This is a genomic window from Streptomyces sp. CB02400 (assembly GCF_001905725.1).
Lineage (GTDB): Bacteria > Actinomycetota > Actinomycetes > Streptomycetales > Streptomycetaceae > Streptomyces > Streptomyces atrovirens.
Genome location: NZ_LIWB01000014.1, coordinates 1 through 57,671, shown reverse-complemented (window position 1 = coordinate 57,671; position 57,671 = coordinate 1). Strand labels below are relative to the sequence as shown.

30 protein-coding genes and 1 pseudogene (1 of these 31 running past the window's edge) are annotated in these 57,671 nt (G+C 73.5%); 20 read left to right on the top strand and 11 right to left on the bottom strand.

Annotated features, from left to right (window positions below; translation table 11 throughout):
- Positions 1-2,830, bottom strand: partial view of a metallophosphoesterase gene (locus tag AMK33_RS28410; protein WP_143203871.1) — the 5' portion only. 1,136 nt of this gene lie to the left of the window's left edge; the window shows 2,830 of its 3,966 coding nt (coding positions 1-2,830); its start codon is at positions 2,828-2,830; the stop codon falls past the left edge of the window.
- A gap of 140 nt (positions 2,831-2,970) precedes the next feature.
- Positions 2,971-4,029 carry an acyltransferase family protein gene (locus tag AMK33_RS28405; protein WP_073935835.1) on the bottom strand — a complete coding sequence of 353 codons (1,059 nt, stop codon included), beginning with the start codon at positions 4,027-4,029 and terminating at the stop codon, positions 2,971-2,973.
- 217 nt (positions 4,030-4,246) lie between these two features.
- Here AMK33_RS28405 and AMK33_RS28400 point away from each other — a divergent pair, with 217 nt between their 5' ends.
- Complete coding sequence (locus tag AMK33_RS28400; protein ID WP_073935834.1) at positions 4,247-4,798, top strand: tellurite resistance TerB family protein; 552 nt, start codon at positions 4,247-4,249, stop codon at positions 4,796-4,798.
- Here the strand turns inward: AMK33_RS28400 and AMK33_RS28395 are convergent.
- Entirely contained in the window at positions 4,775-16,555 is an 11,781-nt protein-coding gene (locus tag AMK33_RS28395) for a hybrid non-ribosomal peptide synthetase/type I polyketide synthase (protein WP_073935833.1), read from the bottom strand. The two genes, AMK33_RS28400 and AMK33_RS28395, sit on opposite strands and share 24 nt — an antisense overlap.
- 131 nt (positions 16,556-16,686) lie before the next feature.
- Between AMK33_RS28395 and AMK33_RS28390 the strand changes: the two genes are divergently transcribed.
- Together AMK33_RS28390 and AMK33_RS28385 are read left to right on the top strand one after the other, a co-directional pair.
- Complete coding sequence (locus AMK33_RS28390; protein ID WP_073935832.1) at positions 16,687-18,138, top strand: WGR domain-containing protein; 1,452 nt, start codon at positions 16,687-16,689, stop codon at positions 18,136-18,138.
- Between the two features lie 134 nt (positions 18,139-18,272).
- A complete protein-coding gene (locus AMK33_RS28385) occupies positions 18,273-18,995 on the top strand; it encodes an FAD binding domain-containing protein (RefSeq protein WP_073935831.1) in 723 nt (240 codons plus the stop codon).
- Positions 18,996-19,053: 58 nt separating this feature from the next.
- On the opposite strand, the pseudogene hypE reads toward AMK33_RS28385, so the two are convergent.
- From hypE to AMK33_RS28370, 3 genes and pseudogenes are all read right to left on the bottom strand, one after another.
- Positions 19,054-19,833: pseudogene (gene hypE / locus AMK33_RS28380) on the bottom strand (hydrogenase expression/formation protein HypE); the annotation flags it as partial.
- A 4-nt stretch (positions 19,834-19,837) separates the two neighbouring features.
- A complete protein-coding gene (locus AMK33_RS28375; RefSeq protein ID WP_073935830.1) occupies positions 19,838-21,316 on the bottom strand; it encodes a glutamate-cysteine ligase family protein in 1,479 nt (492 codons plus the stop codon).
- Between the two features lie 171 nt (positions 21,317-21,487).
- Positions 21,488-21,931, bottom strand: coding sequence for an SRPBCC family protein (locus AMK33_RS28370; RefSeq protein ID WP_073935829.1), 444 nt, complete (start codon positions 21,929-21,931; stop codon positions 21,488-21,490).
- Positions 21,932-22,068: 137 nt separating this feature from the next.
- On the opposite strand from AMK33_RS28370, the gene AMK33_RS28365 reads away from it, so the two are divergent.
- Positions 22,069-22,512 carry a DNA-binding protein gene (locus AMK33_RS28365; protein WP_073935828.1) on the top strand — a complete coding sequence of 148 codons (444 nt, stop codon included), beginning with the start codon at positions 22,069-22,071 and terminating at the stop codon, positions 22,510-22,512.
- Here the strand turns inward: AMK33_RS28365 and AMK33_RS28360 are convergent.
- A complete protein-coding gene (locus AMK33_RS28360) occupies positions 22,470-23,180 on the bottom strand; it encodes a lysophospholipid acyltransferase family protein (protein ID WP_073935827.1) in 711 nt (236 codons plus the stop codon). The genes AMK33_RS28365 and AMK33_RS28360 overlap by 43 nt on opposite strands.
- Before the next feature lie 204 nt (positions 23,181-23,384).
- Here AMK33_RS28360 and AMK33_RS28355 point away from each other — a divergent pair, with 204 nt between their 5' ends.
- The 5 genes from AMK33_RS28355 (at position 23,385) to AMK33_RS28335 (ending at position 27,780) form a co-directional block, all read left to right on the top strand.
- A complete protein-coding gene (locus AMK33_RS28355) occupies positions 23,385-23,579 on the top strand; it encodes a DUF2795 domain-containing protein (protein ID WP_073935826.1) in 195 nt (64 codons plus the stop codon).
- Positions 23,580-23,651: 72 nt separating this feature from the next.
- Complete coding sequence (locus AMK33_RS28350) at positions 23,652-24,065, top strand: SRPBCC family protein (protein WP_073935825.1); 414 nt, start codon at positions 23,652-23,654, stop codon at positions 24,063-24,065.
- A 32-nt stretch (positions 24,066-24,097) separates the two neighbouring features.
- Positions 24,098-24,634 carry a (2Fe-2S)-binding protein gene (locus AMK33_RS28345; RefSeq protein WP_073935824.1) on the top strand — a complete coding sequence of 179 codons (537 nt, stop codon included), beginning with the start codon at positions 24,098-24,100 and terminating at the stop codon, positions 24,632-24,634.
- Entirely contained in the window at positions 24,635-25,654 is a 1,020-nt protein-coding gene (locus tag AMK33_RS28340; protein WP_073935823.1) for an FAD binding domain-containing protein, read from the top strand.
- On the top strand, positions 25,651-27,780 hold the full coding sequence (locus tag AMK33_RS28335; RefSeq protein ID WP_073935822.1) for a xanthine dehydrogenase family protein molybdopterin-binding subunit: 2,130 nt from the start codon (positions 25,651-25,653) through the stop codon (positions 27,778-27,780). The genes AMK33_RS28340 and AMK33_RS28335 overlap by 4 nt, the downstream gene beginning before the upstream one ends.
- Here the strand turns inward: AMK33_RS28335 and AMK33_RS28330 are convergent.
- Together AMK33_RS28330 and AMK33_RS28325 are read right to left on the bottom strand one after the other, a co-directional pair.
- Entirely contained in the window at positions 27,758-28,591 is an 834-nt protein-coding gene (locus tag AMK33_RS28330) for a pentapeptide repeat-containing protein (protein ID WP_073935821.1), read from the bottom strand. The genes AMK33_RS28335 and AMK33_RS28330 overlap by 23 nt on opposite strands.
- A 67-nt stretch (positions 28,592-28,658) precedes the next feature.
- Positions 28,659-29,606 carry a methionyl-tRNA formyltransferase gene (locus AMK33_RS28325; RefSeq protein ID WP_073935820.1) on the bottom strand — a complete coding sequence of 316 codons (948 nt, stop codon included), beginning with the start codon at positions 29,604-29,606 and terminating at the stop codon, positions 28,659-28,661.
- 255 nt (positions 29,607-29,861) lie between these two features.
- Here AMK33_RS28325 and AMK33_RS28320 point away from each other — a divergent pair, with 255 nt between their 5' ends.
- The 4 genes from AMK33_RS28320 to AMK33_RS28305 all read left to right on the top strand — a co-directional run bounded on the left by AMK33_RS28320 (position 29,862) and on the right by AMK33_RS28305 (position 46,814).
- Positions 29,862-31,211: a lysine N(6)-hydroxylase/L-ornithine N(5)-oxygenase family protein gene (locus AMK33_RS28320; protein WP_073935819.1), complete on the top strand. Its 1,350-nt coding sequence runs from the start codon at positions 29,862-29,864 to the stop codon at positions 31,209-31,211.
- Positions 31,212-31,308: 97 nt separating this feature from the next.
- Positions 31,309-32,364 (top strand): iron-siderophore ABC transporter substrate-binding protein, encoded by a 1,056-nt coding sequence (locus AMK33_RS28315; protein ID WP_201263097.1) that lies wholly within the window; start codon positions 31,309-31,311, stop codon positions 32,362-32,364.
- A 102-nt stretch (positions 32,365-32,466) separates the two neighbouring features.
- Positions 32,467-46,608 carry a non-ribosomal peptide synthetase gene (locus tag AMK33_RS28310; RefSeq protein WP_073935817.1) on the top strand — a complete coding sequence of 4,714 codons (14,142 nt, stop codon included), beginning with the start codon at positions 32,467-32,469 and terminating at the stop codon, positions 46,606-46,608.
- The gene (locus AMK33_RS28305) at positions 46,605-46,814 is read left to right on the top strand and encodes an MbtH family protein (protein ID WP_073935816.1); all 210 of its coding nucleotides are present in this window, start codon (positions 46,605-46,607) and stop codon (positions 46,812-46,814) included. The genes AMK33_RS28310 and AMK33_RS28305 overlap by 4 nt, the downstream gene beginning before the upstream one ends.
- A 285-nt stretch (positions 46,815-47,099) precedes the next feature.
- Here AMK33_RS28305 and AMK33_RS28300 read toward each other — a convergent pair whose 3' ends face one another.
- Positions 47,100-48,971, bottom strand: coding sequence for an ABC transporter ATP-binding protein (locus AMK33_RS28300; protein WP_079195000.1), 1,872 nt, complete (start codon positions 48,969-48,971; stop codon positions 47,100-47,102).
- Between the two features lie 158 nt (positions 48,972-49,129).
- Here AMK33_RS28300 and AMK33_RS28295 point away from each other — a divergent pair, with 158 nt between their 5' ends.
- On the top strand, positions 49,130-50,329 hold the full coding sequence (locus tag AMK33_RS28295; RefSeq protein WP_073935815.1) for an RNA-guided endonuclease InsQ/TnpB family protein: 1,200 nt from the start codon (positions 49,130-49,132) through the stop codon (positions 50,327-50,329).
- Between the two features lie 29 nt (positions 50,330-50,358).
- Here the strand turns inward: AMK33_RS28295 and AMK33_RS28290 are convergent, their stop codons facing one another.
- Positions 50,359-52,053, bottom strand: a complete 1,695-nt coding sequence (locus tag AMK33_RS28290; protein ID WP_079194999.1) for an ABC transporter transmembrane domain-containing protein — start codon at positions 52,051-52,053, stop codon at positions 50,359-50,361.
- Positions 52,054-52,290: 237 nt separating this feature from the next.
- Here AMK33_RS28290 and AMK33_RS28285 point away from each other — a divergent pair, with 237 nt between their 5' ends.
- The 6 genes from AMK33_RS28285 to AMK33_RS45285 form a co-directional block, all read left to right on the top strand.
- Complete coding sequence (locus tag AMK33_RS28285) at positions 52,291-53,358, top strand: FecCD family ABC transporter permease (protein ID WP_079194998.1); 1,068 nt, start codon at positions 52,291-52,293, stop codon at positions 53,356-53,358.
- Entirely contained in the window at positions 53,355-54,440 is a 1,086-nt protein-coding gene (locus AMK33_RS28280; protein WP_073935814.1) for a FecCD family ABC transporter permease, read from the top strand. Before AMK33_RS28285 ends, AMK33_RS28280 begins: the two co-directional genes overlap by 4 nt.
- On the top strand, positions 54,437-55,297 hold the full coding sequence (locus AMK33_RS28275) for an ABC transporter ATP-binding protein (protein ID WP_073935813.1): 861 nt from the start codon (positions 54,437-54,439) through the stop codon (positions 55,295-55,297). Before AMK33_RS28280 ends, AMK33_RS28275 begins: the two co-directional genes overlap by 4 nt.
- 54 nt (positions 55,298-55,351) lie before the next feature.
- Positions 55,352-56,323 (top strand): pirin family protein, encoded by a 972-nt coding sequence (locus AMK33_RS28270; RefSeq protein ID WP_073935812.1) that lies wholly within the window; start codon positions 55,352-55,354, stop codon positions 56,321-56,323.
- 585 nt (positions 56,324-56,908) lie between these two features.
- Positions 56,909-57,451 carry an SAM-dependent methyltransferase gene (locus tag AMK33_RS28265; RefSeq protein ID WP_073935811.1) on the top strand — a complete coding sequence of 181 codons (543 nt, stop codon included), beginning with the start codon at positions 56,909-56,911 and terminating at the stop codon, positions 57,449-57,451.
- Positions 57,414-57,671 (top strand): IS3 family transposase (locus AMK33_RS45285; RefSeq protein ID WP_158075145.1); only part of this gene is annotated, 258 nt, incomplete at its 3' end. The genes AMK33_RS28265 and AMK33_RS45285, both read left to right, overlap by 38 nt.

The following is a 57,671-nucleotide window of genomic DNA, read 5'->3' as shown; positions in this document are numbered from 1 at the left end:
CGATGATGTCGCCGGTGTGGGCCACGTACGAGATCTTCCGCTCGTCCTTGTTGGCGGCGATCCAGCGCGTGACGTCCCCGTACGCCTTCTCCCACACCGCGCGTTCCGCGGCCGTCTCCTGCTCCACCGCACCCTCGGAGAGGTACTGCGTGTCGGTGAAGTGGACGATCGAGAAGTCGTACGCGTCCGGGTCGGCGAACCGGTCCGGGTCACCGGCGTCGATGTCGTCGGCGAACGGGTCCTCGCCGGTCACCATGACGTGGACCTGCTGCCGGTCGATGTACGCCCGGTCGACGACCGCCGTCAGCACGGTGTCGCCCTCGGCGGCGCCCCGGGCGCTCGTCAGGACGTCCCACTGCTTCGTCGCCGTGTTCCACACGCGCAGCGCGGCGAGCCGTTCGGGGTCGATGACACCCTCCCAGCGCAGCACCGGCGCGTCGGTACGGCCCTTCACACGGACGTCGAACCGCTGGTACGCGACGTCCTGCGCGGCGGGCGCGTCGAGTGTCCTGCCGTCGGCGGGTGCGAGGCCGGTGGCCTTCACCCGGCGCTCGCCCGGCACCCGCAGCGTCGTGGGGACGGAGTCCGCGGTTCCCTCGTACACCTGCTGCGGCGTGAGGATCTCGGCCTCGGAGAACGTGGCGCTCACCTCGCCCCCGTCGGGCTCCGCCACCTCGGCCGACAGCCGGACACTGCGGCCCGCGTCGGTCGTGCCGGCCTTCGGGGTGAGACCCGTGGGGGTGTCCGGAATGCCGGCGGAGGTGAACTTCACTTCACGGGTGCCGGTGTTGCCGAGGCTGTCGGTGCCGGACACCGACAGGGTGTGCTGACCGGCGGACAGGCCCGGCCCAATGGGCGTGCCGGGCTCGACCGGCTTCCCGTCGAGCCTCACCTCGGGTCCGTCGACCACGCCGGACGCGTCCTCCAGCCGTACGTCGAGCACGACCGACGCGGTGATCCGCTGCCCGGCGGCCGGGGTACTGGCGGCGATCCGGGGCGCCGAGTTGTCGGTGACCAGCGTGCGCGTGGCCTTCTCACCGGACCGGGAGGTCGCGGCGAGAGTGTGCTCGCCGTCGTCGATCCGCCGGGTGTCGAGGTCGGCGCGCAGCCCCTGGGCCGCGCCCTCGACGAAGAACTCGAGGTCGATCTCGGTCAGCGGGTTGACGTTGTCGCCGCAGTTCCCGTCGCCGAGACCGTACGAGCCCTTGAGCATCCGCCCGGTGGCGGTGCCGCTCGCCGGGGTGAGGGTGATGCCGGAGACGGCGAAGTCGTCGCGGTTGTCCCCGCATGAGGTGGGGTACGTGCCGGCGACGAAGTCGACGGTGTTCCAGCCGGGTTCGAGCCACTCGTTGGGGAAGGCCAGGTCGACGTGGCGTCCGGCGACGTCGCTCTCCAGTACGTGCTTGCGGCCGTTCACCAGGACGTGGTTCCCGTAGCGGGCCTCGATCGAGTTGCTGCCCACGGTGAAGCCGAGGGTCGCGGTCCCGGCGCCGAGGGTGTCGCTGACGTGCACGGCCGGTGCGTCGATCGAGTAGTGCAGCTCGACCTCCCGCAGGCGCGTGTCACCGCTGCCGCAGGAACCGTCGCCCAGGGCGTAGGAGTCCGCGATGTCCCGGCCCGTGACGGTGCCGCCGTCCAGGGCGAGTTCGAGGTCCGCGATGTCGAAGTCGTCGCGGTTGTCGCCGCAGCTTTCCCGGTAGGCGCTGGTGACGACCTTGACGGTGTTGTCCCCTGGCACCAGATGGCGGGCCGGGATGGCGATCTCCACCCGCTGGCTCACCCAGGTGCCGCCCAGGTCGATCCGCTTGCCGTTGACCAGCAGGTGGTTGTCGTACTTGTCGTCGATCGAGTTCGAGCCGACGTCGAAGGAGAAGGTGGCCGCGCCGCTGCCGAGGTGCGCCTCGGTGACGGGCGCCGCACCGTCCACGGTCAGCGACCCGACGCCGCCGTCGGTTCCGGCCGGGAGGCTCGCGGACACCGTCTGCCGGCCGGCCACCAGCGTGCCGTCCTCGGGCAGCAGCCGGGGCGCGCCCGCGGGCGCATTGTTGACGGTCACGTCGTTCTCGACCGTCTTGCCCGACGCGGTGGTCGCGCCGATGACGTGCGCGCCGTTGCGGAGCTTCGTGGTGTCCAGCTCGGCGCGCAGACCGGTGGTGCCCTGCGGATCGCCCAGCACGAAGAAGGTGAGTGCCGCCTTCGTCCGCAGCGTGGGGTTGGAGCCGCAACTGCCGTCGCCGAAGGAGTAGGTGTACTCGTTCTCCTCGCCGTCGGCCCTCTCGCCGAGCAGATCCAGCCGGATGTCCGAGAGCACGAAGTCGTCGTGGTTGGTGCCGCACGAGCTCTCGACGGTACCGGCGACGACCTCGACCGTGTTCTCGCCCTTGACCAGGTGCCGGTTCGGTATCTCGATCGTGCCCCGTTCGTTGACGAGGTCGCCGATGTCGGCCCGGTAGTCGCCGTTGACCACGATGTGGTTGCGGTAGCGGGCCTCCGTCGAGTTCGAGCCGACGTCGAAGGTGAGCCGGGACACCCCGACCGTCCGCTCCGCGGCGACCTCCTTCCCGTCGACCGCCAGCTTCGTCACGGAGTCGCCGGCGAGCGTCGGCGTGGCCGCGATGTGCTCGGTGCCCTCCAGATAGGTCCCGTCACGGGGGACCAGCGCCGGCAGGCTGGTCCCCTCCGCCGAACCGGCTTGCGCAGGCCGCTCCGGGGCGGCCTGGACCGCCGCCGTGTTCCCGCTCACCAGGAGCAGCGCCGCGAGCGCCACTCCCGTGAGGCGCCGCGCCCCGGACCCGCCGCCCGGCCGTCTTCGCCGCTGTCCTGTCCGCATCAGCAGCCGCCCTCCCTGATCGCCGCACGATGAAGGGCACACCGGCAGTTGCGGGCATGCCCATGGCGAATCCTGGGCGGCGCAGGTGAACGCGGATGAAGCAGCCGTGAACGATCAGCGGAAGGAGGTACGCGACCCGGTCAGCGCCTGAACGCCCAGGCGGTCCTCGGCTCCACCGCCCAGCGGAAGACCCGCCGCACCGGCGGTGTGCACAGCACCGTCACGACCACGGCGGCGACCAGGGTGACCGTGATCTCGCCGAGCGGGCGGTACAGCCAGTCCGGGTCGTACCAGCCCCAGTACTTGCTGACCTGCGCGACGAAACCGTGCAGGAGGTAGCCGTACAGCGTGGCCGCGCCGAGCGCCGTGAACCAGGTCCGCCGTCCCGGCACCCAGGCGAGGAAACAGGCGACGAGGAGCAGCGAGCAGCCGAACAGGACCAGGGTCACGGCGGGGCCGTACCAGGCCGGGGCGGACAGTTCCTGCGCGCTGTCCCCGTGGTAGAGCCAGCCGGACGTCACCCGCGGGACCGCCCAGTACGCCGCGGCCAGTGCCACCGCGAACACCGGGACGGCCAGCATCCGCACCCGGCGGCGGCGCACCATCCGGAAGTGCTCGGGCCGCAGGACGAGACCGAGCACGAAGTACGGCAGGAACTGCAGCATGCGCTGCACGTCGAGGTCCTCGCCGAGCGACGGGGACACCGTCGCCAGCATGGCGACGACGAGCGCGACGGGAACCGGCCACCGCACGAGCTTCCACAGCGGCGTGGTGAGCCGCCACACGAACAACGCGGCCAGGAACCACGTCAGATACAGCGGCTCCAACAGCGTGACCGGCCGGTCGGGGACGCCGTCCGTCCACCGGGTGAAGAAGGTGTACGCCGTCTCGAACACGATGTACGGCAGGACGACGCCGGTGATCAGGCGCTTGACGCGCTCCGGACTGCCGTCGAAGCCGCGCGAGTGGTAGCCCGCGACGACGATGAACGCGGGCATGTGGAACGCGTAGACGAGCATGTACAGCGCGCTGACGGCCCGGCTGCCGTCGCGCAGCGGCTCCCAGGCGTGTCCCACCGCGACCAGCACGATCGCCAGGTACTTGGCGTTGTCGAAGAACGCGTCACGCTGCGGCGCCCGCCGGGACGTGTCGTCCTGTTCGGTACGGGGGACGGCGGCGGGGATGCTGGGCGACGACATCCCAGCCGCCTCACCCGTCCTGCGGGAGGCTAAACCTGCGATCTGTTCAACCGCTGACCGGGATATCCGGGTTTCCGTCGTTCCGGCGCCGAGCGGGCCCCGGCGGCCGAACCGCGGGCTGTTCTTCTTTGCTTTTCTTTTGCCGTCCGGGAACATGGTCGTGGCCGCGTCCGTTTGACCGGACGGACCGTGACAGCGACAGAAGAGGTGGCACCAAGTGGCGATGTTTGACCGGCTCAAGGAACAGGCCAGGGCCCTCCAGCAGTCCCAGGGCGCACGGGCGGGGAGCGGACAGCAGCACGGGCACGGTTCCTCCTCGGGTGGCGGCTCCAAGGCCCAGCTCATGGGGCTGTTCAAGTCCCAGCTCGCGTCGGCCAAGGCGGAGCTCAAGAGCGGTGCCTACCGGGACGCCAGCATGGCGATGTGCGCGCTGGTCGCCGCGGCCGACGGACGCGTCGACCCGGCCGAGCGGCAGCGCGTGGAGGAACTGATCGTCTCCAACGAGGTCTTGCAGAACTTCCCGCCGGACCAGCTCCGCAAGCGGTTCAACGAACACGTGGACCGGCTCACGGCCAACTTCGAGCTGGGCAAGGCCCGGGCACTGGAGGACATCGCCAAGGCGGCGAAGAAGCCGGTCGAGGCCCGGGCCGTCGTCCAGACCGGCCTCGTCGTCGCCGGGGCCGACGGCAGCTTCGAGCCGGCCGAGCAGTACGCCGTGCGCGACGCCTGCTCGGCCCTCAACCTCTCACCGGCGGAGTTCGGTATCTGACGGCGGCTCGGGGAGACCGGCGCCCGATGCCGGGCCGACGGTGTGACCGAGCAGGTGCAGCGGTGCCGCCGTGACCCCGGCTTCCTCCATGGCGTCCCAGTGGGCCCGCGCCACCGCCGCGTCCACCAGGCCGTGCACCAGCGGCAGCCGGTCGTCCGAGGCGCGCAGCAGGGACTCGGCGCGGCAGGAGGCCAGGGTGCCCTCGATCCAGGGCTGGGCGAGGTAGCCGGCCGCCACCGAGGCCGGGAGGTCGTCGGCGACCTCCCGGCCGGTGCTGCCGACGTGCAGCAGCCCGCCGCCCAGGACCAGGACGTCGCTCCGTTCCCGCATACGGGCGAGGGCCCGTCCGGTGTCGAAGCAGTGCGGGAAGGAATCGTCGACCACTACGGCACCGGGCCGGAGCCGGTCGACGTCGAGCACCGCCGTCGCCCCGCTCACCGCCGTCACCAGCAGATCCGCAGCGTGCACGGCGTCCGGCAGCATCCGCTGTGCCTCGGCGACCTCCACCTCGCCGGCCAGCCCGCGCTCCCTCAGCCGACGGCCGAACTCCCTCAGCCGTGCCCCGCTGCCGCGCACGTCGCACAGCAGCAGACGCCGGGGCGGGCGGGCCGCCGGCGACAGCAGCAGCTCCAGCGACGACGCACCGATCGAACCCAGCCCGGCGAACGCCACCTCCAGGTCGGCGAGATCCCGGCCGGTCGCGTCCAGCGCCGCGTGCACGGTCCTGACCACCGACACCACCGTCGCCGCGTGCCCCGTCGTCACGGCCGACGGGTACCGCCGGTGCCGCAGCACGTCGAAGCCGTATCCGGTCAGCGACGGGATCATCCCGGCGAGGGACACACAGCGCGCGCCCAGGGAGGCGGCCAGCGACACCGCGCGAGCGGTGTGGTCCACCAGAGAGGCCCCCCGCCCGAGTTCGTCGGCGAACAGCGGCACACACACGAAACCCGACCGGCCCAGCGGTGTGCGCACCGTCTCCAGCAGTCTCGGGCCGCCGTCGGGGAACAGCAGGGCGCGCACCTCGGCCCGGGGCAGCGCCGCCTCGGGCAGGCCGGCCAGCCGGGCGAGGTGCTCCGGCGCCGGCAGATAGCCGACGAGAGCCGCGTCCATCGTCCCCCGCCGCTTCCTCGGCGGGGGCACCACGACCCGGCGGTTCCCGGCCGCCCGCACCAGACGGCCGCGCACCGAGCGGACGAAGCCGTCGAGCGCGGCCGGCGGGAACGCGGCGGCGCTGCCCCGTACCGTGACCCGCAGCCCGTCACCGTCCGGCCGTACCGCCATGAACAGGTCCGTCGCCGACGACGGCGGCAGGAACACGCTGTCCCCCGCCTCCCCCGCCACCCGCAGCACACCGTCGCCCCGCGGGGCCAGCGCGGCGAAGTCGAGGTGGGTGAAGAAGAACTGCGACGTCACGGGCAGACCGTCGGCGTGCCGGGGCACCACGTCCTCATGGACGCGCGCCTCCTCCGCCTCCGCCACGATCCGGCGCAGCGCGTCACCGAACTCCCCTTCCGTGAGGGGCGCGTCGGCAGCGCCGGCCGGCCGCACGGGTACGGCGGTGGCGAACGGCCCGAAGACCCGGTGCGCGTCGGGCAGCGCACCGTCCCGGCCGCTGACCGCCAGTCCCACGACCAGATCCGGCCGGCCCGTCACCGCCGTCAACTCCTGGTAGTAGGCGGTCAGCAGCGGGGCGTACAGCGTGGTCCGCGCGGCCGAGGCGACCTCGCGCAGGGCGGCCGTCAGTGCCGCGTCGAGCGTGAACCCGGCCGACTCGAAACGGTGGTCGCCGCCCACGGCGGCGGTACGCAGCACCGGCGGCCGGTACGGGGCGTTCAGCCGGTCGGCCCGGGCCCGGTGCTCCACCGTGGCCGGTGCGTCGGCGGCGGACCCGGCCGCCGCCAGGGCATGGTCGCGGAAACCGGCCCGCAGCGCGGTCAGTCCGGGCGCGGCACCGCCGGCCAGCCGGTCGTACGCCTCGATGAGTTCCCGTATCAACAGCGCCGAACTGTAACCGTCGCCGATGAGATGGTGCGCGTGCACCAGCAGAACGTGCTCCCGCGGCTCCAGGGTGAGCACCCGCAGGCGTATCAACGGCCACGCCCAGGGTTCCAGACGCCGCTCCGCCTCGTTCGCGGCCCGCTCGTCCACCTCGGCGGGCCCGGCGACCGTCTCGAAGCCGACCGGCAGCCGCAGCGACCGGGGCAGCTCCTGCTGCACGGGCGGCCGGGCACCGGAGGGAAAGACGGTGCGCAGCATGCCGTGGCGCTCCACCAGAACATCCACCGCCCGCTGGAAGAGGTCCGGATCCAGCGGCCCGGACAGCCGGATCCGCGCCAGCCACGTTCCGACGCCCGGCGAGAGCGCCTCGGCGAGGAGGAACCCGCGCTGGCCGGGAGTGACCGGGAACGGGCCCGGATCCCGGTCACCGGCCGGAGCGGACGCGGCGTCCGTGACGTCCCCTCCCGTGGCGGCGTCCACGGCCTCCGCCAGCGCGGCGAGGGTGCGATGACGGTAGATCACGGTCGGCCGGGGCAGCGGTCCCGCCCGCTCCGCGAGCCGGGCGAACACCTGGAGGACGAGCAGCGAATCGCCGCCCAGTTCGAAGAAGTCGTCCTCCCGGCACACGGCACTCACCCGCAGCACCGCGCACCAGATCGCCGCCAGCCGCCGCTCGGTCGCCGTGGCCGGGGGAGTCCTTCCGTCACCGGACGGCGTGCCCGGACCAGGGTCCGTTGTCAGCAGCGCCGACCGGTCGACCTTGCCGGTTCCGGTCAGCGGCAGCGCGTCGACGAACGTGATCCGCGCCGGGACCATGTACGACGGCAGCAACCCGGCCAGATGCCGGCGCACCTCACCCGCGACCGGCCGTTCCGCCCCCGCCCGGGTGGTGACGAAGGCGAGCAGCCGCCCCCCGTGCGCGAGCACCACGGCCCGCCCGACACCGGGACAGGTCTGCAGCGCCGCCTCCACCTCTCCCGGCTCCACCCGGTTCCCGCGGATCTTCACCTGGTCGTCGACCCGCCCCAGGAACTCCAGGACGCCGTCCGCCGACCGGCGCACCCGGTCCCCGCTGCGATACCAGCGCCGCCCCCCGCGCGTCGTGAACGCCCGCGCGGTCAGCTCCGGTTCGCCCAGATAGCCGGAGGTCAGGCCGGTGCCCGAGATGAGCAGCTCCCCGGCCTCGCCCGCCCCGCACACGGCACCGTCGGCGTCGACCACCTCCAGCAGGGCACCGGCCGCGGGCCGCCCGATCGGCAGCCGCCGTACCTCGTCACCCGGGCGTGCCTCGATGATGTGGCAGGTGGCGTTGACGGTCGTCTCGGTCGGCCCGTACAGATTCGCGACGCGCGTGCCGCTCCCGAACAGGTCGAACCAGCGGCGCACATGCTCCACGGGCAGCGCCTCACCGCCGACGTGCACCCAGCGCAGCGCCGACAGGTCCACCGGCGCCACCCCCTGCCCCGCCCGTGCCTCGGCGGCCGACAGCAGCTGCTCCCACAGCGTCGGAACGGAACTCCACACGGTCACCCGCGCCCGCTCCACACGCGCCAGCAACAGCTCGGGGTCCCGCAGCAGGTGCCTGGGCACGGTCACCACGGTGCCGCCCACCATCAGCGGTGCGAGCAACTGGCGCACCGAGGCGTCGAAGCACGGCGACGCAGTCTGCGCGAGACGGTCGTCGGGGCCGTAGCCGAAGGTGTCGACGGCCCAGTCGAGGTAGTTCTCCATCGCCCGGTGGGTGACCGGCACCGCCTTCGGGCGCCCCGTCGACCCGGAGGTGAAGATGACGTACGCGACCGCCCCGGGATCCGGCGCGACGTCGGCGGTACGGCCGTCGTCGTCCGACGGGCCGTCGGCCGCCACCGTCCGTACGCCGTTCAGGGCCTGGGCGAGGCGCAGGGTGGGGGAGTGGCACACCACCGTGGAGGCGCCCGTACGGGTCAGCTGATCGGTCAGCCGCGCCCGGGGATGCTCCGGATCCAGCGGGACCCAGCCGGCCCCGGCCCGCAGGATGCCCACCACACCCACCACCGTGTCCACGCCCGGCTCGGTCAGCAGCCCGACCAGATCGCCCGGACGGACGCCGTGAGCACGCAGCCGTGCCGCGAGGGCGGCGGAGGCACGGTCGAGTTCCCCGTACGTGAGGGACGCCTCCCCGGCGTCGACGGCGGTCGCGCCGGGACGCGCACGGAACCGGTCGAGCAGCCGGGTGACCAGGGGGAGGCGCCCGTCGGGCAGCGCGGACGGCGCCGGTCCGGGCATGGGCACGAACGCCGCCAGCTCCTCCCGGAACTCCCGGTCCAGACGTGCCACGGTGGCCCGCTCGAACAGCGGTGCCGGGAAGTTCCACGACACGCGCAGCACCGGACCGTCCGCCCAGCACAGCAGGGACAGCCGGGTCGTCGCCGACCCGGTGCCGGCCGCGGTCGCCCCCACCTCCACCGGGCAGCCGGGTGCCGCCGCGGCCGGGAACCGGGCGAAGCTGAAGCCCGCCGGGCTCACCGTGCGGGGCCCGGCGCCGGCGCCGGGCAGCATCCCGGCCAGGTCCAGACTGCTCACCCCGGCGTGCCGCTCGCTCTCCAGCCACAGCCGGCGCAACCGTTCCGCCAGCGTCACGACCGGCTCCTCGCCGTCCACCTCGCACAGCAGCGGCAGGGTGTCGGCGAGCGGACCGACGAGCCGGTCCACCCCGTCGAAGCGGTCCTCGCGACCCGCCCTGGCCACGTTCACGGCGACGTCCCGGCGCCCCGTCCACCGCGCGAGACAGCGCACGTACGCGGCGAGGAGCAGATGGAACAGGGACACGCCGTGCGCGGCGGCGAGCCGTTCGAGACCGGCACTCGACTCCGCGTCGAACGCGCCGTGGTGCTGCACGATCGGGCCGGTCGCGGGAGCGTCGGGATCACCGTCGTAGGGCAGCCGCAGTGGCGCACCGCGCACGGCGAGACGCTCCGTCCAATAGCGCCGGACGGCATCCGGCACACCGGAATGCCGCGTGCTCGCCGCGTACCGTGCGAAGTCCGGCGCCGGTGACGTCGGCCGTGGTGCGGGCTCTCCGTGCCACAGCGCGGTGTACGAGGTCCACAGTTCCTCGACGAGGACGTTGAGGCTGTACCCGTCGGCGGCCGCATGGTGCACGACCAGCAGCAGATGGGCGAGTTCCGGCTCCTGGCGGAGCAGCACGGCGCGTACCGGCGGACCCGCCGTCAGATCGAAGGGCCGGTTGCACACGGCGGACTCGGTGCCGGCCAGGTCCTCGGCGGCGCAGTCCCGCACCTCGTACCAGTCCGCCACCGGAACCGGCGCCGCCACCCGCTGCGTCGGCCGCGCGCCCGAGGTGTCCACCCGCAGTCGCAGCATGCCGTGCCGTTCCGCCAGGTGTGCCAGCGCCCGGCCGAGGACGCCGGTGTCGAGCGGGCCGCGGACCGTCAGCCGCAGATGACCGCGCGCCGGGACGTCCGGGTGGAGCAGGCTGCTGGTGTGGAGCGCGAGCTGGACGGGCGTCAGGTCGAAGGGCTCGCCGTCCGAGTGGTCCGGGCGGTCCGGGGCCCGGTCGTCGAGGTGGGCGGCTAGTTCGCGCACGGTCCGGTGTTCGAAGAAGAGGGTGGTGGGCAGGGACCGCCCCAGCTTCCGCTCCAGCCGTTTGACGAGATCGACGGCGCCCAGCGAGTCCAGGCCGAGGGTCAGGAACGGCGTGTCGTCGTCGACCGCCGCCGGCGGGACGTCGAGGGACCGCGCCAGCAGCTCCCGCAGTACGGCGGCCGTACCGGAGGAGGCCGGGGTCCGACTGCTTGTTCCGTCGGCCGTGGGCGGCGGCATCGGGGCGGCCGGGGGTGCCGCGGGTGTCAGATCGGCGAGGACCAGTTGTGCCATGTCCGTGCCGCAGGCCGACCGCAGGGCCGCCAGTGCGGGCGCCGTCGCCAGCGGCCGGCCCGCGGCGGTCGCGAGGCCGTCGGCGCCCCCGGCGGCGAGGCCCGTCTCGCCGAACGGCCCGAGGTTCACCGACAACCACGGGCGGCCCGCCCGCCGCTCGGCCCCGGCGAAGGAGTCGAGGAAGGCGTTCGCCGCCGCGTACGCGCCCAGGGCGCCTGCCAGGCCGGGCAGCACCGACGACACCGACGAGAACGCGACACACACTCCCGGGCGTTGTCCGTGCCGGTCCAGCGCCTCGGCCAGCAGGACGGTGCCGAGCGTCTTCGCGCCCAGCGCGTCGACCGTCTCCCGCACGTCCGTTCCGCGCAGACTGCCGGGCCGGGCGACTCCGGCCGCGTGGAAGACGGCGTCCAGCGGAGGGAGGCCGGCGACGAGTCGTTCGACGTCGTCGGGGACGGTGAGGTCGGCCGTGACATAGCGGGCGTCGGCGCCGAGTGCGGTGAGTTCTTCGAGGAGACCCTGGGGCGGGTGGGGGGAGCGTCCTGCCAGTACGAGGACGGGACGGGCCCTGTTCGCGAGTTGCCGGGCCAGTGCGGAGCCGATGCCTCCGGCGCCGCCCGTGATCAGGAACGTGCCGTCGGCGGGCAACAGGGCCGTGCGGGCCGGGTGTTCCCCGGTGCGTGGCACGACGGTCCGCACCGAGCGCTGCCCGGCCCGCCAGGCGACGGCTCCTTCCGCCTGCGGCGCCGATGTCTCGGCGAGCAGCGCCCGCAGGTGCTGCTCCTCGTCGTCGAGGGAGGAGAGGTCGATCCAGTTCGCGATCACCCCCGTGGATTCCTGGGGCACGGCCAGGGCGAGTCCGCCGAGGATCGCCTGGGCGGGGTTCGGGCGCTCTGCGTTGTGGCCCGTGACGTGTGCGTCCTGGGTCACCACCAGCAGGCGGCGGGCGCCGGTGCGGTCGAGCAGGGCGAGTGCTTCGTGTAGTGCCGTGACTGCCTGGTGCTGGTGCTGGGACAGGTCCGCCGCCGTTTGCGGTCGGGTCGTGTCGGCGAGCAGGATCACGGTGTCCGGGGTCTCGACGGCATCCGCTTCTTGGGCGGCGAGTCGGTCTGCCAGTCGGCGTACCGCTGCCGGATCCGCGCCGGTGACTGCAACGGCGGGGTGCGTCGGAGCGGGCCGGGGGTGGGGTTGCGCTGCTCGGCGCTTGCGAGGTGCCGTCGCGCCCACCCTCCCCCACTCTCGGCTCCGCTCGAGCGGGGGGACCCCCATCGCCCCAGCGGCACGACTGCCCGCGGAGGGCGTGTTCTGCCACACGATGTCGTGCAGCAAGTCCTGCGCTGTGGGTTCGGGCCAGTACCTGCGTCGCTGGTACGGGTAGGGCGGCAGAGGTACTCGGCGGCTGCCTTTGTCGAGGGTCGTGCGGTCCACCGGTACGCCCCGGGTCCACAGTTGTGCCACGGTCTCCAGCAACTCCCGTGCTCCGTCCGGGGCTTCGACCGCGGACACCACGAAGACATCGCCATCCGCCGCCATCGTCCGGGTCGGACCGAGGTCCACGAACGTGTCGTAGCCCTCCTCCACCAGGCGCGTCACCGCGCGGTCGAACCGCACCGGCCGCAAGGCGTGTTCGCGTAGGTGGACCGGGGTCATCGAGGGCTGCCATGCGGCGGTGAGTGTGCTCATCACCGGTGTCGTGGGTGCCGTCGGGGTCAGTTCGCGGGCCGCGTCCGACAGGGCCTGGGCGACCGGCTCCATCAGCGGGGAGTGGAAGGCGCGCGACACTCGCAACGGACGGACGACCGCGTCCCGTTCGGTGAGCCGTCGTGACGCCTCGCGGACCGCGTCGGGGGTGCCGGAGATCACCAGCCGGCCCGGCCCGTTGTACGCCGCGACCGCCAGTTCACCCCCGGAGGCGTCCACCAGGGCGGACACCTCCCGTTCCTCGGCGCCCAGTACGGCCGCCATGGCACCCGGTGCGGTCGACCCGCCCATGAGCCGGCCCCGTTCCGCCGCGAACGTCACCGCCTCGCGCAGGGACAGCATCCCGCCCACGCAGGCGGCCGCGAGTTCGCCGACGCTGTGTCCGACGACCGCGTCGGGCCGTACGCCCCAGGCGGTCAGTTGCCGGGCGAGGGCGACACCGTGCGCGACCAGCAGCGGCTGCGCCACCTCCGTCGCGGCCAGGTCGTCCTCGGCCACGTCGCCGTCGACGCACCAGTCCGTCAGCTCCCGCCCGCACACCCTTCCGACGACCGCCGACGCCTCGTCGAGCGTGGCGCGGTACACCGGCGCCGTGGCGTACAGCGCCGCGCCCGGACCCGGCCGCAGGCCGCCCTGACCGGGCAGGACGAAGACGGTCCGGGGCCGGTGCGTCACCGTCCCGGTGATCGCGCCCTGCCGCGCCGTGCACGCCGCGGTGAGCCGTTCTGGCAGGTCGCCGTCGGCGACGATCGCGAGACGGTGGGGCCGCTCGTCCCGTGCCGCACCGGCCGTCGCGCAGACGTCGGCCTCGTCGAGCTCCGGGTGCTCGCGCAGATGCTCCGCGAGCCGCGACACCCACGCCTCCAGCCCCTCCGCGCTGCCCGCCGAAAGGGTCAGCAGACGAGGGCCGTCGCCCGCCCGGCGCGCGGTGCGCACCGGCGCGGGCGGGGCCTCCTCCAGGACGGCGTGCGCGTTGGTGCCGCCGAAGCCGAAGGCGTTGACGCCCGCCCTGCGCGGCCCGACCGACTCCCAGTCGGTCGGCTCGGTGACGAGGGCGAACCCGGACCGTTCCACCGCGGGGGAGGGCGGGGCGTGGTGCAGCGAGGCGGGCAGCCGGCCGTGGCCGAGGGCCAGGAGGACCTTCACCAGCGAGGGCAGCGCCGCCGCGTTCAGCAGATGCCCGATGTTGGTCTTCACCGAACCGAGCAGCCGGGGCCGGCCGTCCGGGCGGGGCGGGAAGGCATGGGCCAGGGACCGCAGTTCGATCGGGTCGCCGACGGCCGTGCCCGTGCCGTGCGCCTCGACGTAGGTCACCGACGCCGGGTCGACGCCGCAGTCCCGGTGGGCCAGGGTGATCACCTCCCGCTGGCGCAGCGGATTGGGCGCCATCAGACTCAGCGACGTACCGTCGTTGTTGACGGCGGTGCCGCGGACGACGGCGAGCACCGTGTCGTCGTCACGGTGGGCCTCCGCCAGCCGCCGTACGACGAGTGCCGCCCCGCCCTCGCCCGGTACGAACCCGTCGGCCGCCGAGCCGAAGGCGCGGCTGCGCCCGGTCGGCGACAGGGCCTGCGCCGCCTCCAGGGAGCGGTGCGCGGCCGGGGTCAGATGCAGGTTGACGCCGCCGACGACCGCGAGGTCGCACTCGCCGTCCGCGAGGCTGCGCCGGGCCAGGTGCAGGGCCACCAGGCCCGAGGAGCAGGCGGTGTCCACGGCCAGCGCCGGGCCGTCCAGGTCGAGACAGTGCGCCACGCGGGCGGCGACGAGGTTGGGGAGGTTGCCGGTCAGAGCGGACTCGGCCGGCGGGGCGGTACCGAGGGCGGCGTCGGCGAGGATCTGCCGGTAGCCGCTGTCGCCGACGGCGGCGAAGACGCCGATCCGCAGGCCGCGGCGGCGCGGCCCGGCGTACCCGGCGCGTTCCAGCGCCTCGTGGGCGAGTTCGAGGAAGATCCGTGCCTGCGGGTCGAGCGCGCGCGCCTCCTCGGCACCGATCCCGAAGTGCCCGGCGTCGAAGGCGGCGGGGTCGTCCAGGAAGGCACCCCACCGCCCGTCCTCCTCCGCCGCCGCCCCGGCCGTGCCCCAGCGGCCCGCGGGCACCTCCGTCACGGCGTCGCGGCCGGCGGTGAGCAGCTCCCAGAACTCCTCCGGCGTACCCGCGCCGGGGAACCGGCAGGCCAGCCCCACCACGGCGGTCTCCGGGCCCCGGGACGACGTACCGTCCCCGGTCCCCCGCCGCTCGGACACCTGTCGCCCCGCCGCGTCCAGGAGGTGGTCGGTGAGGGCGGCCACCGTGTCGTCGCGCATCACGGCCGGCCCGAGCGTCACGTCCAGCGCCCGTTCCAGCTCGGCGAGCGCCTCCATCGCCTTGAGCGAGCCGCCGCCCAGCTCGGCGAACCGGTCCCGGTCCCCGAACGACGGCTCCGGTATCCCCAGCACCTTCGCCCAGACCTCCCGCACCACGCCCCGCACCTCCGCGCGGGAGCGGGGCACCGGCACCGGGCCCCCGGACGGCCGCGGCGGCTCCTGGCTCGTCGGGGCCGCCCCGGAGGCGGCCGTGGGCCGGTACGCCCCCTCCTCGAACCGCGACCGCATCCGCTGCCGCCGCACCTTGCCACTGGTCGTGCGCGGGAAGGCGGACGGCGGCAGCGCGAACACCCGCACGTCGTCGTGGCCCAGCGCCGCCCGCACCCGCCCCGCGACCCGGTCCAGCACCCCGGCCGCCGAACGCGGCGGCCGGGCCCAGGCCACGAACACCACCACCCGCTCCCCGCCGGTCACCGGGTCGGTCGACCCGACCACCACCGTCGTCCCCGGCGGCACCCCGGGCGTGGCCGCCGCGACCTCCTCCATGTCCGGGGCGTGGAACGTACGGCCGTTGACGAAGAGCACGTCCTTGTGACGGCCGCTGACACACAGCCGGCCGTCCCGCAGGAAACCGAGGTCACCGGTGCGCAGCCAGCCGTCGGCGAAGGCGGCGGCCGTCGCCTCCGGCAGACCGTGGTACCCACGGGCGACCTGCGGACCACGCACCTCGACATGCCCCACCCGCCGGTCGCCCAGCGGACGTCCCCGGTCGTCGGTGACACGCACCGAGCACCCCGGCACCGGCAGCCCCACGTCCATCAACTCCACGGCATCACCGCCCGGCTCCCGCTCCACCGCCCGCCCTCGGCTGAGCGCGGCACGCTCCAGGGCGACGGGCACGGCCACCTCGTCCGGCGGAGGGAACGCGACGGCCAGGGTCGCCTCGGCCAGCCCGTACACGGGCGTCGCCGCCCGGGGGTCGAGCCCGGACGGCCGGGTCCGGGCGGCGAAGTCCCGCCACACCGTCGCCGAGATCGGCTCGGCGCCCACCAGGAGCAGCCGCACCGTGCTCAGATCGAGCCCGGCGAACACCTCCTCGGGGACCCGGCGGACGGTCAGCGCCAGGGCGAAGTTCGCGGCGGACAGCAGGGTGGCCCGGTGCGCGGCGGCCACCTCGAACCACAGCCGGGGGTTCTTCGCGAACGACAGCGGGGCGATCCGCACCTGCTTGGCCCGCGCGGCGAGCGGCGCCAGATGGGTGCCGATGAGTCCCATGTCGTGGAAGTACGGCATCCAGCTCACCACCACGTCCCGGTCGGTGAGCGCGGCGGCCCCGGTCAGCTGGCGGAGGTTGGCCAGCACGGCGGCGTGGGTCAGCTCCACGCCCTTGGGCGCCCCGGTGCTGCCGGAGGAGAACTGCAGGAACGCCAGGTCGTCCGGGGCGGCGGTGGCGGGCGACTCGACGGCGGAGGACGTCCTCAGCTCCTCCAGCCGCAGCACCCGGGCGTCCTCGGGGAGTTGACCGGCCACGTCCGCGCAAGCCTCGTCCACCGCCACCGGGGGACGCCCGAGGTGCTCCCACACGGGACGGACCCGCCGCACGTCGGGCGCCAGCGGCACCGGCACCAGACCGGCCGCGACCGCGCCCCAGAACAGGGGCTGGAAGTCCTCACCGCGGTCCGCGACCACCGGCACACAGGTGCCCGGCGCGACTCCCGCGTCACGGTAACCGCCCGCGACACGCAAGGAGTCCTCCAGCAGCCGCCGGAAGGTGACGGGCGTTTCCCCGCCGTCCCCCCGGACATGGACGACCACCTGGTCGGGGGCACGGCGGGCGGCGTCCAGCAGGACGTCCAGCAGCGTTACGGCGTTCATGGGTCCGTTCGTTCGTGCGTGGGCGACCGGTCGGCGACGACGACCGACCCCATTGTCAGTGGCTGCCCCTACGGTTTGATCAGTAGGACCCGGCGGAACGGCCGCGGGTTCCGTCTGGGGAGGGGTTCGCCATGTCTGCCGGTTCCACGGTGTCGACGACGTATCTGGAGCTGTCGCAGGAGGACGGCGCCGCGCACAAGTTCTACGAAGTGACGGTCGACGGCCAGACGGTGACGGTGCGCTACGGCAGGATCGGCGCGACGGGACAGACCCAGACGACGACGTTCCCCACGGTCGCGAAGGCGCGGGCCGCCGCGGCGAAGAAGGTGGGGGAGAAGGTCCGCAAGGGCTACGAGCCGGCGGTGCGGGGGCAGCGGGCCCCGCGCGCGGTGACCCGCCGTCAGGTGGCCTCGGCCCCGTCCACCGCGCGCGCCGTGGCCCCCGTGCTGTGGCGGTTCGGCACCGGCTCCTCGGCGTTCGGCATCCACGTCGACGACGACCGCTGCTGGGTCGGCAATCAGTCCGGTGACGTCTTCACCCTGGACCACGAGGGCGAGGTACTGGCCCGCTTCAGCCTGCCGGACGGGGTGAAGTGCCTGGTCGCGGACGACTTCTGGATCTACGCGGGCTGTGACGACGGCCGGGTCTACGACCTCTCCTCGAAGCTGCCGTTCGCCGCCTACGACATCGCCGCGGACGTCGACATCTTCTGGCTGGACATCCACGAAGGGGTGCTGAACGTCTCGGACCGCGCCGGCCGCCTCACCGTCATCGACCACGAGGACGAGCACCAGTGGACCCGCCGCAGCCAGGGTGAGCACGCCTGGATGGTCCGCGCCGACGACCGGGCCGTCTACCACGGCCACCAGGGGGGTGTCACCGCCTACGCGCCCGACGGCGGCGGCGAGTTGTGGCACACCCCCACCCGCGGCGGGGTGCTGTTCGGCTGGCAGGAGGACGACACCGTCTACGCCGGTACGGCGCACCGCGTGGTGCAGCGGCTGTCGAAGGCGACCGGCGCCATCGAGGCCACCTACGCCTGCGACAGCGCCGTCTACTCCTGCGCCACCTCACCGGGCGGACGGTTCGTCTTCGCCGGTGACGCCGCGTCGTCCGTCTACTGCTTCGACCGGGACGGCACGCGCCTGTGGAAGCTCGGCACGGGAGGCGGATCGGCGCTGTCCATGCAGTACCGCAACGAGCGGCTGTACCTGGTGACCACGGACGGTTCGCTGGTGTGCGTGGACGCGAGCGAGGCCGCCGTCTCCGCGGCGCAGCAGGGCACGGTGCCGGTCGCGCGGGACGTCAAGCTCGCCGCGGCCCTGCCGACCTACGCGCCGGCCACGGCCGCGACCGCGGTGGCGACCGTCGCCCAGGCCCCCACCGGTGCCGTCGTCGTCGAATGCGTCCAGCAGCACGGCCGGCTGCGCGTCCACGTCGTGTCCGAGGGCTACGACGGCTCGTGGAACGTGCAGTTCCCGCGGGCGATACGGGTGCCCGGCGCACGCTATGTCGTGGACGCGCTGCACCCGGCGGCCGGCGGCTTCTACCGGGTGCGCGGGGAGATCCGCCGGCTCCAGTGACCGCCGGCGGACGCGCTCGGCGAACCCGTGAGCCCTGTATGCGCCCCCGAATGGGTAAGGACAATGCAGTGCTCGTGATCACCCCGTGAAACGCCGTGGTTTCCGGACCCGTTCAGGAAAGCAGGTCGACCGTCGTGCTGTTGCGTCTGCCCACATCCCTGTCCGAAGCTCAGCGGTATCTGGCCGAAGGAGCGGTGCCCGTCGGCGGAGCCACCCTCGTGTGGGCCCTCTGGCAACGCGACGGCTTCCCCGAGCAGGCCATGTCCCTGCGCAAGCTCCCCCAGGCCACCCTCATAGAACGCGAGGCGCTGGGCTCCGCCGTCCTGCTGCACCAGGTGGACGACCGGGTGCCGGACGTGCTGCGCCGGGCGGCCTCCACCGTGGGCACCGGCGCCGTACGCCGGACGGCCACCGTCGGCGGCAACATCGTGGGCAGCACCCTGCGCTGTCTGCTGCCCGCGGCGCTGGTCCTGGACGCGCGGGCGACCGTACTGGACCGGGACGGCGCCTACGAGACCGACCTGGCCGAAGTGGTGGCCAAGCGCCATCTGCTGCTCGGTATCCGCTGGCGCGACCCCGTGGCCAGCGGATACTACAAGGCGGACGGTGAGGCGGGCGGGCCGCCGCCCCTCGTCGTCGCCACCGCCGTGCACACCGGGAGCGACGGCGCCCGCAGCCTCTTCGTCGCCGTCCGGGACGGTTACGAGGTGATCAGCGAGACCACGCCCTGCCACACCGGAGCCGAGGAGGTGCTGCGGGCCCTGGACCGTACGGACCTGGGATCACTGCCCGCCGAGGCGCGGGACGAGGTGCGCCGTGAGGTGACCGCGCTCCTGGACCGCACCGCAGGCCGCTGACGCCTGCGCGCCACCCGGACCGCCCGGACCGCCCGGGTGGCGCGCAGGCGCGCACCGTTCAGCAGATCCGCGGGAGCTGTTCGCCCATCGGCAGGTCCACCACCCGGGTCCCCCCGAGCCCGGTCCGCGCGACCACCATGCCGGGGTGCTCCGCGACCACCTCGCCGATGACGGCGGCGTCGGCACCCAGGTGATGTGCCTTCATCGCGGCCAGGACCGCGTCCGCGTGCCCGCGCGGCACGAAGGCGACGAGCTTGCCCTCGTTGGCCACGTACATCGGGTCGAGCCCCAGCATCGCGCAGGCGCCGGCCACCGGCGGCGGCACCGGGACGGCACGCTCCTGGACGACGACCCCGCACCCCGACGCCACGGCGATCTCGTTGAGCGAGGCCGCCAGACCCCCGCGGGTCGGATCGCGCAGCACATGCAGATCCCGGGTGACCGCCAGCATCGCCTCGACGAGCCCGCCGAGCGGCGCGCAGTCGCTCTCGACCGCGGTCTCGAACCGCAGGTTCTCCCGCTTGCTCATGATGGCCACGCCGTGCACACCGATGGTGCCGCTCACCAGGACGACATCGCCGGGAACCACCCGCTGCGGACGCAGGTCCACCCCGGCGGGGACCACACCGATGCCCGCCGTGTTGACGTACACGCCGTCACCGTGGCCGGCCTCCACGACCTTGGTGTCACCCGTCACCACCCGCACCCCGGCGGTACGGGCCGCGGCACCGATCGCCTCGGCGACCCGGCCGACCGTCTCGATCTCGACGCCCTCCTCCAGGGTCAGGCCGCACGAGAGGTACGCCGCACGCGCCCCGCTCATCGCGAGGTCGTTGACCGGATCAGTCGACGGGCCAGGTGTGGACCGGGGCGTTGAGGTGCATGTAGTCGATGTACTGCTGCGTCATGCGCCGCAGCGCCTCGTGCCGGCCGCAGTGCGCCGAGGCCTCGATGTGGTGGAACATCTCCTTCTGCCACACCGCTCCGTTGCGGCCGGTGACACAGCGCTGCTCGACGACGCCGAGCAGCGGCTCCCGCCAGGCGTCGTCCATGCCGGAGAGCTCCAGCCCGCGGTGCGCCAGCGGCAGCAGCCGCCGCAGGACCAGTTCGGAGGCGGGCACCTCGCCCATCCCGGGCCAGTACAGCCGGGCGTCGATGCCGTACCGCGCCGCCATTCGCAGATTGTCCTCGGCGGCCGAGAAGGACATCCGTGACCACACCGGACGGTCCTCCTCCACCAGGGCGCGGGTCAGCCCGTAGTAGAAGGCGCCGTTGGCGAGGGTGTCGGCCACGGTCGGACCGGCGGGCAGCACCCGGTTCTCCACCCGCACATGCGGTTTGTCCTGGGCGACGGCGTAGACCGGGCGGTTCCAGCGGTAGATGGTGCCGTTGTGCAGGGTCAGCTCCCCGAGTTCGGGGATGTCGCCGCGCTCCAGCGTCTCCGCCGGGTTCTGCTCGTCGCACAGCGGGAGCAGGGCCGGGAAGTAACGCAGGTTCTCCTCGAAGAGGTCGAAGACGCTGGTGATCCAGCGCTCCCCGAACCACACCCGGGGCCGCACCCCCTGCACCTTGATCTCCTGCGGGCGGGTGTCCGTGGCCTGCTCGAACAGCGGGATCCGGGTCTCGTGCCACAGCTCCTTGCCGAACAGGAAGGGGGAGTTGGCGGCGAGCGCGACCTGGACGCCGGCGATCGCCTGCGCCGCGTTCCAGTAGTCGGCGAACCGCTCCGGGGACACCTGGAGGTGGAACTGCGTGCTGGTGCAGGCGGCCTCCGGAGTGATCGTGTCCGCGTAGGTGCGCAGCCGGTCGATGCCGGTCACCTCGATGTGCAGGTCCTCCCCGCGCGCCGCGAAGATCTGGTCGTTGAGCAGCCGGTAGCGCGGGTTCTCCGACAGCGCTCCCTCGCCGACGTCCTCCTGACGCAGGGTGGGCAGGATGCCCGTCATGATCAGACGGGTGCCGATCGACCCGGCGCGCCGCTCCGCGTGGTTCAGCGCGGCGCGGATCTCGCCCTCCCAGGAGTCGGGGCCGCCCGCGGTGAGCCGCCGCGGCGGGATGTTGATCTCCAGGTTGAACCGGCCCAGCTCCGTCGCCCAGGCCGGGTCCGCGATCGCCTCCAGCGCATCGGTGTTGCGCATCGCGGGCTCGGCCCGGTCGTCGACCAGGTTCAGCTCGATCTCCAGCCCCACCCGGGGCCGCTCGGCCTCGAAGCGCGACTCGCGCAGCATCTGCGCGAACGTCTCCAGGCACTCCTGCATCTTGATCCGGTAGCGGCGGCGGTCCTCGCGGGTGAAGGTGAGCGCCGGGACGTCCCGTCCCATGGTCTCCCTCCAGGGCTCTCGTCCTCGGAACCTGTCCACCCCAGCGTCGCACCGGCGGACGGGTCCGACCACGCGGGACCGTACCGACGTGCGGCTACCGCCGCGTGGGCGCGACCGGCCACGACGGCGCCGCGGACGACCGACGGCACATCGCCGCACCCGGCGGAGCGCCTAGGCGCCCTCGGCCAGGAAGGCGGTCAGGCTGTCGAGGAGCATGGTGCTGCCCTGCTCGGCCGTGTCGCGTTCCTCCGCCGTGTCGCACGTCTGGCGGGTTGTGATCCGCGTCCGGCCGCCGTCCTCGTCGAGTTCCACGGTCATCACCGTCGGCTCGGGCCTCCCGGGCACGTCCATCCCCACCACCAGCAGGCGGTTCTCGGTGACGCCGAGGTAGGACCCGGTCAGCGGGAACTCGCCGCCGTCCGGCGTGACCATGGTGGCCTTCCAGGCGCCGCCCGGCCGTACGTCCATCTCGACGGAGCCGGGAGCGGCGTACGCCCACCGGGCGTACTGGTCGGGAGTGGTCCACGCCTGCCACACCCTGTCCACGGGGGCGTCCAGCGTGCGGGTCAGGTCGTAGGAGAAGCCGCTGTCGGTGGTGGTCTGCTCGGCGCTCATGGTGTCGTCCCCTCTTGTCCTGCGTCTCGGCGGGTGAGCCTCGCGCAGGTGTAGACGTGCGGGGGTGCGCGAAGTCATCGACCGCCAGTAGGTGTTTTTCGTTGACAACAAACTGTTCACCCTGTGATGCTCGTTCCATGCCGTCGATCACCCCCGCACAGCCCGACGACCCCTTCGTCCCGCCGAGTTCCGACGCGGCACGCGTCCAACGGGTGCACGCCTCCCTGTTCCGCATCGCCGAGCGGCACGCGGCCACGGACGCACAGCGCCGCCGCCAGATCCACCCCGGCGTGATCGGCCCGCACGAGGCGGTCAGGCTCGTGGCCTTCCTGCTCAGCGGCGCCGCGCTGCCCGAGGACGGCGAGCCCGAGGTGGACCACGCGGACATCACCGCCGCGCTGAGCCTCGTACCGCGTGCCCGCGCGGAGATGGACGAACTGGAGGCCGGACTCCTGGAGATGGCGCGCGGACGTGGCATGACCTGGCCCGAGATCGCCTTCGGCCTCGGCCTGGGCAGCCCGCAGGCCGCCCGGCAGCGCTACGAACGCCTGGCCGGCCGCACCGACACGGGCGACCGGTAGCCGCTCGGCCGGCCGTCGCAGGCCGGCTCGCCCACGGCCCGGGCGGCCCGCCGCCAGGCGGCACTGACCGCGCGGTGCGCCGTCGCCGTCCCGGTCGCCGTGCCGGGCGGCAGACGCACGGGACGGCCGATGTGGACATGGAGACGCGGACGGCGCAACGGGGCGGTGAGCACACCGGCCAGTTGCTTGGCGACCGGCCCGGAGGCCAGCCGCCGGGCCCCCGCCTGGCCCACGGGGACGACCGGCGCGCCGGTCGCGGCCGACAGCCGTGCCAGACCCGTACGGAACGGCCGGGGCGCGGCACACCCCGCGTCCAGGCGCGACGGCAGACCCCCTTCCGCGTAGATGAGCACATGGCGTCCCGACCGCACCGCCTCCGCCGCGGCCTCCAGCGCGTCCGCCGCGCGGGCCGACCCCCGGTGCACGGGAACATGACCGCCCTTCGACAGGGCGCGCCCCAGCACCGGCACCCGCCACAGCCCCGCCGTCGCCAGGACGACCGGTGTCACGCCCACCCCGCGCAGGGCGGCCAGCACCAGCGCCGGATCGGCCGTCGAGTCGTGGTTGGCGACGAAGACACTGCCGGCGGGGAACGGCCCGTCGGTCTCACGGGTGACGGTGAGCCGCCCGAACAACGGCAGCAGGACGGCGGCGGCACGGCTGAGCAAGGGACGTCCTTCCGGCAGACGGGATTCCTGCCGGTCAGCTTCGGGCGCGGCGGGCTCCCCACGCCTGAGTACGCGTACTCGGACCGGCGGCGCCGCCTACTCGGTTCAGGGCCGGGGACCAGGGCTGAATCACCCCCGGGCGCCCTGGGTACCCGCCACTTCCCCGCGCGGACACGCCGCGCCGCTCCACCACGGGAGGCTGCCATGGCCGACCTCAACCCGATCGACCTGCAGAAGGCCCTCAAGGGCGCCGACTACCCCGCCGACAAGGACGACCTCGTCTCGGTGGCGAGGAGCAACGGCGCGGACGACACCCTCGTCAAGAAGCTGGGGCAGACCGGCACCAAGCGGTTCGACGGCCCCGACGAGGTGCAGAAGGCGGTCTTTGGCAACGAATAGCGCCCTGTCCCGGGGCTGCCCGCACGGCGGCCCCGGCCCTGCCGGACAACCGAGACGAGGGACGGTACCGCGATGACCGAGTACGAGCGTTCACACACGATGCCCGCATCACCCGAGCACGTCTTCGACCAGGCGGCCAACGTCGACCAGATGGGCGACTGGCTGCCCGAGGCCCTGCACGTGCACGCCGAGGAGCTGCCCGCCGTCACCGTGCACGAGGACCGCTCCGACGAGGACACCTCCGCGCTGCTCCGCGCCCAGCGGGACCAGATGCGGCTCGAATGGGGCACGCGCGAGCAGGGCAGCTACACCGGCTGGCTCCAGGTCGCCGGCATCGGCAGCGGGGCCAGCGAGGTCACGGTGCACCTCTCCTTCTTCGACGACAGCCACGACCCGGGCGAGAAGGCCGTCGGCGACGCCCTGGACTCCAGCCTCCGGCGCCTGGAGGAACAGGTACGGCTCCGTGTCGACAACGCCGCCGGCTGACCGTCCGCCCCGTCCGGAAGGCCACCCCCACCATGAGCAGTGAGCCCACCCCCGAGCACCGCTCGGACACCGCACTCAGGGTCAACGGCAAGCCGCACACCCTCCGCCTCGACCACCGGCGGGTCCTGCTGGACGTCCTGCGCGAGGACCTCGGCCTCACCGGCGCCAAGAAGGGCTGCGACCACGGCCAGTGCGGGGCCTGCACGGTCCTGGTCGACGGCCGCCGCGTCAACAGCTGCCTGCTCCTGGCCGTGTCCCTGGACGGCTGCGACGTCACCACGGTCGAGGGCCTCACCGACGGCGACGACGACCTGCATCCCCTGCAGCAGGCCTTCCTCGACCGGGACGCCTTCCAGTGCGGGTACTGCACGCCGGGACAGATCTGCTCCGCCGTCGGCGTCCTCGCGGAGGCCGAGGCAGGCCATCCCTCCCACGTCACCGACCCCGCCGCCCCCTCCGGACGGCCCGTTCCGCTGGACGCCGCCGAGATCCGCGAGCGGCTCAGCGGCAACCTGTGCCGCTGCGGCGCCTATCCGCACATCGTCGAGGCCGTCGAGGACGTGATCTGAGTGAAGCCCTTCGGATACGTGCGGGCCGGCACCGTCGAGGAGGCGGTCGAGGCGCTCGCCGCGCATCCCGGCGCCCGCTGCCTCGGCGGCGGCACCAACCTGGTCGACCTGATGAAGCTGGGCGTGGAACACCCCGACGTCCTCGTCGACGTCAGCCGACTGCCGCTGGACACGGTGGAGGAACTGCCCGACGGCTCCGTGCGCGTCGGCGCCACCGTCCGCAACAGCGACCTCGCGGCACACCCCCTGGTCCGCGACCGCTACCCCGCCCTGTCCCAGGCGCTCCTCGCCGGCGCCTCCGGACAGTTGCGCAACGCCGCCACCACCGGCGGAAACCTCCTCCAGCGCACCCGCTGCCCCCACTTCCAGGACCTGTCCAAGCCCTGCAACAAGCGCGCGCCGGGCAGCGGCTGCGGCGCCCGGGAGGGCACCCACCGCGACCACGCGGTCCTCGGCCACTCCGAGCACTGCATCGCCACCCACCCCTCCGACATGGCCGTCGCCCTGGCCGCCCTCGACGCACACGTGGAGCTGTACGGCGACGAGGGCGCCCGGGACGTCCCGGCGGACCGGTTCCACCGGCTCCCCGGCGACCACCCGGAGCGGGACACCGGGATCCGGCCCGGCGAGCTGATCACCGGCGTGGTGCTCCCGCCCACCACGGCGTCGCTGCCCTCCGCCTACCGCAAGGCCCGCGACCGCGCCTCGTACGCCTTCGCCCTGGCGTCGGTCGCCGCAGTCCTCGAGACGGCGGACGACGGCACCGTCACCCACGTGGGGCTCGCCTTCGGCGCGCTCGCCCACAAGCCGTGGCGGGCCGAACGCGCCGAGACGGCACTGCACGGCGCCCCGGCGACCCCGGACTCCTTCGCCCGCGCCGTCGACCTGGAACTCGAGGCGGCCCGGCCGCTGCGCGACAACGGCTACAAGGTGCCCCTCGCCCGCAATCTCGCCGTGGACGTCCTGACCCGGCTCGCGCCACCCGCCCGGCGCCCCCGACACCTCACGGAGGACTCATGACCGGCACCGGTACCGCGCTGGGTGCCCCGGCCGAACGCCGCGAAGGACGCCAGAAGGTCACCGGCGGCGCCCGCTACGCCGCCGAACACCCCCTGCCGGGCCGCGCCCACGCCTGGCCCGTCCTCGCGGCCGTCGCCCGCGGCCGGGTGACGGCCATGGACACCACGGCCGCCCTGGAATCGCCCGGCGTCCTGACCGTGCTCACCCATGAGAACGCCCCCCGGCTCACCGAGCCCGACGACCCCACCCTCGCCGTGCTGCAGGAACCCGGGGTGCCGCACCGCGGCTGGGTCGTCGCCCTCGTCGTCGCCCGCTCCCTGGAGGAGGCCCGTGCCGCCGCCCTGGCCGTCCGGATCGAGTACGCCGAGGAGAAGCACGACGTGACACTCACCGCGGACCATCCCGAGGCGTACGAGCCGGAGACCGCCAACGCCGGCTACCCGGCCCGCCGTGAGTACGGGGATCCCGACAGCGCCTTCGCCTCCGCCCCCGTCCGGGTCGACGTCTCCTACCGCGTACCGCCGCTGCACAACCACCCCATGGAGCCCCACACCAGTACGGCACAGTGGGAAGGCGACCGCCTCGTCGTGCACACCTCCAGCCAGGGCGGCACCGCGGTACGCGCCACGCTCGCCGCGCTGTTCGAGCTGCCCGAGGACCGGATCACCGTCGACACCGGCCATGTGGGCGGCGGCTTCGGCTCCAAGGGCACCCCGCGCCCCGACGTCGTGCTCGCCGTCATGGCCGCCCGGGAAACCGGCCGGCCCGTCACCGTCGCCCTGCCCCGCCGCGACATGCCCGCCCTCATCGGCCACCGGGCCCCCACCCTGCACCGGCTCCGCCTCGGCGCCGACGACGACGGCCGGCTGACCGCTCTGACCCACGAGATCGTCACCCACACCTCCCGTATCAAGGAGTTCGTGGAGCAGGCGGCGGTCCCCGCACGCGTCATGTACGCCACCCCGAGCAGCCGTACGCTCCACCGCGTGGTCCGGCTCGACGTGCCGACCCCGTCCTGGATGCGCGCACCCGGTGAATGCCCCGGCATGTACGCCCTGGAGTCGGCGGTGGACGAACTCGCCGGCGCCCTCGGCATGGACCCGGTACGGCTGCGTGTCCTCAACGAACCCGAGCGGGAACCGGACAGCGGCAAACCGTTCAGCAGCAGGCACCTCACGGAGTGTCTGCGCGAGGGCGCCCACCGCTTCGGCTGGGACCGCAGGGACCCCCGCCCCCGTTCCCGGGCGGAGGGACCGCTGCTCGTCGGCACGGGTGTCGCGGCGGCCACCTACCCCGTCCTCGTCCAGCCGTCCACCGCCGAGGCACGCGCACTGCCGGACGGGACCTTCGTCGTCCGCGTCAACGCCACCGACATCGGCACCGGAGCCCGTACCGTGCTCGCCCAGGTGGCGGCGGACGCCCTCCGCGTGCCGCTGGACCGGGTACGGACCGAGATCGGCGACAGCGACCTGCCGTCCGCGTCCCTGGCCGGGGGATCCTCCGGAACCGCCTCCTGGGGGTGGGCCGTGCACGACGCCTGCACCAGGCTCACGGGCCGGCTGGGCGGCCTCACCGGCCGGCTGCCCGGCGAGGGCGTCACCGCCCACGCCGACACGGCGGGCCGGGCGGACGCCGAGAGCCCCTACGCCCGCCACGCCTTCGGGGCGCACTTCGCCGAGGTGACCGTCGACTCCGTCACCGGCGAGGTGCGGGTGCGCCGGATGCTCGGCGTCTTCGCCGCCGGACGCATCCTCAACGCCCGTACCGCACGCTCCCAGTTCATCGGCGGCATGGTCATGGGGCTGGGCATGGCACTGACCGAGGGCAGCACGATGGACGCCGCGTTCGGCGACTTCACCGAGTCCGACCTGGCGTCCTACCACGTGCCCGCGCACGCCGACGTGCCCGCCGTCGAGGCGCACTGGATCGACGAGCAGGACGGCCACCTCAACCCGATGGGCAGCAAGGGGATCGGCGAGATCGGCAACGTGGGCAGCGCGGCCGCCGTCGGCAACGCCGTCCACCACGCCACCGGCGTCCGCTTCCGCGACCTCCCGCTGACCCCGGACAAGGTGCTCGCCGGACTTTCGGGACCGCCCGCGCCTACCAGTGGGCGGGGCGGCTGAGCCCGGGAGGCAGCACGGTGGCCGCGTCGCCCCTGGCCGCGTCGAGCTGTGCCTGGGTGAGGAAGAGGGCGCCGGTGAGGTCGGCGCCGCCGAGGTCCGCGTCGCGCAGGTCGGCGCCGATCAGGTCGGCGTCGCGCAGATCTGCCCCGCTCAGGTCCGCGGCGACGAGGAGGGCCCCGCGCAGGCTCGCTCCCCTGAGACCGGCGCCGGACAGCTTCGCGCCCATCAGATCGGCTCCGCGGTGGTCCTTCCTGCGGCCCGGGACGCGGGCCCGGACGAGTTCACTGGCGCGCAGCAGCAGCGGGTTGACCTCGCCGCGCAGCGCGTTCACGTCCAGCGCGGTGACCGCCTCGGCGCTGCCGCGGGTCAGGCCGTCGATCCGGGCCAGCGCCCGCCGCAGCTCCTTGTGGACGGGCCGGGCCGCCGCGAGGTCGAGGGCCTCGGCGACGTACCGGAGCAGCTCGTGGAGCTGCCGCATCACGGGGAAGACCTCGAACATGGCGCGCGCCGACTCCGGTGCCCGGCGCCAGTCGGTGCCGCCGAAGGTGACCTGCGACACCTTCTGCCCGGCGCCGAAGCAGTCGAAGACGGTGCAGCCGGGGTAGCCCCGGTCGCGCAGCCGCTCGTGGATGCCGCAGCGGAAGTCCGTCCGGAGGTGGGAGCAGGCCTGCCCGGCGGCCTTGTCGACGGCGAAGTCGGCGGAGCGGGCGAAGGGCAGGGCCACACAGCACAGGCCGAAGCAGCTGGCGCAGTCGGCCTGCAGGTCCTTGCGGCCCCCGGAGGTCACGGGGGCTTCGTGCTGGGGTGACACCGTGCGGGCTCCCGTTGTGCGACGAGCGGTCGGCGCCCATTCTCGCAGACGGTTCACCCGCGGATTCTCAGGGACGGCCGGTGAGGTAGCCGCCCATCGAGGTGAAGTACTCGGTCGCGCCCAGTTCCCGGCCGTCCTCGGTCCGTACGCGGGTGATGGCCAGGCCGTGGTTGCGGCCGGTACGGGCGTCGGCGCCGGCGACGATCACCACGCCGTCGCCCTCGCGGTAGAAGATCCGGCCGGGCGTGCCGCCGTAGCGTCCCCGGGACACCACGGCGGCCAGGACCTCGAGGCGCCGGCCCTTGTGGAAGGTGAAGGCGCTCGGGTACGGGTCCGACTGGGCGCGTACGAGGCGCTCCAGGTCCTCGGCGGGCCAGTTCCAGTCGATCCGGATGTCCTCGAGGGACCGCTTGTGGAAGAAGCTGGCCTGCGAGCGGTCCTGCTTGGTGAACTCGGTCCGCCCGGAGGCGATCAGGCCGAGGGCGCCCGTGGTGACGGGGGCGATCAGGTCGACGGTCTTGTGGAACAGGTCGGTGGCCGTGTCCGTCGGCCCGACCGGGACCGCCCGCTGGAGGACGATGTCCCCGGCGTCGAGTTCCTCGTCCATCAGGTGCGCGGTGACGCCGACCTCGGACTCGCCGTTGATGAGGGCCCAGATCAGGGGGGAGAAGCCGGCGTACTTCGGCAGCAGCGAGTCGTGGACGTTCAGCGTGCCGTGCCGGGGCAGGCCGTAGATGTGCGGGGGGATCCAGGTGCGCCAGTTGTTGGCGACGATGATGTCCGGGTCGGCGTCCTTGAGCCGCGCGAACAGCTCCTCGTCGTCGGGGCGGTTGCGGACGATGACGGGGATGCCGTGCTCCTCGGCGAGCTCGGCGACCGAGTCGCTCCAGATCCGCTCGTAGGCGTGCTCGCTCCTGGGATGTGTCACCACCGTCACCACGTCGTGCTCGGAATCCAGCAGGGCCCGCAGGGTGCGGTGGCCCCAGGTCTGATAGCCGAACATGACGACCCGCATGCGGTTCCTCCTCGGGCAGGGAATGGCCGCCGCCAGTAAAGCAAGGCTTACCTAAGCCTGCAACATCGCCCGGATGAAAGCGGTTTGATGATCAGTCAGGAAATCGAACTCGTGAACTGTCCTTTTTGTCCAGTCGACAGCTTCACAACATAAGCTTAGGCTTCCCTAAGTTTTGCGGGCCGCTGCTCCGCCGGCGCGCCCCTCCTCCCGTAATCCCGACGCCGGACAACCGGCCGCCCGCACGATGGGAGTGACATGGCTCAGGTTCTTCCTGGCGACCCACCTCCGGTCCACGACCTCATTGGCATCGGCTTCGGCCCGTCCAATGTGGCCATGGCGATCGCGCTCAGCGAGCACAACGCGCGTGTCGGCAGGCAGGAGACGGTCACCGCCCACTTCTTCGAGCGGCAGCCGGCGTTCGGCTGGCACCGGGGCATGCTGATCGACGACGCGACGATGCAGGTGTCCTTCCTCAAGGACCTGGTGACCCTCCGCAACCCGACCAGCGAATACAGCTTCCTGAGCTATCTCCAGAGCAAGGGACGCCTGATCGACTTCGTCAACCACAAGAACTTCTTCCCGCTGCGGACGGAGTTCCACGACTACTTCGAATGGGCGGCGGCGAAGGTCGACGACATGGTCTCCTACGGCCACGAAGTCGTCGCCGTCGAACCCGTCTTACGTGACGGAGTGGTCGAGTACCTGGACGTGACGGCCCGCTCGCGGGACGGGCTGGTGGTGCACCGGGCCCGCAACCTGGTCATCGGCACCGGGCTGCGCCCGCGGATGCCGGAGGGGGTCGAACGCTCCGAACGCATCTGGCACAACTCCGACCTGCTGGCCAAGGTGGACGCCCTGGAGGGCACGGATCCCTCCCGGTTCGTCGTGGTCGGCGCCGGCCAGAGCGCCGCCGAGAACGTCGCCTACCTGCACCGCCGCTTCCCCGGCGCCGAGGTCCACGCCGTCTTCTCCCGCTACGGCTACAGTCCCGCCGACGACAGCAACTTCGCCAACCGGATCTTCGACCCCGAGGCGGTGGACGAGTACTTCACCGCCCCCGAGGACGTCAAGCGCAAGCTGATGGACTATCACGGGAACACCAACTACTCCGTGGTCGACACGGACCTCATCGAGGACCTCTACCGGCGCGTGTACCAGGAGAAGGTGCTCGGCACCGAGCGGCTCCACTTCCACAACGTGTCCCGGCTCACCGGAGTCGTCGAGACCCCGGAGCGGGTCCACGCCACCGTCGTCTCCCTGGTCACCGGCGAACAGACCGCCCTGGACGCCGACGTCGTCGTGTACGGCACGGGATACCTGCCCGCCGACGGACTGGCCCTCCTCGGCGAGACGGCCGGGCTCTGCCACCGCGACGACGAGGGCCGCGTCCGCGTCGAGCGGGACTACCGCGTGGCGACCCGCCCCGCACTGCGCTGCGGCATCTACCTGCAGGGCGGCACCGAACACACCCACGGCATCACCTCGTCCCTGCTGTCGAACATCGCGATCCGGGTCGGCGAGATCCTGGACTCGATCCTCGACCGGACCCCCGCGTCCTCCGACGCGCCCCGTCCCCTCACCGACGGGATCGGCACCGTTCGCTAGCCGACCCGAGGTCCAGCCCCCCACACCGCCGCGCACTGCCCGGTCGTCGTACCCGGCAGGCGCGGCACCCCTGTGAAACCCCGTGAAAGGAACCAACGTGTCCACTGGAACACGCCCCGCGCCGGCGCGGATCGCCGGACTCCTCCCCAGGGTGGTCGTGGCCGCCGTCGCCGCGCTCGCCCTGACCGCCTGTGGGGGCGGGACCGACAACTCCTCGTCCGGCAAGGACTCCTCGTCCTCGGCCGGTGCGGGCGCGCAGTCCGCGGCGTTCCCGGTCACGGTCGAGCACAAGTACGGCAGTACGACCATCGAGGAGGAACCGAAGAAGGTCGTCACGCTCGGACTGTCGGACCAGGACGCGGTGCTGGCGCTCGGCGTCAAACCGGTCGGCGCCGTCGACTGGTTCAAGGAGGAGCCGTACGGCAAGTGGCCCTGGACCAAGGAACTCTGGGGCTCCGACACCCCCGAGATCGTCGGCGAACGCGACGAGTACAACATGGAGAAGATCGCCGCGCTGCAGCCGGACCTGGTCATCGCCCAGTACTCGGGCATGAAGAAGGAGCAGTACGACACGCTCTCGAAGTTCACCAAGGTCGTCGCCCAGCCCAAGGACCACCCGGACTACGGGGCCCCCTGGCAGGAGATGACCCGCCAGATCGGCAAGGCGCTCGGCAAGGACGGCCGGGCCGAGAAGCTGATCTCGGACATCGACGCGCAGTTCGAGGCCGTCCGTGACGAACACCCCGAGTTCGGCGATCTGACACTGGCCGTCGCCGACAGCTTCGAGGCCGGCAAGTACTCGGCGTTCACCGCGACCGACCCCAAGGCCATCTTCTTCAAGGAACTGGGCTTCGAACTGAAGCCGGAGATCGACGAGCTGGCCAAGCCGGGCTGGAACGTGGCCGAGCTCAGCGCCGAGAAACTGAACGTCCTCGACGTCGACCGCCTGGTCTGGGTCACCTCCAGCACCGACGCCAACGACCGCATCAAGGCGGAGCCGCTGTACCGGAAGCTGAAGGTCAGCCAGGACGGGCGCGACCTGTTCGTGCCCTACCAGGGCCCGGACATCGGCGCGGCGTTCTCCTTCAACACGGTCCTGTCGATCCCGTACGCGATCGAGGAGATCACCCCGCTGATCACGGCCGTCAAGTGAGACCGGCGGGCGGCGGACACCGGCAGGCCCGCCGCCCGCCGCACCGGTCCGACACCTCCACGGCCGCTCACCGACGCACATCAAGGAAGGGTCCTTCTTACGATGCCTGACGCCGAGTCGGACCGGACCACAGGGTCCGGGCTGTGGCCCCTGACCGGAGCGCAGTCCGGTATCTGGCTCGCCCAGCAGATCGAGCCGGACAGCTCGGTCCACACCCTCGCCTTCGTCCTCGAACTGCGCGGCGCCGTCGACCCCGGCCGCCTCGCCGCCTCGGCCCGCCGGGCCGTCGAGGAGGCCGAGGCCCTGCACGTCCGCGTCACCGCCGACGGGGGCGAGCCGCGGCAGGCGGTCGTACGGGCCCCCGTCGAGGTGCCCGTCCTCGACTTCCGGGGCGAGACCGACCCGGACCGGGCGGCCGCCGCCTGGATGGACGCCGACCGGGACCGGCCCGCCGACCTCGCCGGCGGCCCGCTGTTCGCCCAGGCGGTGCTCCGGCTCACCGACGGCCATGTCCTCTGGTACCAGCGCTACCACCACATCGTCGTCGACGGCATGGGCGCCGCCCTGATCACCCGCAGGGCCGGTGAGCTCTACACCGCGGGCGAGCGGGCACCCGCCGCCCCCGACGGGACGCTCTCCCGTCTGGTCACCGCCGACCGGGAGTACCGCGCGTCCGCACGACACCGCACCGACCGCGCCTACTGGCTCGACCGGATGTCCGGCCGCCCGGAGCCCGTACGCCTCGTCGAGCGCGCACCGGCGCCGATGACGCGGCGGGTGCGGCGCTCCACGGTGCTCGGCGCGCGGGACACCGCCCGGCTGGAGGCCGCCGCCCGCGGCACCGGTGTCCGGCTCTCCCGGTTCCTGATCACCGCCGTGGCCGCCTACCTGCACCGGACCAGCGGCGCACAGGACCTGGTCCTCGGCCTGCCGGTCACCGCCCGCCGGGACGACGGGGCGGCGGCCGTGCCCGGCATGGTGTCCAACGTCGTCCCCCTGCGGGTGCCGGTCCGCCCGGGCACCACCGGAGCCGAACTGGCGGTGGAGATCGGGCACATCGTCGCCGAGGCCGTCGAGCACGGGCGCTACCGGGCCGAGGACCTGGCCCGGGACCTGGGGCTGGCCGACGGACTGGCCGAACTGGTCGGGCCGACGGTCAACATCCTCCCCGGCACCGCCGACCTGCCCTTCGACGACCACCCGGCCGAACTCCACCCGGCCTGGCTCGGCCCGGTGAACGACCTGGCCCTCACCTTCTCCCGGGCACGGGACGGACGGGGCGTCCGCCTCCACCTCGACGCCGACGCCGACGCCTGCGACGAAACCGCCCTGCGTGACCACGAACGCCGCTTCCTCGCCCTGCTGGACTCCCTGGCCGAAGACCCCGACCGGCCCCTCGGACACATCGACCTCACCGACGGCGCGGAACGCGGCCGGCTCCTCCACGAACTGGGCGTCTCCCCGCGCGAGGTGCCCGAGCTGACCTGGCCCGCGGCCTTCGAACACCAGGTCCGCGGGGCGCCCGACGCCGTGGCACTGGTCTGCGAGGACCGGGAACTGACGTACGACGAACTGAACGCCCGCGCCAACCGGCTCGCCCGGCTCCTGGTCTCCCGGGGCGTGCGGGCCGAGGACGTCGTCGCCGTGGCCCTGCCCCGCTCGCCCGAGCTGGTGATCTGTCTGCTCGCGGTACTGAAGACCGGCGCCGCCTACCTCCCGCTGGACGCCGACCACCCGAAGGACCGCATCGCCCACATGCTGTCCGACGCGGGGGCCCGCACCGTCGTCACCGTGCGCGACCTGGCCGGGGAACTCCCCGCCGTACCCGGCGCAGACCACGTCCTGCTCGACGACCCGGCCACGGCCGCCGCGTACGCCGCACAGGACCCGTCCGACCTCTCCCTGCCGATCCCGCTCGACCGGGCCGCGTACGTCATCTACACCTCGGGCTCCACCGGCCGCCCCAAGGGCGTCGTCGTCACCCACGACGGCGTCGGCAGCCTCATCGCCACCGCCACCGACCGCATCGGCGTCGGCCCGGACAGCAGGGTCGTGCAGTTCGCCTCCGTCGGCTTCGACGTCACGGTCTGGGACCTGATCATGTCGCTGTGCGTGGGCGGACGGATCATCGTCGTCCCCGACGGGCGCCGCGTCGCCGGGCCCGCCCTCACCGAGTACATCGCCGGGCACCGCGCCACCCACATGATCCTGCCGCCGTCGCTGGTCTCCGCGCTGCCACGGGACTGCGAACTGCCCGACGGAGCCGTCCTCGTCGTCGGCACCGAAGCCGTGCCGAGCGAGCTGATCGCCCGCTGGGCCGGGCGGCTGCGGGTCGTCGTCGCCTACGGGCTCACCGAGGCGAGCGTCAACTCCACCCTGTGGCTCGCCGACCCCGCCCGGCCGGGGCCCGCACCCATCGGCCGGCCCGACCCCAACACCCGTGCCTACGTGCTCGACTCCGCGCTGCGCCCGGTCCCGGTGGGCGCCGAGGGCGAGCTGTACGTCGCCGGCCGGGGTCTGGCCCGCGGCTACCTCGGCCGGCCGGAGCTCACCTCCGAGCGGTTCGTCGCCGACCCGTTCGGCGCGCCCGGCACCCGCATGTACCGCACCGGCGACCGGGTGCGCTGGGCCCCCGACGGCAACCTGGAGTTCCTCGGCCGCGCCGACGGCCAGCTCAAGATCCGGGGCCACCGGATCGAGCCGGGCGAGATCGAGAGCGCCTTCATGGCCTGCCCCGGCATCGCCCAGGCCGCGGTCCTGCCACGGGACGACCACCGGGGCGTCACCCGCCTGGTCGCCTACCTCGTGGCGGAGACCGACGCCGCCGTGACGGCCGCGCGGGCCCGAGTGGCCGACGTCCTGCCCGACTTCATGGTGCCGTCCGCCGTCGTCGTCATCGACGGCCCCCTTCCGCTGACACCCAACGGCAAGCTCGACCGGCGCGCCCTCCCCGCTCCCCACTGGACCTCCCTGAGCGGGACGGACGCGCCCACCACCCCCGCCGAGACCACGCTCGCCGGTCTGTTCGCCGACGTGCTCGGCATGCCGTCGGCCGGCGTCCACGACAGCTTCTTCGAACTGGGCGGCGACAGCATCGTCGCGATCCGGCTGGTCAACCTCGCCCGGGCGGCCGGGCTCGCGATCACCCCCCGCGACGTGTTCCGCAGGCGGACCGTGGCGGCGCTCGCGCAGGCCGCCGACCAGGCCGGCCCCGGCACGCGGCCCGACACCCCGGCGCACCTGGACGAGGACGCCCTGCCGGTCTCCCCGCTCCAGGAGGGCTTCTTCTTCCACGCCCGGTACGACACCGGCGCCGCCGACCCGTACCTGGTCCAGCAACTCCTCGACCTCGCGGGCCCGGTGGAGCCCGACCGCCTGCGCCGGACGCTGCAGCACCTCCTCGACCGGCATCCGCTGCTGCGCGCCTCGTTCCGCCAACTGCCCGACGGCCGCGTCGTCCAGCGGCTCGCGGAGCACGCCGTCCTGCCGTGGCGGGAGACCGGTACCCACACGGCCGGAGGACTGGACGCCCTGCTGGAGGCGGACCGGGCCGAAGGCTTCGACCTCGCCCGGCCCCCGCTGCTGCGGGCCACCCTGATCCGCGACGGACGGCACCACCGCCTGCTGCTCACCCTGCACCACATCGTCGCCGACGGCTGGTCGCTCGCCGTCCTCCGGCGAGAACTGCTCGCCGCCCACCGAGGCGAGGACCTGCCGGAGCCCTTCGTCCCGCACCGCCACCTGGCCTGGCTGGCCGGCCGGGACCGCGACGCGGCGCGCGAGGCGTGGCAGCGGGCGCTGTCGGGACTTCCCGGGCCCACCCTGCTCGCCGGCTCCCTCACGACGGCGGACGGGCACCGGGCGCCCGCCCGGCCGGACCACCTGGACGTCCCGCTGCCCGACGACGGCCTCACCGCGTACGCCCGCACCCACGGAATCACCCTGAGCACCGTCGTCCACGGCCTCTGGGGCCTGCTCCTCGGCGGCCTGACCGGCGCCCAGGACGTGGTGTTCGGCACCACGGTGTCCGGCCGGGGCCACGGGACCGGCGACCTGGAGCGTGCCGTCGGCCTGTTCATCAACACCGTCCCGGCCCGCGTACGCCTGACGCCCGACGAGTCCCTCACCGATCTGCTGCGGCGCGTCCAGGACGAGCACGCGGCACTGCTGGACCACCAGCACCTCGGTCTCGCCGACATCCAGCGGACCGCGGGCGGCGGCGAACTCTTCGACACCCTCGTCGTGTTCGAGAACCACCCGACCGCCTCCGACGACGGCGCGGACACCCTCCGCGTCACCGGCTCCGAGGTGTTCGACACCGTGCACTACCCCCTCGCACTGATCGTCGAGCCGGAGGGCGGCCGGCTGCGGCTGCGGTTCACGTACGACGCCGCACGCCTGGACCGGCCGGTCGTGGCCGGCCTCGCCGACCGGTTCGTGACCCTGCTGCGCACCCTGACGTCCGACCCCGGCCGCCCGGTCGCCCGCACCGGCCTGCTGACCCCTCAGGAGCAGCAGCGCCTGACCGGGCCCGGCGCCACCGCGCACCCGGTGCCCGACGCCACCCTGGCCTCACTGTTCGCACAACAGACGGCACGCACGCCGCACGCCACGGCGCTCGTCTTCGAGGACACCACCCTCACCTACGCGGAACTCGACCGGCGCGCCGAGACCCTGGCCCGTCGACTGCGGGCACGCGGCGCGGGCCCCGAACGGTTCGTCGCGGTCGCCGTGCCCCGGTCGGCGGAGCTCGTGGTCGCGCTGCTGGCCGTCCTCAAGGCGGGCGCCGCCTACCTTCCCGTCGACCTCGACCACCCCGCGGACCGGGTCGCGTATCTGCTCCGCGACTCCGGGGCACGGACCGTCGTGACCACCGCCGAGGCCGCCGCGAGGCTGCCCGAAGTGCCCGGCCTCCAGCACCTGATGGTCGAGGACGACGAGGACGTCCCCGACACCCGGCCGACCCCGGCCGGCCCGGACCATCCCGCGTACCTGATCCACACCTCCGGTTCCACCGGGCGCCCCAAGGGCGTCGTGGTCACCCACCGGGCGATCGTCAACCGGCTCGCCTGGATGCAGGCCGAGTACCGGCTCGCCGACGACGACCGGGTGCTCCAGAAGACGCCGTCCGGTTTCGACGTCTCCGTGTGGGAGTTCTTCTGGCCCCTGCTGGAGGGCGCCACCGTCGTCCTCGCCCGCCCCGACGGCCACCGCGACCCCGCCTACCTGGCCGAGCTGATCCGCACCGAGCGGATCACCACACTGCACTTCGTGCCGTCGATGCTGGCCGCCTTCCTGCGCTTCACGGAGACGCGGCGGGACCGGCTGTGGGCGGCGAGCCTGCGCCGGGTCTTCTGCAGCGGCGAGGCGCTCCCCGGCGCGGACGCCGCACGCTGGCGGGACCTCACCGCCCGCTCCGGACAGGGCCCCGTCCCCCTGCACAACCTCTACGGCCCCACCGAGGCCGCCGTGGACGTGACGTACTTCCCGTACGACGGCGGCGACGAGATCACCGTGCCGATCGGCCGGCCGGTGTGGAACACCCGGCTGTATGTGCTGGACGCCTTCCTGCGCCCGGTGCCCGACGGCGTCCCCGGCGAGCTCTACCTCAGCGGGATCCAGCTGGCGCGCTCCTACCACGACCGGCCGGGACTGACCGCCGAGCGGTTCGTCGCCGACCCCTTCGGCGCGCCCGGCGCACGCATGTACCGCACCGGGGACCTGGTCCGGCGCCGCGCCGACGGCGCCGTCGAGTACCTCGGGCGCACCGACCGACAGGTCAAGATCCGCGGCAACCGTGTCGAACCCGGCGAGATCGAGGCGGTGCTGGGCGGACTGCCGGGCGTGGACCGGGCGGCCGTGATCGCCCGCGACGGCACCCTGACCGCGTACGCCGTGCCCGCGCCCGACGCCGGTCCGGTGGACGCCGAGAGCCTGCGCGCGGCGCTCGCGGACGCGCTGCCCGCGCCCATGGTGCCGGGTGCCGTCCTGCTGATCGGCGAACTGCCGCTGACCCCGAGCGGCAAACTCGACGTCAACGCGCTGCCCGCGCCGTCCGCCGCCCCCGGGGCCGGTGGCCGCGCACCCGCCGACGAGCGGGAGCGCGCCCTGTGCGACATCTTCGCCGACGTGCTCGGTGTGCCCGGCATCGGCGTCGACGACGACTTCTTCACCCTCGGCGGCGACAGCCTCACCTCCATCACCGTCGCCACCCGGGCCAGGGAACACGGACTGCTCATCGGCCCGCGCGACGTCTTCGAGCACCGCACCCCGGCCGCGCTCGCCGCCGCGGCCGACGAGCACACCCCTCGGAATCCGACCGCCTCCGACGTGACGGTCCCGGTGACCGAGGCAGGTCGGGCCGCCGCCGCCCTGAAGGCCGTACTGGCCAGGCAGGAGCAGTCCGGCGCGGCGGTCGATCCCGCCCTGCGGGCGCTGCTGGCTCAGCTCACCACGGCAGCCGACACGCCCCGGGCCCCCCTGCTCACCCCCGAGGAGACCGCCCGCGTCGAGGCCGCCGCCGGTGCCTCACGGGTCGCGGACATCTGGCCCCTGTCCCCGCTCCAGGAGGGCATGTACTTCCACGCCACCTACGACGCCGGCGACGCACTCGACGTCTATCTCTCCCAGGAGACACTGGACTTCGACCACCGCCTGGACGCCGCCCGGCTGCGCGCCGCGTGCCGGACGCTCCTGGAGCGCAACACCGGCCTGCGCGCCGGGTTCGTCAGCGACGGTCTGCCCCGCCCGGTGCAGTTCATCGCGGAGCACGCCGAATTCCCCCTCGTCGAGCACGACCTCTCCGCACTGCCGTCCGGCGAGCAGCGGGCCCGCACGGACGAACTCCTCGCGGCCGACCGCCGCCGCCGCTTCGACCTGACCGCCCCGCCCCTCGCCCGCCTGCTGCTGCTCCACCTCGGCGACGGCCGGGACCGGCTGGTCGTCACCCACCACCTCATCCTCTGGGACGGCTGGTCCGCCTGGCTGTTCCTGGAGGAACTCCTCGCACTGTACGAGCGTGCCGGCGACGCCACCGGACTGCCGGCCCCCGGCTCCTACCGGGACTACCTGACCTGGCTGGACCGGCAGGACACCGACACCGCGCTGGCCGCGTGGCGCCGGGCGCTCGCCGGGTTCGACGAGCCGACCCTGGTCGCCCCGGCCGGCCGCGACGGCGGCCCGGTGATACCGGCGGACTTCGACGCGACGCTCACCCGTGAGACCAGCGACCGGCTGCGCGCCGCCGCCCGGCGCCACGGACTCACCCCGAACACCGTGCTGAACACGGCCTGGGCCCTGGTGCTCTCGGCGCTGACCGGCCGCACGGACGTCGCCTTCGGCACGGCGGTGGCCGGACGGCCCGCCGACGTCCCCGACGCCGCCGGCATCATCGGCATGTTCCTCAACACGGTCCCGGCCCGTATCGCCCTCGACCCCGGCGAACCCCTGCTCGACCTGTTGCGCAGGACGCAGTCCGAGCGCGCGGCGGTCATGCCGTACGAGTACGTGGGGCTCGGGACGCTGCAGCGGGAGACCGGTCACCGGCGGCTGTTCGACACCCTGTTCGTGCTGCGCTCGGCCGACGGCGAGGAGCGGGCCGCCACGCTCCGGCAGCGGCACGGCATCACCGGCATCTCCAACGTGGACGGCACCCACTTCCCGCTCACCCTGATCGTCACGCCGGAGACCCGGCTGCGGGTGACCCTCGCCGCCCGGCCCGACCTGTTCGACGCGGACACGGCCACGGTGATCCTCGCCCGGTTCACGACCGTACTGGAGCGACTGGCCGACGTCCTCGCCGGACCGGAGGCGGGCAGCGCCCGGACCGCCGGCCTCGACCTGCTGCTGCCCAGGGAGCGGACCGCCCCGGCCGCGACCCGCGAACCGTTGCCCGACGACACCGTCGCCGACCTGCTCACCGCCCGGACCGCCCGCACGCCCGACGCGGTGGCCCTGGTCTTCGGCGAACAGTCCCTGACCTACGCCGAGCTGGACGCCCGGATCAACCGCCTCGCCCGGCTGCTGCTGGCCCGGGGCGCGGGACCGGAGAAGGCCGTCGCGCTCGCCCTGCCCCGCTCCCTCGACATGGTCACGGCGCTGTTCGCCGTCCTGCGCACCGGGGCCGCCTACCTGCCGCTCGACCTCGACCACCCCGCCGACCGGCTGCGCCTGATGGTGGCGGACACCGGCCCGCTGTGCCTGGTCTCCACCACGGCCGTGGCCCCCGCCCTGCGGGGCGAAGAGGGACCCCTCGCGCCCGAACTGCTCCTGGACACCCCGCCCGTGGCCGCCGAACTCTCCGCACTCCCGCACGGCGACCTCACCGACGCCGAACGGCCGGCCTTCGCCCGTGGCGTGCCGGACCGGCTGGAGCACCCGGCGTACATCATCTACACCTCCGGCTCCACCGGACGCCCCAAGGGCGTCGTCACCCCCTACCGGGGGCTGACGAACATGCAGCTCAACCACCAGCGGGAGATCTTCGACCCGGCCATCGCCTCCGCCGGGGGACGGCGGCTGCGGATCGCGCACACCGTCTCCTTCGCGTTCGACATGTCCTGGGAGGAACTGCTGTGGCTCGTCGAGGGCCACGAGGTGCACGTCTGCGACGAGCAGCTGCGCCGTGACGCCGAGGCGCTGGTGGCCTACTGCGACCGGCACGCCGTCGACGTCGTCAACGTCACCCCGACCTACGCCCAGTTGCTGATCGAGGAGGGCCTGCTCGAACAGGACCCGGCCACGGGGCGGCACCGGCCCGCCCTGGTCCTGCTCGGCGGCGAGGCCGTCCCCGACACCGTGTGGACCCGGCTGCGCCGCACGGAGGGCACCTACGGCTACAACCTGTACGGGCCCACCGAGTACACGATCAACACCCTCGGCGGCTCCACCACGGACAGCACCACCCCGACCGTCGGCCTGCCCATCCGCAACACCCGCGCCCACGTCCTCGACACCATGCTCCGCCCGGTCCCGCCCGGCTGCCCCGGCGAGCTGTACATCGCCGGCACCGGGCTCGCCCGCGGCTACCACGAACGGCCGGGACTCACGGCGGAACGCTTCGTCGCCGACCCGTTCGGGGAGCCGGGCGAGCGCATGTACCGCACCGGCGACCTGGTCCGGCAGCGCCCGGACGGCCTGCTCGACTTCCTCGGCCGCACCGACGACCAGGTGAAGATCCGCGGCTACCGCATCGAGCCGGCGGAGATCGCCGCCGTCCTGTCCGCGCACCCCGAGGTCGCCCGTGCGGCGGTCGTCGTGGTGCCGTCCGCCGGGACGAAGCGCCTGGTCGGCTATGTGGTGCCGGAGGAGGGCGGGCAGCCGGGGGAGGACCTGGCCAAGCGGCTCCGCGACCACCTGCGGGCCGGCCTGCCGGACTACATGGTCCCGGCCGCCCTCGTCCCCGTGGACGCCCTCCCGCTGACCGTCAACGGCAAGCTCGACGTCAAGGCGCTGCCCGCCCCCGACCTCACCGGCACGGGCACCGGCCGGCCGCCCCGCACCCCGCACGAGGAGACGCTGTGCGCGCTCTTCGCCGATGTGCTCGGCCTGCCCGAGGACAGCGTCGGGGCCGACGGCGACTTCTTCGACCTGGGCGGGCACTCCCTGCTCGCCACCCGGCTGGTCAGCCGCGCCCGCGCCGCCCTCGACGTCGAACTCGCCATCCGCGACCTGTTCGAGGCACCCACCGTCGCCGAACTGGCGCGGCGCACGGCCCGCTCCGACACCGCCGCCCGGCCCGCGCTCACGGCCGGGGAGCGCCCCGCCGAGCTGCCGCTGTCCCACGCCCAGCAGCGGCTGTGGGTCGTCCAGCAGATCGAGTGCACCTCCGCCGCGTACAACTTCCCGCTGGTGCTGCGGGTGCGTGGGCCGCTCGACCGTACGGCGTGGAGCGCTGCCCTCGCCGATGTGACGGCCCGCCACGAGGCGCTGCGCACCCTCTTCGCCGAACGGGACGGCCGGGTGTTCCAGCACGTGCTGCCCGCCGACGAGGCCCGCCCGGAGGTGGAGCACATCCGGGCCGCCGAGGCCGAGGTGCCCGCCGTCGTGGCCACCGCGGTGCGCCGGCCGTTCGACCTCGCCCGCGAACTGCCCCTGCGCGCCACCCTCGTGGAGATCACCCCCGAGGACCACGTCGTCGTGCTGCTGCTGCACCACATCACCACCGACGAATGGTCGGACCGCCCCTTCCTGCGCGACCTGGCCACCGCCTACCGCGCCCGCCTCGCGGGCACCGCCCCCGCATGGCGGCCACTGCCCGTCCAGTACGCCGACTACGCCCTCTGGCAGCAGCGGCTGCTCGGCGACCCGTCCGACCCCGACAGCCAGGCCGCCCGTCAACTGGCCTACTGGCGTACGGCACTGGCGGGAGCCCCCGAGGAACTCGACCTGCCCGCCGACCGGCCCCGGCCCGCCCGTCCCGCCTTCTCCGGGGCCGCACTCGACATCGAGTTCGACACCGCCGTCCACGAAGGGCTCGGCCGGCTCGCCCGGTCCACCGGCACCAGCATGTTCATGGTCGTCCACGCGGCCGTCGCCACCCTGCTCCACCGCATGGGCGCCGGAACGGACATCCCGCTCGGCGCGCCCATCGCGGGCCGCGGCGACCAGGCACTGGACGACCTCGTCGGCTTCTTCGTCAACACCCTCGTCCTACGGGCCGACCTCGGCGGGGACCCCGGCTTCACCGAGCTGCTCACCCGGATCCGCGCGACCGACCTGGCCGCGTTCTCCCACGCGGACGTGCCGTTCGAGGCGGTGGTGGAGGAGATCAACCCGGCCCGGTCGATCGCCCGCAACCCGCTGTTCCAGGTGATGGTCGGCCACCACGTCCGTACCGGCGACGCGCTCGAACTGCCCGGCCTGACCGCCGAGTACCTGCCGTTCCCGGTCGGATCGGCCAAGTTCGACCTCGTGTTCAGCTTCACCGAGCGGCAACGGACCGACCACGAACCGGGATCGCTCCGCTGCCGTCTGGAGTACGCCACCGAACTGTTCGACCACGAGAGCGCCGAGCGGATCGGCGAACGGCTGCGCAGGCTCGTCACCGCCGTCGTCGCCGCACCCGGACAACCCGTCTCCCGGGCGGAGATCCTCTCCGCCGACGAACGCCACCAGGTCCTGGAGCGCTTCAACGCCACCGGACGGGACGTCGAGGAGGCGTCCCTGCCCGCCCTCTTCGCCCGGCGGCTCGCCGAACGGCCCGACGCGGTCGCCGTCGTCGAGCGCTCCCGCCCGGTGACGTACGCACAGCTCGACGCACGGGCCGACCGCATCGCACGGCTCCTCGCCGCGCACGGCGTCGGCACCGAGAGCGTGGTCGGGGTGGCCGTGCCCCGCTCGGTCGACATGATCGCGACCGTGCTCGCCGCGCTGAAGCTGGGCGCCGCCTTCCTGCCGCTGGACCTGGCACACCCGGGCGACCGCCTCACCTACATGATCGAGGACTCGGGCGCCGCCCTCGTCGTCGGCAGCGAACCGGTGGCCGGCAAGATCCCCGAGGTGCCGGGCGTCCCCGTGGTACTGCTCGACGCCCCCGCGACCGTCACCGCACTGGACCGCCTGCCGGACACCCCCGTGGACGCCCGCCCGGTCGAGCTGGACCAAGCCGCGTACGTGATCTACACCTCCGGTTCGACGGGCCGGCCCAAGGGCGTCGTCGTCTCCCACGAGGGCGTCTCCAGCCTGGTCGCCACCGCCGTCGACCGCATGGACCTGCACCCCGACAGCCGGGTCCTCCAGTTCGCCTCCATCGGCTTCGACGTGTTCGTCTTCGAACTGGCCATGGCCCTGTGCCACGGCGGCCGGCTCGTACTGATCCCCGACGAGGCACGGGTCGCCGGAGAGGCGCTCACCGACTTCCTCGCGGACCAGCGCGTCACCCACATGATCCTGCCGCCGTCCCTGGTCTCCGCCCTGCCGCCCGGCTGCGCCCTGCCCGAGGGATCGACCGTCCTGGTCGGCACCGAGACGGTCCCGCCGGACCTGTTCGAACGCTTCGGCGCCACCGCCCACCTGATCTGCGCCTACGGGCTCACCGAGGCGACCGTCAACTCCACCCTGTGGCCCTCCCGCGCACACGGATCGCGCACGCCCGGCCGGGTCCCCATCGGCCGCCCCGACCCCAACACCCGCTGCTACGTCCTGGACGAACACCTCCGCCCGGTCCCGCCGGGCGTGGCGGGGGAGCTGTACGTCGCCGGGCGCGGTCTCGCCCGCGGCTACCTCGGCAGGCCCGCGCTCACCTCCGAGCGGTTCGTCGCCGACCCGTTCGGACCGCCCGGCGGCCGCATGTACCGCACGGGCGACCGCGCCCGCTGGCGGGCGGACGGCAACCTCGACTTCCTCGGCCGGGTGGACACCCAGGTGAAGATCCGCGGGTTCCGCATCGAGCTCGGGGAGATCGAGGCGGCCCTCACCGGCCACCCCGCGGTCGGCCAGGCGGCCGTGACCGCCGACCGCGACGGCGACATCGTGCGCCTCGTCGGTTACGCCGTGCCCGACGGCGGCGCGGACCTCGACCCGCGGGCGCTGCGCGCCCATGTCGCCGGGCTGCTGCCCGAGTACATGGTCCCGGCCCTCGTCGTACCGCTGGACGGTCCGCTGCCGCTGACCCCCAACGGCAAGCTGGACCGCAGGGCGCTGCCCGCGCCGGACTGGTCCTCCATGACCGGCGACGCCCACCCCGCCACCCGGACGCAGGCCCGGCTGGCCGGGCTGTTTCGCGAGGTCCTCCGGCTGGACGACGTCGGCGTCCACGACAACTTCTTCGCACTGGGCGGCCACTCGATGGCCGCGATGCGGCTGCTGGGCCGGATCCGCACCGAGTTCGGCGTGGAACTGGGCATCCGGGACGTCTTCGACGCGCTGACCGTCGCCGGCCTCGCCACCGTGCTCGACGGGGCGGCCACCGCCCGCCCCGCGCCGCGCCCGGCCGGGGACGGCGCGGCGGTGGACCCCGGCAGGCCGGTCGCGCCGGTCCAGCGCGCCCAGTGGCACGCCCACCGGCGCGACCCCCGGTTCGACCACGCCCTGGAACTGCGCTCACCGGGCGGACTGGACGCCGGCGCGCTCACCGCCGCGCTGGCCGATGTGACGGCACGCCACCAGCCGCTGCGCACGGCGTTCACCGAACGCGACGGCACGGTGTTCCCGCACCCGGTCGAGCCCCCCGCCCTGACCGTCGAGGAGTGCGCCGACCTCGACGGGCGCCTGGCCGAACTCGCGGGTCAGGTGACGGACCTGACGGCGGAGGCCCCGCTGCGGGCACGGCTGCTCACCGCCCCCGACGGCCGCCAGGCGGTCTCGCTGACCGCGCACCACCTCGCCGTCGACGAGTGGTCGGTGGTCCCCCTGCTCCGCGACCTCACCACCGCGTACGCCGCCCGGTCCGAGGGCAGGGAACCCGGCTGGCGGCCGCTGCCGGTGACGTACGCCGACCACACCCGCTGGTCACACGAGGCGCTCGGCGACCTCACCGACCCGGACAGCCGGGGCGGGCGCCAGCTCGCCTACTGGCGGCGGACGCTGAAGGACGTACCGCCCGCCCCCGCGCTGCCGGCGGACCGATCGCGGTCCGCCGCGCCCGGCCGGGTCGCCTTCGTGCTGGACGAGCGGCTGCACGCCGACGTGGACCGGCTGGCCCGGACCACCGGCACCAGCATGTTCATGGTGCTGCACTCGGCCCTGGCGGCCCTGCTCACCGCGCACGGCGCGGGCACCGACCTGCCCATCGGCACGATGACCGCGGGCCGCGCCGACGACCGGCTCGCCGACCTCGTCGGCTGCTTCCTCAACACGCTCGTCCTGCGCACCGACACGGCGGGCGACCCCGCCTTCGCGGAACTGCTGGCCCGGGTGCGGGAGACGACGCTCGGCGCCCTGGACCGGCAGGACGTGCCGTACGACGAGGTGGCCCGCGCGACCGGGCTGCCCCCCGAGGGGCCCCGGGTCATGGTGATCCACCACGAACAGGCCGACCTGGCACGGCTGGAAGGGGGCCTGGGCTCGCTGCGGGCCGCCCCCACCGGCGCGGTGCGGGCAGGACTGACCCTCGGCTTCCACGAACCGCGCGGCGCCGGCCCGGTGCACTGCGCGCTGACCCACGCGGCCGGCGTACTCGGCACCGCCGCGGCACGCCGGCTCGCCGACGACCTGACCGCCCTGCTGCGCGACGCGGCGGCCGACCCGCGACGACCTCTCTCCGAGCTGATCACCACCCCGCCCACAAGGAGTGACCACGCATGACGACCAACCCGTTCGAGGACCCGCAGGGCCGCTTCCTGGTCCTGGTCAACGACGAGAACCAGCACTCCCTGTGGCCGTCCTTCGCCCAGGTGCCGGCCGGCTGGCGGACCGCCTTCGGCGAGGACACCCGCGAAGCCTGCCTGGCCTACGTGGAGACCCACTGGACCGACCTGCGCCCCGCGAGCCTGGCCGCCCACGACCACTGACCCGCCCCACACACCCGGCCGCCACGCCGGACACACCGACGAGGCGTCGCGGGAACTCCCGGACGACGCCGCCATGCGGGCGGCCCGGCTCCCCGCGCTCACCTGCGGCCACCACGGACCCGCGTCGCCGCTGGGCACCGCGAGGCCCGCCCTTCGGTGGGGCGGTGCCGCTGGGCCTCGTCGCCTGCCGTCGCGGGGGATCGCCCGCTGGTGGCGGCTCCGGGTGGCGCGTCGGGCCTCCTCGAAGGGGCGCGGTAAGGCTCGCCCTTCGGCGGGGCGGTGCCGCTAAGCCCCGTCGCTCTCCGTCGGTCGGGTCGTCCCCGGGCGGCTGTCGGACCAGGCGGCCCACAGTTCGGCGTACCGGCCGCCGGCCGTGAGGAGTTCCTCGTGGGTGCCGGTCTCGACGACCCGGCCCTCGTCGAGGACGACGATCCGGTCGGCGGTCGCGGCCTGCGGCAGGCGGTGCGCCACCATCAGGCCCGTGCGCCCCTCCAGGGCCTTCAGCGCGGCAGCCTCCAGGACGCGCGCCCCCGCGCTGCCCGCGTCGGCGGTCGCCTCGTCCAGGATGGCGATCGGCGGGTCGGCGAGGACCAGCCGGGCCAGCGCCAGATGCTGGGCCTGGGTCACCGTCAGCCGGTGCCCGCCCTCCCCGACCACCGTGTCCAGCCCGTCGGGCAGCGCCTCGGCCCACTCCAGGGCACCCACCGCCGCCAGGGCCGCCCGCAGGTCGTCGTCGCCGGCGTCCGGCCGGGCCAGCCGCAGGTCCTCGGCGAGCGGACCGGCGAAGACGTGCACCTCCTGGCTGATGAGCGTCACCGCCCGGCGGACCCCCGCGGGACCCAGCTCGCCCGCGTCGGCCCCGCCCAGCGTGACCGACCCCCGGGCCGGCCGGTGCACGCCCGCGATCAGCTTGGCCAGCGTCGTCTTGCCGGCCCCGCTCGAACCGACCAGCGCGACCCGCTCCCCGCCGCTCACCTCCAGATCGACGTCCCGCAGCACCGGGTGGCCGGGCACGTAGGCGTGGTCGAGCGAGGAGACCTTGACCGAGCCGTCCACCGGCACGGCCCGCCGGCCCGGCTCCGGCTCCGGCTCCGGCGTGGCGGCCAGGCCGGACACCCCGACCAGACGGGCGAGGCTCGCGCCCGCCGACTGCACGTCGTCCAGCAGGAACAGCGCGGCGTTGACCGGGTTGAACAGACTGTGGAAGTACAGCGCGGCCGCGGTCGCCGTGCCGATGCTCACCGACCCGTCGTCCACCAGCACGAAGCCGGTGACCAGGACCGAGGCCAGGCCGATGAACTCGGCCAGGTTGAGCCGGGAGAAGAACCCGGTCACGACGTGGATGCCGCGCAGCGCCAGTCCGAGGGCCGCCCGCGACCGCTGCTCCACGAGGTCCAGATGCGGCCCGTTCAGCCGGAACGCGCGTACGGTGCGGACGCCCCCGATGCTGTCGAGCAACTGGTGCTGGAGCGCGCCGGTGGCCACCCGGTGCCCGGCGTACACGGGAGCGGCCCGGCGCAGGTACCAGCGCACCGACAGCACCTGCACGGGCACGGCGCACAGCGCGGCGAGCAGGAACCGCCAGTCCAGCACGGCGAGTCCGGCCAGGGTCAGCACGATGGTGAAGGCGGAGCGGGAGAACTCCGGGAGGGCCTGCCGTACCGACTTGGCGACCATGGTGACGTCGTCCGTCACCCGGGAGACCAGGTCGCCCGAGCCGGCCTCCTCGACCCGCTCCAGCGGCAGCCCCAGCGCCCGCTCGACGAACCGCTCGCGCAGGGCGGCGAGCAGGGTCTCGCCCAGCCGGGCGACGAGGGCGCTGCCGAGGGCGGTGGCGGCGCCGCGCGCCACGGCCACCGTGATGAGCAGGACCATGGGCACGGTCAGCGCGTCCGTGCCGCGCCGCTCCACCACCAGGTCGACGACGTGTCCGAGCAGGGGCGCCGTCAGCAGGCCGACGGCCGTTCCGGCGACCAGGACGCCCACCGCCGCCGCCGTCAGCGGACGGTGGCCGCGCAGCATGGAGCGGAGGGCGGCCAGGGTCTCGGCGCCGGTCGCGGTCGGCAGCAGGGCGCGGTCCACGGGGCCGGTGCGGATCGTCGTCTCCTCGGTCCGTCCGTCGTCGGTGCGCGGGTCTGTGCCGTTCGTGGCGGTCATCGAGTTTCTCCTTTGTGGATACCCCGTTCTTCAGGGCGGGGAGGGAACGAGGCTCCTGCGGAGTAGGGCAGGGAAAGCCGGTTCGCCGCCAGGGCGGACCGACGTCCACCTCGGACTACTCGCAGCCCTTCACGAATTGATGCGATATCATGTGAAATGTGCAGGACACTCACGTGAAGCGGGCGTTCAAGTACCGTTTCTATCCGACCGATGCGCAGGCGGCCGAGCTGTCGCGCACGTTCGGCTGCGTGCGGAAGGTCTACAACCTGGCTCTTGCGGCGCGCACGGAAGCGTGGACGCGGCAGGAGCGGGTGAACTACAACCAGACGTCGGCCATGCTGACGGCCTGGAAGAAGACCGGGGAACTCGCCTACCTCAACGACGTCTCCTCCGTCCCGCTCCAGCAGGCCCTGCGCCACCTCCAGACGGCGTTCACCCACTTCTTCGGCAGGCGGGCCCGGTATCCGCGGTTCAAGTCGCGGAAGAAGTCGCACAAGTCGGCGGAGTACACCACCAGCGCGTTCCGGTTCCGGGACGGCAGGCTGACCCTGGCGAAGATGTCGGAGCCGCTCGACATCGTGTGGTCCCGTCCACTCCCGGAGGGCGCGTTGCCGTCCACGGTGACCGTGTCGCAGGACGCGGCCGGACGCTGGTACGTCTCCCTGCTGGTCGAGGATCCGTCCATCCAGCCGCTCCCGGCCACGGATGCGGCCGTCGGTATTGATGTCGGACTCGACCACCTGCTGACCCTCTCGACCGGCCAGAAGGTGGCCAACCCCCGGCACGAGCGGCGCGACCGTGCCCGTCTCTCCAAGGCCCAGCGGCAGCTTGCCCGCAAGGCCAGGGGTGAGGGCGCCAACCGCCGCAAGGCCCGTCAGAAGGTCGCCAAGGTCTACGCCCGCATCGCTGACCGCAGGCGCGACCACCTGCACAAGCTCACCACTCGGCTCGTTCGTGAGAACCAAACGATCGTGATCGAGGACCTCACCGTTCGGAACATGGTGAAGAACGGCAAGCTGGCCCGCGCCATCAGCGATGCGGCATGGGCCGACTTCCGGGGCATGCTGGAGTACAAGGCCCAGTGGTATGGGCGCGAAGTGATCGCGGTCGACCGCTGGTTCCCCTCGTCCAGGTTGTGCTCCACCTGCGGCACCCTGCGGGGCAAGATGCCCCTGCACGTCCGCACCTGGACGTGCGACAGCTGTGGTACGACCCATGACCGGGACGTGAACGCGGCGAAGAACCTTCTGGCTGCCGGGCTGGCAGTGTCTGTCTGTGGAGCTGGTGTAAGACCTCAACGGAGTACTCCGGGCGGGCAGTCGGCGATGAAGCAGAAATCCCTACAGCGCGAGCCGTAGGAATTCCCTCCTTCAGGAGGGGGAGGAAGTCAAGCCAGGACCGCCGCACGGTAGGAGGCGTCGGTGGCGACGAGTTCGGCGTGCCGCCCGTCGGCGGTCACCGTGCCGCCGTCGAGCACCACCACCCGGTCGGTGACCGCCAGCAGCGCGGGGCTGGTGGTGACCAGGACCGTGGTGCGGTCCCGCCTCGTCTCCCGCAGCCGGGCGGCGATCCGCGACTCGGTGACCGTGTCCACCGCGGTGGTCGGGTCGTGCAGGACCAGCACGGGCCGGCCCGCGGCCAGCGCCCGGGCCAGCGCGACCCGCTGGCGCTGACCGCCGGAGAGGGAACGGCCGCGCTCGGTGAGGACGGTGTCCGCGCCGTCGGGCAGCAGCCGGGCGACGTCGTCGGCCGCCGAGGCGGCGAGCGCCGCCTCCACCGCGGCCGTGTCCGCGTCCGCCCCGCCGCGCACGTTGTCCAGCAGACTCGTCTCGAACAGATCCGCGTCATGGGGCGCCACCAGGACGGCCCGGCGTACGTCGTCGGGGTCCAGGCCGGTCAGCGGCACGCCGTCGAGCTCGACCACACCCCCGGCGGGGTCCGACTCCCGGGCCAGACAGCGCAGCAGGTCCCGCGCCGCCGCCGGATCCCCGGTCACCACACCGGTGAGGCCCGGACCGAGGTCGAGGTCGACGCCCCGCAGCGCGCCGAGCGTGACACCGCGCAGCCGGATCCGCCCGGCGACGGCCCCGGGCAGCGCGGCCCCGCCCGGCTCCACCGCGGCGGGCGCCGCCAGCACCTCGGCGATCCGGCGGGCCGAGGCGCGGCCCTGCGCGAACTCGGCGTTGACGAAGGTGAGCAGCTGGAACGGCCCGAGCAGGAACTGCGCCAGCCCCACCGCCGCCACGAGTTCACCGACACTGATGCTGCCGCGCATCGCCAGGTACGCGCCCACCAGGGCGATGACCGCGATGAAGACGCCGGTCAGCGCGAGCACCGCCCCTTCGTGCCCGGCCCGGCTGCGGGCGGCACGCAGCGCGGCGGCCAGCGAGTCCTGACTGGTCCGCCGGTAGCGGGCCACGGCCGCCGGCTCGGCCCCCATCCCCTTGAGCACCCGCAGACCCATGACCAGGTCTGCGGCGACACCCGAAGCGTGGGCGGCGCGCTCCTGCTCGGTCTCGCTGCGCCGCTCCAGCGGCCCGCTGATGCGGTGGCCCAGCCACAACAGGGGCGGAATGCCGAGCAGGACGAGCAGGCCGAGCGGCACCGAGATCCGCAGCAGGGCCACCGCGCTGACCGCGAGGGCGGCGAGCGCCGAGGCGCCGTACGACAGGACGGTCACCGCCGCGCCCACGCGCCGGGCGTCGTTGGTGGCGATGCTGGTCAGCGCGCCCGGGAGCCGGTCGGCGTCGGCGCCGCCGCGCGGGTCGAGCACCCGGGCGGCGAGGTCCAGGCGCAGCCGGTGCGTGGCCCGTTCACCCGCGGCCTCCGTGATGCGGGCGCCCACGCGGTAACACGTCGACAGGACGACGAAGACGACGGCGAGCAGCGCCAGCAGCCGCAGCAGCGTGCCGGACGAGCCCTTGGCCACCGCCTCGTCGATGATCACGCCCACGAGCACGGGAACCAGGGCCTCGCACGTCTGATGGCCCATGCCGAGGAGCGATGCCGCGACGACACCGCGGCGCCGGCCCCTGATCGCTTCCCGGAGCACATGCCCCCCGGTCGGTCCTCCAGCCGGCATGTGCCGTACCTCCGCGATGGTCAGACGGTTAGGTAAGGCTACTCTGAATACGACGGTCCAGGTACCGCGCGCCGAGCACGCCGACGTGCGACGCTCTCCACCCAACACCCTTCGCGGGAGGCGTCGTTGACCACCCGCTTCGCCTTCGGTTAGCCTCGCCTAAGCTGAACTCGCCGTCGTGTCCTGCCTTCCCGCACCCGTGCGAGCCCCGCGAACCACCGCCAGGGGGAGTTGTCGTTGACGGTCGAAACCCGGGCGGTGTCCACCGAGCAGCCCCCCGCCCCGGTCGTGCCCGGAGCGCGACGCGGGACCACCGCACTCCGCGCGTTCGGGCTCCTCCTCGCGCTCGGCGCGCTCGTCCTCGTCGGACTCCTCAGTGTGTGGGTGGGGACCCGGGGCATCCCGTTCACCTCGACCTGGACACTGCTGTGGCGGCCCGACGGTTCCGAGACCGCGGTCATCATCCACGACTACCGCATCCCCCGTACGCTCCTCGGGCTCGTCGTCGGCACGGCCCTCGGGCTGTCCGGCGCGCTGATGCAGGCGATGACGCGCAACCCGCTCGCCGACCCGGGACTGCTCGGCGTGAACCTGGGCGCCTCCACCGGGGTGGTCGTGTGCATCGCGTTCCTCGGGGTGGGATCCGTCCTGGGCCAGGTGTGGTTCGCGCTCCTCGGCGCGGTCGTGGCGACCCTCGTGGTCTACCTGCTCGGCTCCGCCGGACGGACGGTCGCCACACCCGACCGCCTCGTCGTCGCCGGCGCGGCCGTCACGGCGGTGCTGTACGCCTTCAACTCGACGGTGCTGCTGCTGCGCCCGCGCGCCTTCGACCAGTTCCGCTTCTGGACCGCCGGCTCGCTCGCCGGACGCACCTACGACGTCCTCCAGGCCGTCCTGCCGTTCGCCACCGTCGGCACGGCACTCGCCCTGCTGCTCGCCCCCGCGCTCAACGCCCTCGCCATGGGCGACCAGTTGGGGCGGGCCCTCGGCGTCCACGTGGTCCGCACGCGGGTGCTGGCGGCCGTCGCGGTCATGCTGCTGTGCGGTGCCGCGACCGCCGCCGCCGGACCGATCGGCTTCGTCGGCCTCGCCGTCCCGCACGTGGCCCGGTTCGTCGCCGGCCCCGACCAGCGGTGGGTGATGGCGTACTCGATGCTGCTCGCTCCCGTCCTGCTGGTCGGCGCCGACGTGCTGGGCCGGGTGATCGGCGCGCCGGGCGAGGTCCAGGTCGGGATCGTCACCGCGTTCCTCGGCGCCCCGCTGTTCATCGCGCTGTGCCGTCGCCGGAAGCTGGTCATGCTGTGAACCCCGTACACCCGACGGAAGCCTCCGCCGAGGCCGCACCCGTGATCAGCGGGACGGTCGTGCGCGCCGGCGGAGGCGGGATCTCCCTGCGGATCCCGGGCCGGTCCGTGGCCGTGGGCGTCGTACTGCTCGCCGTGCTCGTCGTGGTCATGGGCGTCAGCCTGACCACCGGGGACTTCGAACTCTCCGTCACCGAGGTCGTCGAAGCCCTGACCGGCAACGGTTCCCCGGGCGCCGACTTCATCGTCAACACCCTGCGCCTGCCCCGCCTGGTCACCGCGGCGTGCGTCGGCGCCGCCCTCGCCGTGAGCGGCGGCATCCTGCAGAGCCTCACCGGCAACGCGCTCGGCAGCCCCGACGTCATCGGCTTCACCAACGGGGCGGCCGTCGGCGCCCTGACCGTCATCATCGTGCTGCACGGCAGCATGACCCAGATCGCGCTCGGCGCGCTGATCGGCGGCCTCGCGACCGCCGCCGCCGTCACCCTCCTCATCGCCGGCCGGGGGCTCCAGGGGTTCCGGCTCGTCGTCATCGGCATCGGGGTGAGCGCGCTGCTGCTGGCCGTCAACTCGTACCTGATCACCAGGGCCACCTTCCAGGAGGCGCTGGAGGCGCAGGCGTGGCTCCTCGGCAGCCTCAACAACCGCGGCTGGACCCAGGCCGGCGCCATCGGACTCGCGGTCCTCGTGCTCCTCCCGGTCGCCTTCGTGTACGCCCGCCGGCTGTCGATGGTGGAGATGGGCGACGTGACGGCGACGGCGCTCGGCGTCGACGTGGCCCGGACCCGCACCGTGCTGCTCGTCGTCTGCGTCGCCCTGGCCGCGTTCGCCACCGCGGTCGCCGGACCCATCTGGTTCGTCGCCCTGGCCGCCCCCCAGGTGGCCCGGCGCCTGACCCGGTCCTCCGCCCCCGCCCTGGTGCCCACCGCCCTCATGGGCGCCGTACTGCTCACCGCGAGCGATCTCGCCGTGCAGCGCCTGTTCACCGACACCCTCCTGCCGGTGGGCGCGGCCACCGGCACCATCGGCGGGCTGTACCTCATCTGGCTGCTGGTCACCGAGTCGCGAAAGAGCCGCGCATGACAGGAACGCACCCGTCGGAACCCCGGCTCCGGGCCGAGAACCTGACCCTCTCCTACGACCGGCGGACCGTGGCCACCGGCCTCGGCGTCGACATCCCCGACCGCTCCTTCACGGTGATCGTCGGACCGAACGCCTGCGGCAAGTCCACCCTGCTCAAGGCACTGGCCCGGATGCTCAGGCCCAAGGCGGGCGAGGTCTACCTGGACGGCGCCGCCATCGCCTCCTACCGCACCCGCGAGGTCGCCCGCCGGCTCGGGCTGCTGCCGCAGTCGTCGACCGCGCCCGGCGGCATCACGGTGGGCGACCTGGTGGCCCGCGGCCGCTACCCGCACCAGCGGCTGCTGAAGCAGTGGTCCGCCGAGGACGAGACCGCCGTGACCGGGGCGATGCGCCGCACCGGGGTCCTCGACCTCGCCGGCCGGCCCGTCGACGACCTGTCCGGCGGGCAGCGCCAGCGGGTCTGGCTGGCCATGGTGCTCGCCCAGCAGACCCCCGTCCTGCTGCTCGACGAACCCACCACCTTCCTGGACATCGCGCACCAGATCGAGGTGCTCGACCTCTGCGCCGAGCTGCACGCGGCCCGGGGGCACACCGTCGTCGCGGTCCTGCACGACCTCAACCAGGCCTGCCGCTACGCCACCCACCTCGTGGTGATGCGGGCCGGCGGCACCGTCGCGGCCGAGGGGGACCCGTCGGCCGTGATGACCGCCGAACTGGTGGAGGACGTGTTCGGCCTGCCCTGCCGCATCATCGACGACCCGGAGACCGGCACCCCCCTGATGGTGCCCGCCGCCCCGCGGCGCGCCGCCGACGACTCACGGCGTCCGGCGCGCGATCCTGGCACAGCCGTCCTATGATCGACCCAGTAAAGTTGAATTTCGAACTTTTCTGTGGTGGTGGAGGGCCGACGCATGAGCAACACGGAAACGCACCCGACGGAGACGGTCTGCGGCGCGGACGTCGACGGACCGCCCCCGCCGGGCATCGAGATCCTCACCCCGAGGGACGTACCCCTCGGCGGCCCGCGCGCTATGCGGGTACGGCGGACCCTGCCCCAGCGGGCACGCACCCTCATCGGAGCCTGGTGCTTCGCCGACCACTACGGCCCCGACGACATCACCGAGTCCGGCGGCATGCGCGTACCCCCGCACCCGCACACCGGCCTGCAGACGGTGAGCTGGCTGTTCAGCGGCGAGATCGAACACCGCGACAGCCTCGGCAGTCACGCCTATGTCCGGCCCGGCGAACTCAACCTCATGACGGGCGGCCACGGCATCAGCCACTCCGAGGTCTCCACCCGGAGCACCCGGATCCTGCACGGCGCGCAGCTGTGGGTGGCGCTGCCCGGGGAACACCGCGACGCGGCCCGCGACTTCCAGCACCACGTCCCCGCCCCGGTCGCGCTGGACGGCGGCGAGGCCCGCGTCTTCCTGGGCACGCTCGCCGGCGACACCTCACCGGTGCGCACCTTCACCCCGCTGCTCGGCGCCGAGATCACCCTGGCCCCGGGCGCCCGCGTGACCCTGGACGTGGACCCCGGCTTCGAACACGGAGTCCTCGTCGACAGCGGCGACATCCTCCTCGCCGATACGGCGCTGAAGCCGGCCGAACTCGGCTACGCGCCCCCCGGCCGCACCACCCTCACCCTCTCCAACCAGGCGCCTGACCCGGCCCGCCTGCTGCTCCTGGGCGGACCGCCCTTCGAGGAGGAGATCGTCATGTGGTGGAACTTCATCGGACGGTCGCACGACGACATCGTGCAGGCTCGCGAGGACTGGACGAAGGGGTCACGTTTCGGCGAGGTGCAGGGGTACGACGGGGCTCCGCTGCCCGCGCCGGAACTGCCGAACGCACCCTTGAAGCCGCGAGGAAGAATGCGCTGACCTGCGGATACGGTGCGCCGTACGCCAACAGGACAGGATCGCTGCTGCGCCTGTCCGGCAACGCACGAATCCCGCAGCGCCCGCGTCGGCTCCAGCCGCATACGTGCCTCCGAAGCTGCCTGCGACTCCCAATGCATGGGCGTCTGCGGGCAGCTCTAGCCGAACACTTGCTGACCTTTTGCTGACTTCACTGACGGGTCATCAGGTTCGGCTGACGCGGCGTGCTCTCTGCTTGTGTCCCTCGCGAGGCGTTCTCAGCGCCCTAACTCTCCGCTGACGCGGGCGCTGGAGTGTTGGATCCGTCGTGTGAGGCCGTCCACGTGTGTAGGGGAGTAGCCGCTTGTGCAAACCCGACAAGTGGCGTGCTGGGCGAGTAGGCACCCAACCCTGACTTCTGGGTCAGGACGCTTGAGTTGCAGGCTTCCCTCGGAAGCGATGGTGTCCATCAGTCCCCGACGGGCTGCAACATTCGCATACGACCGGCGAGTCGCTGCCGGGTGCGAAGCCAGTGGCTGGCTCGCTCAATGGGCAGCCTGGATCGTCTCAAGGGCCTGCTCCGTGTCACCTCTGGTTGTTGCCGACCCGATGCCGACCTACGAGGTCAAGTCGATCGCAACGGTCGTCGGCGGCCACACCCGCGTGCAGGACGACTACCAGGGCGGGGTCGAATCGATCATCAGGCTCGACGACGCGTACCCCCTCGAAACGCTGCAGGGAATCGAGGAGTTCTCTCACCTCACCGTGACCTGGCGCTTCCACCTGGCACGACCCGAAGACGTCCAGCTCCACGCACGCAGCCCACGGGGAAACCAGAACTGGCCGGCGACCGGCACATTCGTCCACCGCAACCACCGGCGACCCAACCAACTGGCGGTCAGCTACCCGCGGTTGCTCAAGGTCGAAGGCCGGGACCTCCTGGTCACCGATCTCGACGCCGTGGACGGAACGCCCGTGATCGACCTGGCCCCGTACTTTGAACAGATGGGGCCTCGGGGCCCGGTCCGTCAGCCCGCGTGGCCTGGCGAGATGCTTGAACCGAACTACTGGGCGGAGGCGAGCGAACGGCCATCGGAACGCCCCGTGCAGTGGGGTGACGTCGGTTCCGACGAGAGGCCGAGCAGGCACTGACGGAGCGGATACGTGTCGTTCACGGTGCGACCCGGAGTACGTACGGGTTCCCCGGATCACACGTGAGCTGCGGGAGAGCGGCTCGGGGGTGAACCACAAGCGGATTGCACGGATGATGCGCGTGGCCGGGTTGTCCGAGCGTCGTCCGTGCGGAGGTAAACGCACCACGGCCCAGGAAGTGAGTGCGCTGAAGGCCCCGGGGTTGCGTCCTGGGAAGTGG

Coding starts and splice junctions, on each gene's coding strand:
- AMK33_RS28405 (WP_073935835.1), bottom strand. CDS start 4,029: ATGTCGTCGCCCAGCATCCCCGCCGCCGTCCCCCGTACCGAACAGGAC.
- AMK33_RS28395 (WP_073935833.1), bottom strand. CDS start 16,555: ATGAACGCCGTAACGCTGCTGGACGTCCTGCTGGACGCCGCCCGCCGT.
- AMK33_RS28390 (WP_073935832.1), top strand. CDS start 16,687: ATGTCTGCCGGTTCCACGGTGTCGACGACGTATCTGGAGCTGTCGCAG.
- AMK33_RS28375 (WP_073935830.1), bottom strand. CDS start 21,316: ATGGGACGGGACGTCCCGGCGCTCACCTTCACCCGCGAGGACCGCCGC.
- AMK33_RS28370 (WP_073935829.1), bottom strand. CDS start 21,931: ATGAGCGCCGAGCAGACCACCACCGACAGCGGCTTCTCCTACGACCTG.
- AMK33_RS28365 (WP_073935828.1), top strand. CDS start 22,069: ATGCCGTCGATCACCCCCGCACAGCCCGACGACCCCTTCGTCCCGCCG.
- AMK33_RS28355 (WP_073935826.1), top strand. CDS start 23,385: ATGGCCGACCTCAACCCGATCGACCTGCAGAAGGCCCTCAAGGGCGCC.
- AMK33_RS28350 (WP_073935825.1), top strand. CDS start 23,652: ATGACCGAGTACGAGCGTTCACACACGATGCCCGCATCACCCGAGCAC.
- AMK33_RS28345 (WP_073935824.1), top strand. CDS start 24,098: ATGAGCAGTGAGCCCACCCCCGAGCACCGCTCGGACACCGCACTCAGG.
- AMK33_RS28335 (WP_073935822.1), top strand. CDS start 25,651: ATGACCGGCACCGGTACCGCGCTGGGTGCCCCGGCCGAACGCCGCGAA.
- AMK33_RS28325 (WP_073935820.1), bottom strand. CDS start 29,606: ATGCGGGTCGTCATGTTCGGCTATCAGACCTGGGGCCACCGCACCCTG.
- AMK33_RS28320 (WP_073935819.1), top strand. CDS start 29,862: ATGGCTCAGGTTCTTCCTGGCGACCCACCTCCGGTCCACGACCTCATT.
- AMK33_RS28310 (WP_073935817.1), top strand. CDS start 32,467: ATGCCTGACGCCGAGTCGGACCGGACCACAGGGTCCGGGCTGTGGCCC.
- AMK33_RS28305 (WP_073935816.1), top strand. CDS start 46,605: ATGACGACCAACCCGTTCGAGGACCCGCAGGGCCGCTTCCTGGTCCTG.
- AMK33_RS28300 (WP_079195000.1), bottom strand. CDS start 48,971: ATGACCGCCACGAACGGCACAGACCCGCGCACCGACGACGGACGGACC.
- AMK33_RS28290 (WP_079194999.1), bottom strand. CDS start 52,053: ATGCCGGCTGGAGGACCGACCGGGGGGCATGTGCTCCGGGAAGCGATC.
- AMK33_RS28275 (WP_073935813.1), top strand. CDS start 54,437: ATGACAGGAACGCACCCGTCGGAACCCCGGCTCCGGGCCGAGAACCTG.
- AMK33_RS28270 (WP_073935812.1), top strand. CDS start 55,352: ATGAGCAACACGGAAACGCACCCGACGGAGACGGTCTGCGGCGCGGAC.
- AMK33_RS28265 (WP_073935811.1), top strand. CDS start 56,909: ATGCCGACCTACGAGGTCAAGTCGATCGCAACGGTCGTCGGCGGCCAC.